Source organism: Pseudoalteromonas sp. T1lg88 (genome assembly GCF_002964765.1).
GTDB lineage: Bacteria > Pseudomonadota > Gammaproteobacteria > Enterobacterales > Alteromonadaceae > Pseudoalteromonas.
This window is the reverse complement of record NZ_PQCF01000032.1, coordinates 173,014-230,684: the sequence shown is the minus strand read 5'-3', so window position 1 is coordinate 230,684 and position 57,671 is coordinate 173,014. Positions and strand designations below refer to the sequence as shown.

The following is a 57,671-nucleotide window of genomic DNA, read 5'->3' as shown; positions in this document are numbered from 1 at the left end:
ATAAGCAACGCCGCCTCAAAATAAATCTGCGTTTGCATGCCGATACCATAGAGAATGATAAGGGCTATGGTGTTGATATACATGGTATCCAAGGCCAAAATTCTGTCGGGCACCGAAGGGCCGACTATCAAGCGCCAAAGATTAAGCATCAAAGAGATGCCGATCATGGCAAAGACCATCAGTAATACATTTTCTAGCATTGGAAAATCTCCTTAAGGGGCGCTTCGTAGCGACGCTTAATGGTATCTATCAGGGCCTGCTCATCATCCAGATCCAGCACATGAATAAGTAAAAAGCGCTGCGTCGGCACCTCGCCCTTGGGTAAGGACTCAGGGATGGGATACACCTCGGCACTAACGGTACCCGGCGTAAGCGACACTGTGCTGGCCAAGATGGTAATGGGCAACTCATGCTGTAAGTCCAGGGGCACTTTGATAAAACCCGGGCGCAAACGCTTGGTCGGAGCCAGGATCTTAAAGGCCACTTCGACATTAGCGGTAATGATGTCCCAAAGTACGATAAACACCTGCTTGGTTGCCAAACCCGGACGTAAAATCAGCGGCTGAGCGGTGCGAAACGGCGCTATCACCAAGGGAATGGCTATGGCCAGTACGGCGCCAAGGATCAGGTGACCGGCGGAAACACTGTTGTTTAACAGCAACCACACGATAAATAATAAAACACTGCGAAATGGCGTTGGCAACCACTTATAACGAGCATGTAAGCGCATCTTATTGCTCCTTAGCCAAGGCAAATACTGTGTCTATGGCCACCTGAGAATTATGCAGTATGGCCGCGGCTTGATTGCTTATCTCACTCAGCGGTGCGGCAAACACAGTCATCATTAGCGGCACCGTAAGAATCAGCACCAGAGCCCAGGTGCGACGTTTACCGGCATAGACGTTATCTTCAAACTGCTCATCCTGATTGGGATGATCGTGCCAGAACAAACTGGTACCGGCGCGCGACAGCGCCACCAGGGTGGCTAAACTGGCAAGCAGATAAATAGGCCAAAATACCCAGGCCACCTCGGCGCCAAAAGAAGCATCAAGCAACCACAGCTTGGCGACAAAGCCGGATAAGGGCGGTAGACCGGCCAGGGCGATGGCGGCAACCACAAAGCAGATTCCTAACAATTTGGGCTGAGCCACACCGCGGCTATTAACCAGTCGGTCCTGCACCTTGCCCCGCTGCAGGGCTATCATATCGGCAACCAGGAACATGGCGGCGCAGGCTATGGTCGAATGAATCATATAATAGATGGCCACCGCCGTGGCCTGCTCTTCATTAAGCGCCACCATGGCTATCAGGGTACCGACAGAAACAATCACCAGGTTGGCACTAAGACGGCGCAAGTCTTCCGCCGCCAGCCGCCCACCGCACCCACGACCAAGGTCACCAGGGCCAGTGGCCACAGCCAGGTGCTGGCGATGCCGCTTAGCTCCCCCGCCTGCTCGCCAAAGATCATGGTGAATACACGCATGATGGCGTACACCCCAACCTTGGTCATGATCGCAAATTGTGCGGCAATTACCGGCATGGCGCGACCATAGGTGGCCGGCAGCCATAAATGCAAGGGCAGCAAGGCCGCCTTAAGGGCAAAGACGATAAGCAATAACAGGCCGCCAATTTTCGCAAGATAGATATCATCACCCTGCAACAGCGCTACCTTAAGGGCCATATCGGCCATATTCAAGGTGCCCAGCACGCCGTAAAGTACACCCAGGGCAATCAGGAAAATACTCGAGCCGACCAGGTTTAAAATCACATAATGCAGCGCCGCCTTGGTGGTGTGCTTGTCTTTTTTGTGCATCAAGAGCGCGTAGGAGGCGATCAACAGCACCTCAAAAAATACAAACAGGTTAAACAGGTCGCCAGTTAAGAAGGCACCATTTACACCCATCAGCAGGAAATGCGCCAAGGGATGATAAAAGCTTCCCGCTTTGTCATCGCCACGGCTGGCATACACTATGGTCACCAGGGACAAAAAGCTGGTCAAAATACACAGAGCCACAGCCAGAGGGTCTGCATATAAGACGATACCAAAGGGCGGCTGCCATTCGCCGATAGCGTAAACCACGGGGCCACCGCTTAAGATGGTGCTTAACAAGAAACCTGATGCGACCAGGGTCGCCAAGGCCATAAAAGAGGCCACCCAACGTCTTAATACCAGGCTTTTACCGCATGGCGGCAGCAACAGAATGATGCCCGCCAACAGCGGCAATAATACGGGTAAGGTGATCAAATGCTGCATTTATTTCGACCCCTTAGTGGCACGGGTAGCGCGCGGCTGACCATCAACGTGGTCATTACCCAGGTCGGCACGACCACGAATGGCAAGGATCACCACAAAAGCGGTCATTGCAAAACCAATCACTATGGCGGTTAATACCAGAGCCTGCGGCAGTGGATCGGCATAGCTGGCCGACTGCCCTAGCACCGGTGCCTGGTTGATTTTCAACCGACCCGATGAAAACAGGAATAAATTGACCGCGTAAGAGAGCATGGTCAACCCCAACACCACGGGAAAGGTACGGGCGCGCAAAATCAGATAAATGCCACTGGCCACTAACAGACCCACACAACTTGCATATAAGAGTTCCATTAGAGATTAACCTTTTCTTTCGGGGTTTCTGCCGTCAATTTACCAAGACTGGCAAGGATCATTAATGTTGCGCCTACCACGGTTAAATACACACCTAAATCAAATATCATGGCGCTGGCCAATTCGGTTTTGCCCACCAAGGGGATATCGAAATAATCAAACCAGCTGGTTAAGAAGTTACGGCCAAACAGCCAGCTACCCAGGCCGCTCAAGGTGGCGATAGCCAAGCCCGAAGCAATCACCTTGCGGTAGTTAATATCCATGCGGGCGCGGATCCAATTAGAGCCATTGGCCATGTATTGCAAAATAAAGGCAATGGAGGTCACCAGGCCGGCAATAAAGCCACCGCCAGGCAGGTTATGGCCGCGCAGGAAGATATACACGGACACCATGATCGCCAGCGGTAACAAACTTTGTGAAATGCTCGCAAGCAGCAGAGGGTGACGTTCGCGCGCCCAAGGACGCCCTTCACTGTCAGAAGATGGCATAAATAACGGCAGATTCAGCAGCAGCTTGTAAATACCCAATGCCGCTATGCCCAGCACAGTGATTTCACCCAGGGTATCGAAACCACGGAAGTCCACGAGGATCACGTTAACCACGTTTGTGCCGCCACCGCCGGTTTTGGCGTTGCCGATAAAGAACTGTGAAATACTCTCCTGCGGACGCGTCAACAGCGCATAACAGATACTGCCAACGACAATACCTATGGCACTACTGATGCCTAAATCGCGCAAGATGCGAAGTGAGCTCGACTCCTTAGGGGTGCGCTGCGGCAAGAAAAAGAGCGCCAGCATCAGTAACATCACTGTTACTACTTCCACGGTAAGCTGGGTCAAGGCCAAATCCGGCGCCGAGAAACGGGTAAAGACCACTGAGGTCATCAAGCCCACCACGGAAACCAGGATCAGGGCTATCATCCGCGAGCGATGCCACACCAAGGTAGCCAGAGTGCCTATCATCAGCAGCGCCGCACCAATGGCATTATGGGCATCAATCTCACTCAGCCCGGTTGCCCCGGCCAGGGTATGCATTTCAAACAGGGGCAAGCCCGCCACTACCAAGGTAGAGAGCAAAAGAATAAAGATATAACGCTGCAAGGAGCCATTTTCTATGCGCAGGATTTGCTCCCGTGACCACACCACCACCTTGTGAATGCTGGCATCGAAGGCTTTTTTGGCGCTCACATTTGGTAAAGAGGCCTGGAACTGGAACAGGTATTTACGCTGTGAATAAATAAACAGACCGCCGGCCACCGCCACCCCACTCATCAATAGCGGCAGGTTAAAGCCGTGCCAGATGGCCAGATGATAATCAGGTGCCTCGGCACCAAGCACAGCATGAGAGGCCGCGGTTAGTAGCGGATCCACCACAAATGCCGGGAATAAACCAACCAAGACACACAGGGCCACCAAAATTTCGATGGGCACACGCATATAGCGCGGCGCCTCATGCGGCTGCTTGGGCAGATCCTTTGGTTCACCATTGAAGAATACATCATGGATAAAGCGTGCCGAATAGGCCACCGACAAGGCACCGGCCACGGTCGCCAACACTGGAATTAACCAGGACATGGAGCCAAGCATCTGCTGGTGCAGGGTCTCGGCAAAAAACATTTCTTTCGATAAGAAGCCGTTCAGTAGCGGTACCCCGGCCATGGATGCCGCCGCCACCATGGCCAAGGTCGCCGTATAAGGCATATAGCGCCACATACCGTTGAGCTTGCGCATATCCCGGGTGCCGGTTTCATGGTCGATAATACCCGTGGCCATAAACAAGGAGGCCTTAAAAGTGGCATGGTTGATAATATGGAAAATCGCCGCCACGGTTGCCAACTGAGTATCCAAACCCAATAGCAAGGTGATCAAACCTAAGTGACTGATGGTTGAATAGGCCAACAAGCCCTTTAGGTCGTGCTTAAACAAGGCAATGTAAGCGCCCACCAACAAGGTGGTTAAGCCGGTGACACCAACGATAATGAACCACAGCTCGGTGCCCGCTAAGGCAGGATAGAAACGTGCCAGCAGGAAGATGCCGGCTTTAACCATGGTCGCCGAATGCAGATAAGCACTGACCGGGGTCGGTGCCGACATGGCATGAGGCAGCCAGAAATGAAACGGAAACTGCGCCGACTTGGTAAAAGCGCCCAGTAAAATCAGTACCAAAATAAGCGGATACCACTTAGAGCTTTTTACCAGCTCGCCGCTTTGCAAGATCACATCCAGCTCATAGCTGCCCACCAGTTGCCCCAACAGCACAAGGCCTGCCAGCAAAGCCAGACCACCGGCACCGGTAATGGCCAGCGCCATACGTGCGCCCTTACGCGCCTCGGGGTTATACCACCAATAGCTGATCAGTAAGAAAGAGCTAACACTGGTGAGCTCCCAAAAGAACCACATTTGAATAATGTTGTTTGCCGTCACTATGCCGAGCATGGCGGTCATAAACAGCATTAAATAAGCGTAAAGCTTGGGCATGGAGTCGTTGGCGCTCAAATAATAGCGCGCATAAAGAATGATCAGCAGGCCAATTCCCAAGATCAGGATACAAAACAACAGGCTTAAACCGTCTAAGCGAAAGGATAAATTCACCCCTAATTCAGGTATCCAAGGTAGGCTGGCGTAGAGTGTTTCGCCGGCCAATACCTGCGGTGCCATGCTGAGCACCAGCACCAGGCAGATTAAAGGCATAATTGCGGTCACGGCGGCGCTTTGATTGCGCGATAGTTTGCCGGTAAAGCTCGCAAGTAAACTGCCTAACAAGGATAACAAGGGTATCCACAGCAATGTCATAGTTTAAAAACCTTTACTTTTGTTACCAAAAACCTTGGTAAAACTGTTATTTTTGACCCCACAAGGGCGGGCGCTTGGGACACCGAAAGCGTCAATACTAAGATTAGTTCAGCGCCAAATAAATATTGATAATTAATCAGTTATACTGGGCAGCCCTGCCTTTGTCTAGACTCGCCCTTCCTATTCGGCTAAATCTTAGGCGGCGGTTAACACCCTACTAACCTAGCTAACAAAAATCCGGACCTCTGCCTTATGTGACCTGGCCAATGTGCCATGGTTAAGCGTCATTTTTATTATTCAGGGCACGACGATATTCACGCCACTGGGTTTCGCCACTTAAGCGGTAGAATAAATCGGCAAAACGAATATGCTGTTTCGGCCTTGCCAGCTCGGCCAACCACAAGTTTCTGTATAGGGGCGTCACCCCAACTTCCGATTGCTCCATCAGGCTTTGCCCAATGCTGGGTTTATAGCCACGGCCATTGTCACAATAGGCACTGGGCGCCCAGCCTGGCGGCGCTCTGTCGCCAACCACAAGATTGGCATAGAGCTGCCCTTGTTGCTCACAGGCCCCCTGCTGCTCCTTAGGTGCCGGATACTCATCGGTAAAGCCGCTAAAGTGCAAGAGCTCATGGATAAACACATGATAGGGTGCATTCACTCCCAACTGCATAATACCGCCTTGAACATTGGCCAGCCCGCCGTCTGTCATCATCACGATAAAATCAAAACCCGCTGGCACTTGCTCCGGCGTTTGCGCCAAAGGCTGCCAGTCACAGCGACTAAAACTGTCACTTGTGCCTTGGCAGTTTAGGGTATCACCCAAATAGTGAGGCTCGGACAGGCATAACAATCCGGTACCAGGTTCAGGCTTGGCCTGATATCTGCGGCGCAACTGCTGCAGCTTATCCATGGCCGCCAGGCTGTCGCCGAGCAACAGCAGATTATAGCGACAGGATTGCGCCTGGATTTGCCGCAAATTTGTGCCAAAGCCCAAACTTTTTGCGACATCATGGCCCTCGACGCCCACCTTTAAGCCCAGGTGAAAGCGCCGCCGATATTCAAGCTCATCGGGTAAAGGATAAACGCGGCCTATCTCGGCCAGCACCTGCCAATGCCCTTGCTGCGCCAGCGTCTCGGCCAGTTGTTGCCAAAGTTGCGCCGCTGGGCGCTGCTCGCCTTTAGCAGCTAAGGCCTGCTGCCAGTATAAACGGGCACCATCAAAGTCATTTTTTTTCAGCAGGTGTTGGGCCAGTAATAGCTGGGCCTGAGGTGCGCCGTCTGTAGCTAGGCGGCGCAATACGGCTTCGCTGTAATGCCGATAGCTTAGTTGTGTTGGGCTGTGATAAAACCAAAAGGTGGCGGCGGCGGCATTATTTTGCGCCTGATACTGCACCAGTGCGGGGCTTTGACTCATACTCCCACACAGGCTTAGCAGCAAGATAAAAAATAGGCTAGTGCGCACCCTCGCCTGCCATTATGTCCAGCTCAAGGCGTGCATATTTATATTCGACAAACTCGTATACATTGGTCGAAAGCGCCAGTTTAAAGTAGTCGCTGGCCAGGGTATTTTCGCCCTTGGCCTGATGGCTTTTAGCGATATAAAAATAGGCTTCACACAAGCGCTCGGCATATTCCTGATGTGATTCCACACCCTCTGCCAAGGTTCCTAACAGTGCCTTTTCGGTGATTTTACCCTGATAAAAGGCCACCAGTTGATAGGCCCAGTTTTGCGGGTCCAAAGCTTGTGCCATATCTCTTAAGTTGGCTTTGGCTTTAAGTGGGTCTTCGTCACGCTCCGCCAAATAAACCCAAAGCACCCGATACGGGTCATCTGGGGCAAAGCGCAAAAAGGCCTGCAAATCATCGCTGGCTAATCCCGGGCGTTCTCCGTAATACAAGGCAATGCCACGGTTGAGATAGGCGTATTCATGCTCGCTGTTAAGCTCCAGCACTGAATCGAACATTTCATAGGCCTTGCCGTATTGCTGCATCAGGGTGTGATGAATACCAAGGAAGTTATACACCTCGGCCAGGTCCGGCTTAAGGTTAACCGCACGGCTAAAATCGATGCGCGCCAGGGTACTTAACCCTAGGCTGTCGAATAGCTTACCGCGATCATAATAAAGTAAGGCTTGCTGATCACTGGGCAGATCGGCCTGCTCTATCAGCTCACTATAACGGGCTACCGCCACTTCGCTGCGGTAATCGCTCGGCAGAGGTGCGGCAAAAGGTACGGTAACAACATATTGGGGACTATCTGGTACGGATTGGCAACCGGTTAAGAGTAGCGTGATAACGCCGGCTACCGTAAGCGATAATGTTTTTCTCAAAGTCCTATACCTATAATCCGTGCATGGATTTTCATTAAACCATAAAAAAGGGGCCTAAACAGCCCCTTTTACTATGCTTTTATCGCTTATTCGGCGTCTTTTACCGCTTCCGCTGCTGGCGCGCTCTGGTCTTGCGCCTCTTTGATGCTTAGGCGTACACGGCCCTGGCGATCAACTTCTAGTACCTTAACCTTCACTTCCTGACCTAGGCTTAGGTGGTCGGCAACATTGTTTACACGCTCATCACTGATCTGTGAGATGTGTACCAGGCCGTCTTTACCAGGTAGAACGTTAACGAAAGCACCGAAATCAACGATACGTACTACTTTACCTTCGTAGATGGTACCTACTTCCAGCTCAGCTGTTAGTTGCTCAACGCGAGCGATGGCAGCGCGCGCGCTCTCACCGTCAGTGGCTGCAATCTTAACTGTACCGTCGTCTTCAATTTCAATGGTAGTACCAGTTTCTTCGGTAAGCGCACGGATAGTAGCGCCACCTTTACCGATAACGTCGGCAATCTTCTTAGGTGGGATGTTCACTACATAGATACGCGGCGCGTAATCAGAAAGCTCAGCCGCAGGCGCAGAGATGGCTTCATCCATCACACTTAGGATGTGTAGACGAGCTGCTTGTGCTTGGTTAAGAGCGATCTGCATGATTTCTTTAGTGATACCTTCGATCTTGATATCCATTTGTAGTGCGGTAACACCTGCAGCGGTACCGGCTACTTTAAAATCCATATCGCCTAGGTGATCTTCGTCACCCAAGATGTCAGAAAGAACAACGAAGTTATCGCCTTCCTTCACTAGACCCATGGCGATACCAGCAACAGATGCCTTAGTAGGAACACCGGCGTTCATTAGCGCAAGTGATGTACCACATACAGACGCCATTGATGAAGAACCGTTAGACTCAGTGATTTCAGATACCACACGGATTGAGTACGGGAACTCTTCAAGTGTAGGAAGTACCGCAGCAATACCGCGCTTAGCCAGGTTACCGTGACCGATTTCACGACGCTTAGGCGAACCAACAAAGCCAGTTTCACCCACACAGAACGGAGGGAAGTTGTAGTGCAACATGAAACGGTTAGTAGAAGTACCTGTTAGGTCGTCGATCATCTGAGAATCACGCTCTGTACCTAGTGTTGCCGTTACTAGCGCCTGAGTTTCACCACGGGTGAAGATAGCACTACCGTGAGTACGGGCTAGTACGCCAGTTTTCACGTCAAGGGCGCGAACCATTTCAGGTGAACGACCATCGATACGCTGTTCACCAGCGATGATGCGACCACGAACGATTTTCTTCTCAAGTGAACCGAACTCGCCTGATACTTCTTGCTCGTCCAGGCTTTCGTCTTCGCCAAGCTCAGCGCTTAGTTTTTCGATCACTTCTGCTTTCGCTGCGCTAAGAGCGTCTTTACGCGCTACCTTGTCGGTAATGCGGTACGCTTCACCGATTTTCTCTTCGGCGATAGCAGCAACCTTACCCGCTAGGGTTTCATCTTTTGCTGGCGCAGTCCAATCCCAAGCTGCTTTACCCGCTTCGGCTTTGAACTCGTTGATAGCATTGATGATGGCTTGTGATTGCTCATGACCGTAAACAACGGCGCCAAGCATTACGTCTTCAGGAAGCGTTTCAGCTTCTGATTCAACCATAAGTACGGCGTTATCTGTACCAGCAACAACTAGGTCTAGCTTGCTTGTTTTAAGCTCGGTTAGTGATGGGTTCAATACGTACTGACCATCGATGTAACCTACGCGTGATGCACCGATAGGACCGTTAAATGGAATACCAGAAAGCGCTAGGGCCGCAGAAGTACCAATTAGGGCAACGATATCAGGCTGGATTTCAGGGTTTACTGAAACTACTGTCGCGATTACCTGAACTTCGTTTACGAAGCCTTTAGGGAAAAGTGGACGAATTGGACGGTCGATTAGACGCGCGATAAGCGTTTCGCCGTCGTTAGGACGACCTTCACGCTTTAAGAAACCACCTGGGATACGGCCAGCCGCATACATTTTTTCTTGGTAGTTAACGGTTAGAGGGAAGAAATCCTGACCTGGGTTTGCTTCACGACGACCTACTACGGTTACAAGTACCGAAGTATCGCCGATGCTTGCTAGTACCGCACCGTCTGCCTGACGGGCAATAGCGCCGGTTTCTAGAGTTACAGTGTGTTGTCCGTACTGAAATTCTTTAATAATTGCTTGCACTTAATCATTCCTTAAGTTGCATATAACCTACTCAAAAGCCGAATTACCAGCCCTTAAATCAGGTTAAGAGGGTTTTCTTAAGCACCTCACCAATTACAGTAAATAACCACACTCGTGTGAATGCCTTTATTTACTACAATTGGCAATATGGTGCCATCTAGTTTGCTGTATTGCGAAACTTAGACAGCGCTAAGTATACTCGTCAAAGACGCACAAAAAAAGGGGCGATTAGGCCCCTTTTTTCAAACTGGTATCAAAGAATTAGCGACGTAGGCCAAGTTCTTTAATTAGCGCAGTGTAACGCTCGATGCTCTTACCTTTAAGGTAGTTAAGCAGGTTACGGCGCTGGCTTACTTTGCGAAGAAGACCACGACGTGAGTGGTTGTCTTGCTTGTGGCTTGCAAAGTGACCTTGAAGCTTGTTGATATCTGCAGTTAGAAGTGCAACTTGTACTTCAGGTGAACCAGTGTCGCCTTCAGCGCGTGCAAATTTAGCAATGATATCTGCTTTTTCTTGGTTGCTTAGTGACATAATTTACTCCAAAAAGTGAGTGTTTATATACGGTAAGAGCCGATCACTAATCCAGCCCCACCAATTGAGCGCGCTATTTTATCAAGCTGGCCAATAACTACAAGTTATTTGTGATGGCCACGGCACGCTTGGCTTTGAGATGACCGTGCTGATTGCGCTCACCCACACCAAGGAAACGCTCGCCACAACGTACGGCGCATACCTCTTCTGGTACCTCGCCGATGACCACGGTTTGACCATGGGCAAAGGCAATGGCCTGCTGCTCGTCAATCTCAACGCTGGGCAAATCTTGCACCGCCGTGTCCATGGGCAGTAACAGCGTATCTAATACTTCGCTCGGTGCCTTATCCTGGCTTTTAGCTTCATCAAGCAGGGCTTGAAGTTCGTCCAGAGTCACCATTTTCTCGGCAGGGTAATGACCTACCTTGGAGCGGTGAAGCATGATCACATGCGCGCCACAGCCCAATAACTCACCTAAATCGTCCACTATGGTACGAATATAGGTGCCTTTGGACACATGGGCGGTCATCTGAATTTCATTGGCCTGTTCATCGAACTCATCCAGAGTCAGGCTGTAAACGTTAATACGGCGACACTTGCGCGGCACTTCTATGCCTTCGCGGGCATACTTGTATAAAGGCTGACCTTGATACTTGAGCGCCGAATACATAGACGGATACTGATCTGACTCACCGATAAAACCAGCAACATGCTGCTCGATTTGCGCCTTGGTAACATTCACAGCACGGGTTTCGACAACCTCACCATCGGCATCCGAGGTGGTTGTACGCTCACCCAACTTGGCGCGCACCACGTAGGTTTTGTCGGTATCGAGCAGGAACTGACTGAACTTGGTCGCTTCGCCAAAACAAATAGGCAACATGCCTGTGGCTAAGGGATCAAGGGCGCCTGTGTGCCCCGCCTTCTGCGCAAAGTAAATGCCTTTCGCCTGCTGCAGAGCGCGGTTACTGGAAATGCCTTGGGGCTTATGCAGTAACAATACGCCATCGACCGGACGGCCTTTTGTACGTCTGGCCATGCTGCTTATTCTTCCTCGTCGCTGCTACCGCGCTTTTGCTTATCTTCGCGCATCACCGACTCAACTAGGTTAGAAATACGCATACCTTCAAGTAATGAAGTATCGATAACAAAACGTAGCTCAGGGACGATGCGGGCACGAATACGCTTGCCCAGCAGCGAGCGAATGTAGCCACTGGCATCATTGAGAATACGCATGCTTTGCTTGGTCTTGCTTTCGTCTTCTTGGTTGAACACGGTCACAAAAATTTTCGCGTAAGATAAATCGCGCGATACTTCCACCGCAGACACGGTTACCATGCCTAAACGCGGGTCTTTAATTTCCCGTTGGATGATCACCGCAATTTCTTTTTGGATCTGTTGCGCTACGCGCTCTGTGCGAGAAAATTCTCTCATTTTCACCACTTATATTTAGGATACCGGCACGCGCACAGAGCACGGCAGGTATTACACAATCACAAATGGGGGCACAAGGGCCCCCATCAAATTTACTTAATGATCAAGGTTATAGAGAACGTTGTACTTCAACGATTTCAAATACCTCGATTTGGTCACCGACCTTAACGTCATTATAGTTCTTAACGCCGATACCACATTCCATACCGTTGCGAACTTCTTGTACGTCGTCTTTAAAGCGACGTAGTGATTCAAGTTCACCTTCGTAGATAACCACGTTTTCACGAAGTACACGGATTGGGTTAGAACGCTTGACCACACCTTCGGTAACCATACAGCCTGCAACCGCACCGATCTTAGGTGACTTAAACACGTCACGTACTTCGGCAAGACCGATGATCTCTTGTTTGAACTCAGGAGCAAGCATACCAGTCATGGCCTGCTTCACTTCTTCGATCAGGTCGTAGATTACGCTGTAGTAACGCAGGTCTAGGTTTTCAGCTTCGATAACCTTACGCGCTGAAGCGTCGGCACGAACGTTGAAACCAACCATGATGGCGTTAGAAGCAGCCGCAAGTGATGCGTCAGTTTCGGTGATACCACCTACACCACTACCTACGATCTTCACTTTCACTTCGTCAGTAGAAAGCTTCACAAGTGAATCAGAGATGGCTTCAACAGAACCTTGTACGTCCGCTTTCAGTACGATATTCACTTCTGAGATATCGCCTTCGGTCATGTTGGTGAACATGTTCTCAAGCTTAGCTTTTTGCTGACGCGCCAGCTTCACTTCACGGAACTTACCTTGACGGTATAGAGCAACTTCACGGGCCTTACGCTCATCGCGAACAACCGTTGCTTCGTCACCAGCTGCAGGTACACCAGAAAGACCTAAGATCTCTACCGGGATTGAAGGGCCTGCTTCTTTGATTTCTTCACCGTTTTCATCGCGCATTGCACGAACACGGCCATACTCAAGACCACAAAGAACGATATCACCTTGCTTTAGCGTACCTTCTTGTACCAGTACAGTAGCTACCGGACCACGGCCTTTATCAAGGCGAGATTCGATTACCACACCTGAGGCCATGCCTTCAGAAACAGCGGTTAGCTCAAGGATTTCCGATTGCATTAGTACGGCTTCAAGTAGCTCGTCAACGCCCTGGCCGGTTTTAGCCGAGATGTGTACGAACTGCGTCTCACCGCCCCAGTCTTCTGGGATAACGTCTAGCTGAGCTAGTTCGTTCTTAACGCGATCTGGATCGGCGCCTTCTTTATCCATCTTGTTCACGGCAACAATCAGAGGTACTTCAGCCGCTTTAGCGTGCTGTACCGCTTCTTTGGTCTGTGGCATTACGCCATCGTCCGCAGCAACAACCAGGATTACGATATCCGTCGCCTTCGCACCACGAGCACGCATTGAGGTAAATGCCGCGTGTCCCGGAGTATCAAGGAAGGTGATCATGCCGTTGTCAGTATCAACATGGTATGCACCAATGTGCTGGGTAATGCCACCGGCCTCGCCCGAAGCAACTTTAGCTTTACGGATGTAGTCCAGAGTCGATGTTTTACCGTGGTCAACGTGACCCATTACGGTTACTACCGGTGCACGAGATTCAGCTTTACCGCCTTCGCTGCGGTCGCTTAGTACTTTCTCTTCCAGTTCGTTTTCACGAACTACCACAACCTTGTGACCCATTTCTTCTGCAACTAGCTGTGCAGTTTCCTGGTCGATAACCTGGTTAATGGTTACCATGTCGCCCATTTTCATCATGGTCTTAACGACTTCGGCACCCTTTACCGCCATACGTGAAGCAAGCTCGGCAACCGTGATGGTTTCACCGATACGTACTTCTTGCTTCTTATCGGCAACTGGCTTTTGGAAACCATGCTGTAAAGAAGTAGGCGCTTTAAGCTTACCTTTTTTACCCTTGCCCATTTTTAGTGGTGCTTCGGCAGTTTCTTTGCCCTTAGGCTTTTTCTTTTTACGACGCGCGCTTTTCTCTTCGCGTGCATCTGACTCGTCTTCCGCTTCACGTGCATAGGTAGAAGTAGTTAGGTGGTGATCCGCCGTTTCTTCACGACGTTTACGTTCCTCTTCCTCTTTCTTCCAACGCGCTTCGTTTTCTTCGGCTAGGCGACGAGCTTCTTCTGCTTGACGTTGTGCTTCTTCTTCGGCTTTCTTCAATGCTGCCTCTTCTGCTTCTTTCTGTAAGCGCTCTGCTTCATCACGTTCTTTCTGAGTTTGCGCCTCATCCTTTGCAGAACCTTTACTTTCTTTGCGCTGTGCTTCGGCTTTACGCTTCGCTTCTTCTTTGGCTTTACGTTCGGCTTCTTCTTTGGCCTTGCGCTCTGCCTCTTCGTTCGCTTTACGCTCGGCTTCTTCTTTAGCCTTACGCTCCGCTTCTAATTTAGCCTGTGCTTCGGCTTCAAGACGCTCCTGCTCTTGTGCTTCCAGACGCGCTTGTTCTTGCTGCTCTTCTAGGGCACTTTTCTTCACATAGGTACGCTTTTTACGCACTTCGACCTGCACAGCCTTGGCCTTACCGGTTGAACCGGTTACGCTTAGGGTGCTTTTCTTCTTGCGTTGCAAAGTCATACGCTCTGGGCCTGAGGCACCAGCGCCACCGTGCTGCTTAGACAAGTGATCAAGCAGTTGCTCTTTTTCCGACTCGTTTACCTGGTCACCCGCTTGCTTTTTAATGCCCGCGCTGTCCAATTGCTGTAGCAATTTATCAACAGTTGTACCAATGTCCTCGGCCAGTTTTGTTACACTTACTTCTGCCATATTCTTTGTTACCTCCGTTAATAAATTACTCGTCACCGAACCAGCAAATATTACGTGCAGCCATAATTAGGTCGCCCGCTTCCTGCTCAGAAAGCTCAGTAATTTCTACTAGTTCGTCGATGCCCTGCTCGGCTAGATCTTCAAGCGTTACTACGCCCTTGCTCGCCATAACAAAGGCAAGGTGACGATCTAGGCCATCCAGGTTTAATAGGTCTTCAGCCGGCTCTGCGCCTTCTAGGCTTTCTTCGTCTTTCAATGCTTTGGTGGTCAACGCGTCTTTGGCACGATTACGCAGCTCTTCAACTGTGTCCTCGTCCAGACCATCGATTTCCAAGAATTCGCTGGTTGGTACATAAGCTACTTCTTCTAGCGTTGAGAAGCCTTCACCGATAAGTAGCTCGGCGAAATCGTCATCGATGTCCAAACCTTCGGTGAACAGGGTGATCAGCTTGTCTGACTCAGCCTGGTTCTTTTCCTGCATGTCTGCAACCGTCATTACGTTTAGCTCCCAACCTGTAAGTTGGCTTGCTAAACGCACGTTTTGGCCGTTACGACCGATGGCTTGTGCCAGGTTATCCGCTTCAACGGCGATATCCATTGAACGTGAGTCTTCGTCCATAACGATAGAAGCAACTTCTGCCGGCGCCATGGCGTTGATAACGAATTGCGCTGGGTTGTCATCGTAAAGCACGATATCAACACGCTCACCGCCCAATTCACCGGATACCGCTTGCACACGTGCACCACGCATACCCACGCAGGCACCAACAGGGTCGATACGCTTGTCATTTGATTTAACAGCAATCTTTGCACGTGAACCTGGGTCACGAGCGGCCGCACGTAGCTCGATCATCTCTTCGCCAATTTCCGGCACCTCGATGCGGAATAGCTCCATTAGCATTTCCGGCTTAGAACGAGTTACAAATAACTGCGCGCCACGGGCTTCTGGACGTACCGCATAAAGCAGACCACGAACACGGTCGCCTGGGCGGAAGTTTTCGCGCGGTAGCATGTCATCACGATAGATAACGGCTTCGGCGTTGTTGCCTAAATCAAGAATAATGGCTTCGCGGCTGGCTTTTTTAACCACACCTGTTACTAGCTCACCTTCTTGGTCTTTATAAGCTTCAACCACAAGGGCACGCTCGGCTTCACGTACTTTTTGTACGATAACCTGCTTGGCCATTTGCGTGGTGATACGGTCAAACTTGATTGACTCAATTTGTTCTTCAACGTAATCGCCAAGCTGCTTTTCTGGCTCTTCAACCTGCGCCGCTTCAAGAGTGATTTCGCGGTACGGGTTTTCTAAGCTGCCATCTTCAAGCGCTTCAACGATTTGCCAGCGACGGAAAGTGTCGTATTCGCCGGTTTTACGGTCGATAGATACACGCACTTCGATGTCGCCATCATGTTTTTTCTTTGTTGCGGTCGCTAGTGCGAACTCTAATGCTTCAAAAATTTTCTCTTTGGGGACCGCTTTTTCATTGGAAACGGCTTCCGCCACCAACAGTATTTCTTTTGCCATAGGTATTGCCTCGCTTGCCCTATTTCTTCGCACTGAAATTAAAATTTGGCGATGATGTTCGCACGCTCAATGTTGCTTATCATGAGCATGTGCTCTTGGTTATCAACATTAATTGTGATCATATCACCGTTAACTGCTACTAAATCGCCCTTGAAATTACGGCGACCATCTTGCGGAAGCTTAGTTCTCAACCTGACTTCCTCACCCACTGCATTTTGATAATGTTCTGGTTTGAACAGTGGACGATCGACTCCAGGTGAAGACACTTCCAAATCATATTCATTGGTAATGGGATCTTCTACGTCGAGGATCGCGCTAACTTGACGACTGACATCCGCACAGTTATCTACCGTAATACCGTCTGGGTGATCAATATACACACGCAAGGTGGAATGACGACCAGCTTGAGTAAACTCAAGTCCCAGGAGCTCAAAGCCTAATGCTTCGACCGCCGGAGTTAACATCTCGGTTAATGTTTGTTCGAGCTTTGTCACGAAACTTCTCCATAGAAACAAAAAAAGGGCTAATGCCCCATTTTCAATACAGATACAATAACGCCCCGAACCAAGCGGGGCGTCACACTGGAAATATTTACTCAAAAAGTAAACACTTCCTGATTTTCTGTGCGGCCTAGGGCCTAGCTTGGCGCGGGCTATATCCGTACGATAAAACCGCTGCGACGACTTAGCAAAATCACTTCCGCTAAACGCAAAACGCGCATTGCAAAGAATGCGCGACATCACATAAAGCAAGTAGAGCGAATATCTCTACCTCTTTATAAATCTGCTGCCTGAAGGGTCACTATGTACCAACTTCATTTATGGCGACTATTATAGTGCCCTAGTAATTAATAAGCAACCTTCGAGAACCGTTAGAGCCTGAATTAACAAGGCCTTTACACGAAAAAGCAAGCTCACTACATAGTTTCTAAATTTGTTTCTACTTGGGAAGTAGTAAGGCCGACAACCCATCTAAAGCTCCCCAACCAGAGACTAAACTATAAATATTGCCATGATATTCCCCAACAGAAGCATGGTGACTATAAAGATAGCGACTGTTCTGACCTTGTTGCTAAATTTCCGATCCCATTTGCCAAAGCCTAAAAAGCATAACCACGCCAATCCCAATACGATCGCTAACCCCGGATTGGCAGCCGCCAATGCCACGAAAATAATGAATTCCATTTACATCCCTTTCCCATGTTAGTGAATAGTTCTATGAGCCAATGGAACACATTCATAGAGCTCTTTAACTTATTTGCAAACCGAGGAACACTGGATTGCACTGCAAGACACCCAATGGCAATTCCAGTGTAGCAAGGATCCGTTATATTGGCGGCTCTAAAGAAAAGATTCGTCCTGGTTTTTATAAATATTAGCAGCAGCAATAGCGACACATGTGCCGCTAATTGACGGCGCCTCAGCTAATTAATAAAACTTCAATTAGTTATACCAACTCAACTAAATAGCTAATGATTCTAGCGGGCTAAATATCATGCTCTCGGCGTTGGAGTTACCCGGATTCAAGGAAAAATATTGGCTTTTAAAACAAACTCATAGTGTTTGAACGCCCCTGCATAGAGAACTGCCATGCGACATAAATACAATCCTAATCTATGCGCTCAATTTACAACCTGGGACTTGGTTAAAACGTTTAGTTTGAGTATTCAAAGGGAGAGATTTTAGCCATCTTAACAAGTACTAGTTCTATAAGAATTAAGCTCTACTACCAGAAGCTGTACTAAGAAATGTGTTGCCTAAGGCTTTGAATATTCTAAGAGAGATTAAATTATCTTGGACATAAAAAAAGTCCAAATCCCCTAATATATATTAGATAATTTGGACTTCTTGGGTTCTTAGAGAACCTTAATTTGGTGCCGTGAGCGGGACTTGAACCCGCACGAGCATAGCTCACCACCCCCTCAAGATGGCGTGTCTACCAATTCCACCACCACGGCTTAATTTTTTAGTTTGGAACGTCCGGGTTGTTAGAACCCTTTTCTTCCTCAACAGGAACATCTGATACTGGTTGCTCAACGGTTTCTACCGCTGGTGCACCTTCTAGATTTTCCCATTGATCAGTTTGCTTGATTTGACCAGCAGTTAGGTTACCTAACACTATGCTCAAAACGAAGAAAACCGTGGCCAGTACTGTGGTCGTTTTAGTCATAAAGTTACCCGCACCCGATGAACCGAAAACGGTTGCCGAGGCACCAGCACCAAATGACGAACCCATGTCAGCACCTTTACCTTGTTGAATTAGCACGAAACCAATTAAGGCTAATGCAACAATTAAATAAACTACTAAAAGAATTTCGTACATTTAACTCTATCCTTTTGCACTTTCGCAGATGCTGATAAAAGCATCTTTTTTAAGACTGGCGCCACCAATCAGGCCACCATCTATATCTGCTTGTGCAAATAATTCACTACTGTTTTGTTCATTAACGCTGCCACCATATAAGATAAGCAGTCGCTGTGCGATTTCACTGTCTAGCGAAGCGATTTTCGCACGAATAAATTGGTGTACTTGTTGAGCTTGTTCCGGCGATGCGGTTTTACCCGTGCCTATGGCCCAAACCGGCTCGTATGCTACCACAGATTGCGATAACGCAGCCACACCTAATTTTTCAATCACCGCGTCAATTTGCGCGCTGATCACTGATTCTGTTTCGTTTTGCTCGCGCTGCTGCTCTGTTTCACCAACACAAAGCACGGGGGTTAAGCCCTGCTGCTGTGCCATGGCAAATTTAGCGGCAACATCCTCATTACTTTCGCCGAAAATATGGCGACGTTCCGAGTGACCAACCAGGGCAAAGCTTGCACCTAATTCTTTGGCCAGCGAGGCTTGAATCTCACCTGTATAAGCGCCGGATTCATATTCAGAAACGGTTTGAATACCCGTTACTACACCTTGCTGCGCCGCACTCGCAACTAGCAATGCGGGAACAAAAAGTGCCACATCAACATCTTGGCCAGCTACGGCTTTTAGCTCGGGGGCCATTTCATTAAGCAGCTCTAAGGAGCCATTTAACTTCCAATTTCCAGCCACCAGGGGCTTACGTGATGCCATGTTTTACTCCATGTTCGAAAGCGGGCGAGATACTAACTCGACTCGCCCTAAGTTACAAGAAGTTATTTTTAGAGCGCCGTTTAACTGCTCACACTTTCAACAACTTGCGCGATTTTACTGCTGTAATCCAGCACCTGATTTTGGTCTTCGGCTTCTACCATAACGCGCACTACAGGCTCGGTGCCTGACTTACGCAGCAGCACCCGGCCCTTGCCCGCAAGCAGCTCTTGTGCTTCGCTTACCGCGGCGAGTACTTCAGGGTTTAGGGTCGGATCTGTGCCCGGCTGGTAGCGCACGTTGATCATATTCATCGGGTACTTAACAAAGCCGTTGCCCAGATCGCGCAGGGTTTTGTTGCTGGTCACCATAGCGGCCAGCACCTGCAGGCTTGAAATGATGCCATCACCGGTGCTGATAAGGTCAAGGTTCAACACATGACCCGAGCTTTCACCACCGATTTTCCAGCCTTTTTCTTTAAGCAACGCCATTACATAGCGGTCGCCAACCTTGGAGCGTTCAAAACCAATACCCTTGGCTTTAAGCGCATTTTCCAAGCCCATATTCGACATCACGGTACCAACAACGCCGCCACCTAACTCACCTTGCTCATGCAGGGCACAGGCAATGATATAAACTATGTCATCGCCGTCGAATACTTCTCCGTGCTGGTCGACCATCATCACGCGGTCACCATCGCCATCGTAAGCGATGCCCACATCGGCACCCTCTTCAATTACCTTACGCTGCAAGGCGGCAACATCTGTGGCACCACATTTAGCATTAATGTTCAGGCCATTGGGTTCACATGCGAAGGGGATCACCTCGGCACCGAGCTCCTGCATTACCGCTGGGGCAATATGGTAGGTGGCACCATTGGCGCAATCGAGTACGATTTTCAAACCTTCAAGGGAGTGACCTTGCGGGAATTGGCTCTTACAGAATTCGATATAACGGCCATCGGCGCTCACCAGGCGGCGCGCTTTACCCAGCTTTTCGGAAGGTACACATTCCATGTCCTGATCCATCATGGCTTCAATTTCCAGCTCCACCGCATCCGGTAGTTTCAAACCTTCGCTGGAGAAGAATTTAATGCCGTTATCATGGTAAGGGTTATGAGAGGCACTGATCACTATGCCCGCTTCGGCGCGGAAGGTTTGTGTTAAATACGCCACCGCCGGAGTCGGCATGGGGCCAAGCAAAACCACATCTATGCCCGCGGCAATAAGCCCGGCTTCCAACGAGGTTTCTAGCATATAGCCGGAAATGCGCGTGTCTTTGCCAATTATCACTTTTTTTGTGCCAATTTTTGATAGCACTTTACCCGCAGCCCAACCCAGTTTGAGGGCAAACTCAGGAGTGATCGGGTATTGCCCGACCAGGCCACGAACACCGTCGGTGCCAAAATATTTTCTGTTACTCATTCTTGTTACTCCTGTACTCTTATTCTTGCGGCTGCACATCTGTGGGCCGTAACATCGCCTGGTGCACCCGCAGCAGGTCGACGGTTTCTTGAACATCATGAACGCGCACTATGGCCGCGCCCTTTTGCATGCAAATCAAGGCTCCCGCCAGGCTGGCGCTAAGTCTTTGGTCTGCCGGTCGCCCCAGCAGCTGCCCAAACATGGATTTGCGTGAAAGTCCGGTCAATACCGGGTAGCCTAGCTGTTGCAACTGCTCAAGCTCAGCCAGTAATTGATAATTGTGTTGCAATGACTTACCAAAGCCAAAACCAGGATCCACTATTATATGCTCGGCTTTAATGCCTGCGTCGATGCAGGTTTGCGCGCGCTCGGCCAAATAGCTGCATACCTCGGCGGTCACATCCTTATAATCCGGTGCATCCTGCATGGATCTCGGCTGCCCCTGCATATGCATAAGACATACAGGAACATCCAAAGCCACTGCTGCCTGCAACGCGCCTGGTTCCTGCAAGGCACGCACATCATTAATAATATCGGCACCGGCCTGAACCGCCGCTGTCATTACCACAGCCTTACTGGTGTCTATGGAGATCACACAATCGGATTGCGCGCGTATCGCCTTGATCACAGGAACAACCCGTTCGAGTTCTTCTTGCTCAAGAACGTCCGCTGCACCTGGGCGGGTTGATTCACCACCTATATCAATAATGGTGGCGCCCTGCTCAAGCATAGCTAAGGCTCTTTTGACAGCGTCATCAAAATCGTTGTGCTGACCACCGTCAGAAAAGGAATCTGGCGTGACATTGAGTATCCCCATCACCTGTGGGGTGCTAAGGTCGAGGAAGCGACCTCGGGGTAAAGATAACATGGCTACTCTTCCCTAAAATTAAAAAGCCCAGATCCCTTAGGCGAATGCTAAGTGAGGGCAGATAGATAAGATGATCCACAAGAAGGAAAAGCCCCAATATCTTTGGGGCTTGAATTTATTACTTGTCCTCTTCTGAGCCTGGCTTTTCATCTTGTGCGGATGAAGTGCCTTGCTCCGGGGCCGATTTGTCAGGCTCTGCTGCCACTTGTGCCTTGGTGGCTTTGCGGTCATGGGCATCGCTCGGTGGACGAACTTCACGACGCGCCATTAGGTCATCAATTTGCTTGGCATCAATGGTTTCGTACTTCATCAGCGCGTCTTTCATGGTATGCAGGATATCCATGTTATCACGCAGGATTTGTTCAGCACGCTGGTAGTTGCGATCAGAGAGTTCACGCACTTCTACATCAATTGCTTTAGCTGTCTCATCCGACATACTCATGCTGCGCGAACCGCCGCGACCCATAAAGACTTCGCCTTCTTCTTCAGCATAAAGAAGTGGTCCCATTTTGGCGCTCAAACCCCACTGTGTAACCATCTTGCGAGCGATTTGTGTCGCGCGCTCAATGTCATTACTTGCACCAGTAGTTACCTTGTCATCGCCGTAAATCAAGGCTTCGGCAATACGGCCGCCATACAAGCTTGAAATCATAGATTCGAGGTGTTCTTTTGAGTGACTTACACGGTCTTGCTCCGGCAAGTACATGGTCACACCCAAGGCACGACCGCGCGGAATGATTGATACTTTATATACAGGGTTATGCTCTGGCACCATGCGGCCAACAATGGCGTGACCTGCTTCATGGTATGCAGTCATTTCTTTTTCTTGCTCAGACATCACCATGGACTTGCGCTCAGCACCCATCATGATCTTGTCTTTAGCGGCATCAAATTCGGCCATGCTCACCACGCGCTTGTTACCACGAGCGGCAAACAAAGCGGCTTCGTTTACCAGGTTGGCCAAATCGGCGCCTGAGAAACCAGGAGTACCACGGGCAATCACGGATGCTTCAACATCATCTGCCAAAGGTACTTTGCGCATATGCACCTTAAGAATTTGTTCACGACCACGAATATCCGGCAAGCCTACAACCACTTGACGATCGAAACGACCTGGACGCAATAGCGCCGGATCCAGTACGTCTGGGCGGTTGGTGGCAGCGATTACGATAATGCCTTCATTACCTTCAAAGCCATCCATCTCTACCAGCATCTGGTTAAGCGTTTGCTCACGCTCATCGTGACCACCACCCATGCCGGCACCACGTTGGCGACCAACGGCATCGATTTCATCAATGAAGATGATACAAGGTGCTGCTTTTTTCGCTTGCTCGAACATGTCACGTACACGGGATGCACCCACACCTACGAACATTTCGACGAAATCAGAACCTGAGATAGTGAAAAACGGTACTTTGGCTTCACCGGCTACGGCCTTGGCCAGCAAGGTTTTACCCGTACCAGGAGGACCTACCATCAACACGCCCTTAGGAATGCTGCCGCCAAGTTTTTGGAATTTAGACGGGTCGCGCAAGAAATCAACCAGCTCGGTTACATCTTCCTTGGCTTCATCACAACCGGCCACATCGGCAAAGGTGGTTTTAACCTGATCTTCGCTCATTAGGCGGGCTTTACTCTTACCGAAGGACATAGCGCCCTTGCCGCCACCGCCTTGCATCTGACGCATAAAGAAGATCCACACGCCGATCAACAAGAGCATAGGGAACCAGGAAATGAAAATGCTGGCTAACAGGGACTGCTCTTCAGGCTGAACACCCTTAGTGTTGACGTCGTTTTTCAACAAGTCATTCATCAGGTCTTCGTCATACATTGGCATGGTGGTTTGGAAACGCTCACCGCTGGACTTAACGCCAGTGATCGAGCCAGTGCCGCGATCAATCACGACTTCACGTACAGCACCATTGCGCACATCCTTTACGAATTGGGTGTAACTGGTTTGTCTGTCAACGCCTTCAGAGCCGTTAAAGCTTTGAAAAACAGACATTAAAACCACGGCAATAACAAGCCAGAGTATTAAATTCTTTGCCATATCACTCAAGGTGTTAACCTCTTGTATCTAAATTAATTAAGTTCAACTTTTCCCGACAACTGTACTACAGTTTGTAACCCGTCGCTACTATATATACCTCGCGAGAGCGCGGTCTTGACGCATCGGGCTTACGGATTTTTACGGTACGGAAACTCTCGCGCACGTCCTTCACGAACTGATCAAAACCTTCCCCCTGGAATACTTTGACCGCAAAAGCGCCGTTTTTCTTCAATACCTGATGACACATATCCAGTGCCAGTTCGACCAAATACATGCTGCCGGCCTGATCCGTGCTCATATTGCCGCTCATATTCGGCGCCATATCGGAAAAAACCACGTCGACGTTTTTACCATCGATACGATCTAACAAGGCGTTAAGCACTGCCTCTTCGCGGAAATCACCTTGCAGGAAGTCGACACCGGCCAGCGAGTCCATGGGCAGAATATCACAGGCAATCACTTGGCCATTATCACCCACCTGCTGTGCCAGGTACTGAGACCAGCTACCGGGAGCGGCACCTAGGTCCACCACCGCCATGCCGGGTTTGAGTAGTTTATCTTTTTGCTGAATTTCTTCGAGTTTGAACACCGCTCGCGAACGCCAGCCCTGTTTCTGTGCCTCATGAACATAATGATCGTCAAAATGCTCTTTTAGCCAGCGCTTTGAGCTCGCCGAGTGCTTTTTATTCGTCATAAATTAACACGTAACTTAATAGTAATATCTGCTAGATGGCGTTAGAATACCTGTAATTCAAGCTCGAATCAGCAAAATTTATAAAATCTATGAAACTATCCAATAAACAAAAGCAGTATCTGAAATCCCTTGCGCACCCACTGAAACCTGTGGTTTTACTGGGAGCCAATGGCCTAACCGAGGGCGTAATCGCCGAAATAGACAGTGCTTTGGATATTCACGAATTGATCAAAGTGAAGGTGCCAACCTCGGATCGCGAGACCAAGGCCCTGATTTTTGACGCTATCGTACGCGAAACCGGTGCCCATAAAGTACAAAGCATCGGCCATATCATTGCCCTGTACCGCCAAAGCGAAGACCGTAAGATTCAATTGCCACGCAATTAATCACCTCGCTTCATACCAGAAAAGGTCAGCAATGCTGACCTTTTTTGTTTTTGTACCCTGTTCTAAGCGGTGCGCGGCAAGGCCAGTACTTGGTCGATAAACTGTGTAGTAAGTTCACTAATCAAACCGCTTTCGGCATTAAGCAAAAGACTAAAGCCGACGTTTAAGCGTGGGATCACCACGATATCGGTTCTATAACCCTGGACCCAACCACTGTGGTAGTAGATGGTTTCATCATCATATTGGTAGATACGCCAGCCCAAACCATAATGAGCCTGATTAACATGCTCACCCCATATGCGGCGACGACGCTCTTTTGTTGTCAGGGTATAAGGCTGAACCTGAGTTTGCAGCGCCGCCGGTGGTAACACACTCGGGTACATACCCAATTGCGCCTTTAACCATTGCACCATATCCGCAGCACTGGCATTGACGCCCGCTGCCGGCAGCACCTTGTAATAGTTTTTCTTTAAACGTGCGGTATGCCAGCGTTTGCGTCCTCGCACATGCGGATAGGCATAGTTTTCATCCACTATCATGCCCTCATAACCTAGACTCGCATGGCGCATACGTAAGGGCTCGAAAATATCTTCCCGCACCCAGGTCTCATAGTCCTTACCACTGGCGCGCTCAATCACATCGCCAACCAGGGAAAACATCACATTCTGATAGCCATAACATTCCCCCGGTTCACACACGGGTTCAATTTTCAGCAGCTTTTCAACAATATCCGGATAAGACATGCGTGATTCTACTAGGTTGTCGTAGGCATTGGGCACCAGGCCGCTGGAGTGACTCAGTAAATGCGAGACCTTAAGGGTATTTTTATAATCCGTGCTACGCAGTTCAGGAATGTATTGATGCACAGGGGCATCCAGTTCTATAACCCCTTGCTCGGCCAACTTGGCAGCCAGTGAGCCAGCAAAGGTTTTCGACACCGAAGCAAGGCGAAAACGCGTATTCACATCAACTTGGCGCCCTTTTCTTATTTTGGTTTTACCAAAACCCAAGGCAATGGAAGGATAATCCGGATGCACAATCGACAAGGCGGCCCCTGGCACACGCTTTTGTTTAAGCTGACGCTCTAAATCGGCAACATAAGAGTCAACAAAGCCGTGCCATTGATACGCATCGGCGCCTATGGAAGCTCCATAAGCAGGCAATAAGGTACTGAAGATAAGACAGAAAGAAGCAACTAAACTCTTGGTTTTCATTATTGTTGTTTTAGCGATAACAGTTCAGATTGGGTAAATATTATCATGAACTTTGGGTTAAACTCACGTACAATGCTGTGTGGGTGTACTCAAGTATGGGTGCCTAAGCGCAGCGACAAGGGAAACTAAGAGTTATAAATAGTATGATGAAGAATTCTTTAGCACTGGCACTGCTTGGCTCGGCAATTTTGCTCAGCGGCTGTAGCAGCTTACAAACGACTTCTTTGCAACAGGCGCAAAGGGTTGCTATGCCAACGAAGCCGAGTCTTAGTGAGCGCACCTATGTTCTCGAATACCAGGTTGACCATCAGCAACCTAGGGTCAAGTCGGTGCAGCTTCCGGCTCACCCTGTTAAACGCGGACAAAGCGTGGTAATCGAAAGCGAGCAAGTAGCACTGACAGAGCGCCTACGCGATCGCCTGGTGGCCATTTTCAACGATAAATCCCTTGCGGTGATCAATGACGCCAAACAGGCGGACTATATTCTTAGCATTAATCAGCTGGATATTAGTGAGGCCGACAAGGTGGATTATCGCCTGAGCAATAGCCATATCCTCGGCGATGGTAGTCTTATTGAAGAATTCGCCGTACGCCAATGTAGCAATATTTCTGGCTCAGTCAGTATGAAACTCTTCCACCGAGCTTCCAAGGATGTGGTGTGGTTTGCCAAATCATCCATTGATACCGCCAGCTTTCAACGCAATCCCTTGCGTTATCAACTGACAATCAGCGATTACATAGATAATTTGGAGCAGGTTCAGGAGTTTGTGCAAACTCACAACTCACCGGATGCGCTCGCCGAACGTGGCGACAAGCCGGCGCCTAAAGCGCCTCGCTATCAGGTCCTGAGTAAAATCTCGGCACTGGAAAAAATCGCCGGGTCCTGTAACGACACCGAGGTGAGTGCCTTAGTACCAGATCTGCACTACTACCTCAGCGGTATTTTGCTGGAGAAGATCAATATCAACTGATCGACTGGGCTTACCGGTACACCGCCGGTGAGCCCATCTACAATTTCTTACAGTTTTCGGCGCCCAAGCAACCTACTATAAAATAAAAAGCCTGAAGCCATGCCAATTCGTACCCTACTCGCCCTGCTGTTTTTGCTTATAAGCCAACCTAGTTTGGCGACCAACCGTTATTATTCAGACAACCGTTTGGAGCCTCAACCAGGCTTTAATTGGGATTGGAGCATAGGCGCCGGTTATTATATCGAAGACTCCTATCTGATTGGCCTCGACTCCTACGATGACGGTATTGAGCCGGATTTAAATCTGGTGATCAGCTATAACAACTTCTATCTGGATATAGACCATAGCCAGTTAAGCGGCGGCATGGTCATAGGCTATTCGCTGGTCGATAAGTTCGACTGGGGCCTGGATATTGTCGGTACCAATGTGCAAGCTGGATTCGATGAAACCGGCTTGAAAATCTATGACAGGGATGTAGTAGATGAGCTCGCCGGTATCGACCGCCGCCACTATGATTTCGATGTAGGGCTGAGATTATCGCGCCGTTTTGACGACTTGCAACTGTCATTTGAGCTGATGCATGATGTTACCGGCACTCATAACTCATGGATTTTCAGCAGCTTCTTAACCCGTATCAGCCAGTATCGAAATTGGGAGCTGCGCACAGGTCTGGGTTTTAACCATTATGGCGGCGATTTCACCGATTATTACTTTGGTATTGACGCCCATGAGGCCACCACGCAGCGTCCCATCTACCAGGCCCACGCATCCCAATCCCTGGTGCTTGAATTTCACGCCGAGCATCCCTTATCACAAAACTGGGTGTTTTTAGCCGGCTGGCTCTCCACCTTATTTTCCTCTGAAATAAGTGACAGCCCGATCATTTCTCAACAATACCAGCATAAGGCCAAGGTAGGCGTACGCTATGTTTTTTAGACTCAGCGCCAGCCTTAGTTTAATGTTTGCCCTGCCAAGCTGGGCGGCGCAGCCCGAGGCGTTGTCCGCCGAACTACCCACCTTGCTCAGCACGCCAAACACCTGTGTGGCACTGCGCCAGGGGCGCACCTGTTATTCCGATATCACCCTGAATTGGCAGGTGGACAACGAAGAGCGCTACTGTATTCGCCAAAACCAAGCCACTAAGCCCCTGCATTGTTGGCAACAGCAACAACAAGGCAAACTGGTGTTTGAATTCGCCAGCAAGACGGCGCAGGGTTTTGAATTATTTCATGTCACTACGGGCAAAGTGCTCGCCCGCACCGAGGTACGAGTGCAGTGGGTGTACACCAGCGGCCAGAAGAAAAGGCGATGGAGGTTATTTTAATGAGTCAGCAACCCCTTATTTTAGTGGTCGAGGATGATCCTTCGCTGAGCGAGTGGATGCTTGAGTTTCTTGCTCAAAACGGCTATCGCGTGGGCCTGTGCGACAAGGGCAACGAGGTCGAAGCCTATGTGCGCGAGCACAATCCAGATTTAATCTTACTCGATATTATGCTGCCCGGTCTCGACGGCATTAGCGTGTGCACCCGATTACGTCAGTTTTATCAGCAACCCATTATTATGCTGACCGCCCGCGATGATGAGCTCGACGAGGTAATAGGGTTAGAAGTCGGTGCCAGCGATTATATCGCCAAGCCAGCCCGTCCTCGCGTATTGCTTGCCAGAATTAAGGCCAGTTTACGGGACATGGCCGACGATTCTCAGCCATCCGCAGAGCCGATGCATATTAAAGTGGGGCAATTGCATATAGACATGCAGGCGCACCGCGTGACCCTGGCCGAGCAAGCGGTGGAACTCTCTCATGCAGAATTTTCGTTGCTGGCCTATCTTGCCCGCCACGCCGGTGAGGTGGTTGACCGAGACTCTGTGTTCAAGGCCATCAAGGGTCGCGAATATGACGGCTTAGATAGAAGCATAGATGTAGTGATATCGGCGCTGCGCAAGCGTTTTGATGGCAATGGCGAGCAGCCGCAACGAATAAAAACCATCTGGGGCAAGGGCTATTTATTAGTTAAAGATGCCTGGCATGCGGATACTGCCGACTAGGCGCACAGGCTAAGAGGCGGCAATGAAAAAGCTCTACTTATCCTTATTGGCCACGGCGCTGCTGTCTGTGGTACTGCTCAGCTGGTTGATCGATGGCATCGCCAGCAACAACGATGAGCACAATGATTTTAATCAGCAGCAAGCGCTCTTAAGCGGCATGCTTTCCTACCTGGCCAGCTATCCCGCAGAGCAACAACGCCAGCAACTGGCGACGCTTAACAGCCACTTTAACTTGAATATTGGCTATGCCGCCAATAGCGACCTTGCCTTACCCTCACCACTGCGCCAACAGCTTTATCAAGAGCAAGGGCTAACCTTGGCCGATGAGGAGGGCCTTTACTTGGTACGCTCCACGCCACAACTGGCCGACCATCACCTCACCATGCGGTTACCCAAACCGGCCAGCTCTCACCATGATCTACTGCTCACCGTTCTGTTTTACTGCGGCTTTAGCCTGTGCATGTGGTTACCCCTAATACCTCTGACCCGGCGCATTACCACCTTGGCCAATGCCGCGACACGATTTGCCAAGGGCAAACTCGACACCCGCATTGCCAGCAGCCGTTTTAGCTATACACAACAGCTTGAGCGCAGCTTTAACTCCATGGCCGAGCAGATCAATGCGCTGTTGGCGGAGAATAAACTGATGGCATCGAGCCTCTCCCATGATATTCGTACCCCCATCGCCTGTCTGCGCTTTGGCCTTGATGCCGCCATGGACAGCGAAGATGAGCAAAGCAAGCAGGCCTACCTGACGCGCATGGAAAAAGATCTCGATACCATGGAGTCCATGCTTAAGAGCTACCTCAGTTTTGCCGCCCTGCAACAACAGAATATTGAACTAAATTACAGCCGCACCGAGCTTTACCCTTATTTACAAGAAGTAGGTGAGCAGTTACTACCCCAACTAGGCGGCATACAGGTGCACATAGACTGCCCCCATCAGCTGATGGTACAGGCCGACCTGCATTGGTTGGCGCGCTGTATCCATAATATTCTTACCAATGCCCTGCGCTATGCCGACAACCAGATAGTTATCAGCGCCTACACCGAAGCGCAGCAATTACACATCAGCATTGCCGATGATGGCCCAGGCGTCCCAGCGCAAGAGCGCGCGGCTGTGCTTAAGCCCTTTTATCAAAGCGCTAAGCATCGCAATCAAAACGGTTATGGTTTGGGCCTAGCCATTTGCCACAAGGTGATGTTGTGGCATCAGGGCAAGCTGCAGGTGGGTTCATCGGCAAAATTAGGCGGTGCACAATTCACCTTGATACTGCCGATGTAACACAGCGTTTACATCGCTCTAGCCCACAGCACATTGCTAATGTGGCGGCGTCGCCCTAAGACCGGGCATTGCGCCGATAGCATGGAAATTGTTCGTATAGCGCGCTTTACCCCGGCTACAGTGTACTAATTGCCGCTTTGTGCTTTTTATTTCACGTAAATTACAGTAGATTTAGGGCGCAGTTCACCTACAGAGAAATATAATAATATGAGTGCGTCGCGTGGGGAGTTTAGCTCCCGTTTTGGTTTTATAATGGCCGCTGCCGGTTCGGCAGTGGGACTAGGTAATATTTGGGGCTTTCCCACTCAAACCGCCTCCAATGGTGGCGCCGCCTTTGTGCTTGCTTATCTGGTTCTAGCCTTCTGTTTAGCCTATCCCGCATTAATGGCCGAGCTGGTTGTTGGCCGTTATGGTCAGGCCAATGCCGTAAGTTCGCTAAAAAAAGTATCCAAGCATAAGTGGCAACACCCACTGGCATTCTTAGTTGGTTTTGGCGGCATTATCTGTGCCGGCATGATTTTAAGTTTTTATGCCATAGTTGCCGGTTGGATGATCAGTTATACCGCTGAGCCTGTTGCCCAACTGGTGGGTGCTCCAGAGGCAGCAAACTGGCTGACGAGTCAATCCTTAACCCGTAACTTACTCTTTGCTGGCGGCTTTATCGTGCTGACAGTGATGATCATCAGTAAAGGCGTTGAGAATGGTATAGAAAAGTGGTCAAAGCGCTTGATGCCGGCCTTGCTGGGCATTTTATTTGCGTTGATCGCCTATGTAATGAGCCAGGACGGTGCCAGTGAAGGCCTGCGCAATTACCTGCTACCGGACTTTAGCGCCATCTTTGAGCCTACGCTGCTGGTGAGTGCCCTGGGTCAGGCGTTTTTCTCGCTGTCACTGGGTACCAGTGTCATGATCATTTACGGCTCATACATTTCTAAACAAGAAAACCTGGTTACTCTGGGCGCCTCGGTAACCCTTATCGATGTGTTTATCGCCTTCGTTGCCGGTCTACTTATTATTCCGGCCATGTATGTGGCACAGGAGCAAGGGGTACAAATCTTTGACGAAGCGGGTAAGTTACTCTCGGAAGACACACTCGTCTTCCAGGTATTGCCAGCCCTGTTTGATACCATGGGCAGCGCCGGCCTGTTTGTGGGTTTTGCCTTCTTCGCGCTAATGAGTATTGCCGCCCTGACCTCCTCTATTTCCATGTTAGAAGCTCCGGTGTCTTACACGGTAGAGAAATTTGGCCTTGACCGTAAACCGGCGACCTGGACCATAGGCGCCTTCATCGGCTCAATAAGCACCATCATATTGCTTAACTTTGAACAATTGTTTGGTTTAGTGATCGCCATCACCACACGTTTTGGCCAACCGCTACTAGGCTTAATGTGTTGTGTTTTTGTTGGCTGGATCTGGAGCCGTGCATCGCTGCTTAAAGAAATTCAATCCGGCTGCCCAGAAGCCGCTAACAGCTGGTTCTGGAAGATTTGGCCCTGGTACATCAAGTTTGTATGCCCAGTGTGTATCGCCCTGGTGTTTATCAACTCGCTACGTTAATTCAAGGTAATACCGAAAAAGGCCGCACTCGCGGCCTTTTTTATCACCCCTTTTCCTTAAATATGCCTTATAAAACAAGCTAATTGCTCATTGGACGGGATGTACCTATTTTTCTATGCTAGCATCCATTTGCTTTCACATTGAATTAACAAGTACATAACAAGGAAATACACATGAAAGCCATTATGGTTTTTTTATCTACCCTAGTACTTACACTGGGCCTAAGCTCCAATGCTAAGGCTGCAGAGTACGAAATCAACTACCCTAGCGCCAGTTCATCAGTGCCCTACCCGGGCCTGGACCTGAACATGGTAAAAAAGATAAAGGTCAAAACATCGAACTCACTTCATACGCCCGAGCAATCACTGGATGAACTCGAAATTGTTTTCGAAAACGCAACTAACCTAGTCGTTAAAGGCTTTCAAAAAGAATCTAGCTACGGCCCAGATCTATTTAAAGCCATGGTCAACGATGCCTGGGTGTACAGTAAAGTGTTAGTCACCGTATTTGCATCTGACAAAATTAGCGGTGGCAGAAACCTCACTATCGAATTACAGGTCATGGAAATGACCAATGAGCTGAACGAACTAAATTACTCGCATGGCCTGATGATATTCAACGCTCAAGGTATCTTAAATGACGTCACCCCGGTGACGGTCGCCGATATCGAAACCATCAGCTACCAAGATAAAGACATGACCCTCACCTTGTATCAAAGAGCCATGTTTGACGAGTTCAATGGCGAAGGCTTTAAGATAAAGGTTAACTGGATGGGCAACGGAGAAAAAATAATTAACGTCCCTGCACCCATTTCGAGCGAAGAATATTCATTCTTTAAAGCGGCTGATTTGGAGATTCAAACTCAGACATTCCCTGATGGCTTCACTGACCACCAGTTTAGGATCAAGTATCAAGACCCGTTTGGCTACACCCAATACACGCCGTTTGAACCGTTAGCCCCATACATAGATCAGGCTTTCCAAAGCTACCCCTAATCTAAGAGAACACCAATAGTGAAAGCCGGAAGCGGAGCCTAGGCTCCGCTTTTTTTTGCGGTCAAAGAATTAATCCACACGATTTCAATTAAATGCGGGAAAAATGAAGGCCCTAAATCCAGAGGTTTAATACCCGGCTCTTTCATCATTTATAACAGTTCCATATCCTGATGCTCTATGCCGTCTTCTAGATAAGGCTCGCCTTTAGTTTGAAAACCAAAGCCGCGATAAAAGTCGAGCAAATAGGTTTGTGCGCTTAGCACCACGGTGCGCCCGGGACAGTGACTGTGGCACAGGGACAGAGCCTCCTTCATCATCGCCTTAGCAAGGCCCTTTCCACGCCATTGCTTGACGCAAAGCACCCGCCCTATGGCTACCTTTTCCCCTTTACTTATACAACGGGCATAAGCGCATAACTGGCCGTCTTGATACCCCAAAAGATGCAGTGTATCCGCTGCGATATCGGCATCATCCAGTTCAGGGTAAGGACAGTTTTGCTCAACCACAAACACATCAACGCGGGAGCGCATCAGGGTGAAGAGCTCATCAGTGCTTAGCTCATTAAAATGTTTATGCAGCCATAGAATACTCATGGGTTACTCCGACAGTTGCTCTGACAAAAAAGCCCAGCTAGGCCGGGCTTTCGATTAGTTTTTATTAATAACCGAGGGCTATCAGTGAATTAAGCGCTCAAGCTGGTCGCAAATCTGCGATAGATTCACATGATCATGCTCTATGGTGAGGTCGATATAACCGTCAGCACGAAATGCGCGGTCAAGCTCAATCAGCACATGAGTTTTATGGGCCTCAGGTACAAAAGACAGCTCCACTTCCTGAATGCCGAACATACCGCGATTTCCCGGGCGGTATTCCAACTCCTGATAACAACCTGAGGTCGACTGAAAGCTAGGAGCGCGCAGATAACCCTTTTCCACGTCTGCTTTAACCAAGGAAAAGCCTAGCTTATCCATGGCCTGCATACAGGTTTTGACCGCCTCATTAGGATAGATGTGCAGCACATCACGGTCGCTGGCATCAAGGGCCAAATCAATATTCAAACCGGTTTGTATCCACACCTGAGTCTGGTTATAACCGGCACTAAATTCGGTGATCGGCGTTTCCGAATGCAGTCTTGCCTCAAACGGAATACGGTGCTCTTCACCCGGTTGCAGGGTCAGCTTTTCACTCACCCGCCATTTATCAATAACATGGTTGGCAAAGTAGGCACCGTCATCCGCTTCTACTTTGACGCGAGTCATCAATGCCAATTCCAGACCAGAAATATCTTGTTCGACATCACCGCCTTGAATGATGATTTCGGCATGAAATTTTTGTCCAGGGTGCAAAGCTCGGTTTGTAGCACTGTGTCTACTTTAGCCGCACCAATACCAACTGAAGCCAGGATTTTTTTAAACATAACTACTCCTGTTTTAAGATCCTTTTGTCGCATCTTAACCACATTTTTATGACCTTGTCAGTGAAAAGTTTAGGTTAGCGGAAAATAATACCAATTCACTTAAATAGCTAATCATTCTAGCGGGCTAAATATCATGCTAACGGCGTTGGAATTTTTCTATGTAGAATTACATAAGAAAAATTCCGCCTTGTTATCACATCATTTATCCAGCGCTATCTCTGCTCACATACTTAACAGAATTGGTATAATCAAATTTTTGCCCGTAATGGGCTAACGAACTATAAAGTCGCATATTTTCATCAAGCCTGGCTTTCGCTACACTGTTAGCATATTGACTATAAAAAGAAATCTATGGAACTCATCTTTTTCGCCGTTGCTTTTGTTTGCGGTTTCGCCGCCTACCAGGTAAAACTGCCGCCCATGGTAGGCTTTTTAATTGCCGGCTTCGTCTTGCATTTCGCCGGCTATAAAACCACTGAATTACTAAACAGTATTGCCAGTTTGGGGATCACCCTACTGCTTTTTAGTATCGGCCTTAAACTGAAAGTCTCTAGCTTGATGAAGGTACAGGTCTGGGCCCCGGCAACGGCGCATATAGTCCTTAGCACGGCACTGTTTGGCGGCTTTTTACTGCTGCTGGGTATCTTTGCCCTACCGCTGTTTGTGGAATTAAACTGGCAAACCGCCTTATTGCTGGGCTTTGCCTTTAGTTTCTCAAGCACGGTTTTTGCCGTTAAGGTCTTGGAAGACCGCGGTGAAATGGCCAGCCTGCACGGTAAAATTTCCATCGGTATCTTGGTTATGCAGGATATTTTTGCGGTGCTTTTTTTAGTCGCCAGCACCGGCAAGCTACCTAACTATTGGGCTCTTGCCCTGCTGGTATTGTTGCCACTGTTTCGCCCAGTTATGTTTTGGATCCTCAACCGCTCAAAACACGGCGAACTGCTGCCGCTATTCGGTTTTTTCTTCGCCCTGGTCGCGGGTTATCAAGCCTTTGAGTTTGCCGGTATTAAGGGTGATCTGGGCGCATTGATCCTGGGCATGATGTTTGCCAGCCATAAAAAGGCCAGCGAATTAGCCAAGTCCTTATTGAGCTTTAAGGACATCCTGCTCGTCGGCTTTTTCCTCACCATAGGCTTAAACGCCGAGCTAAGCTTTAATGCCCTGGTCGCCGCCTTGCTGATTGTTTCAGTACTCGGGATCAAGGTAGCGCTTTATTATATTTTGACCAATTCAGTGCGCCTGCGCGCCCGTACCTCTTTGCTTAGCGCCTTTACCCTTGCCAATTATAGTGAATTTGGCCTGATAGTCTGCGCCGTTGCCGCCAGCACTGGCTGGGTGTCTTCACAATGGCTGGCGGTTGTGGCTACAGCGGTGGCCATCACCTTTATCATTGCCTCGCCTTTAAATGGCCGTGCCAACGATATCTATGTACGTATGGAAAACTGGCTACTGCGTTTTGAAAGCGATACTCGCCTTGAGGAAGAGTTGCCGGTTAACCTGCACAACACCCGTATTGTGATCTTCGGCATGGGCCGTATAGGAACCGGTGCCTACGAAACCATAGCCAGCAGTTTCCCCGATGCGGTGGCCGGGATCGATATTAAACCGGAAGTGGTAGCTCGCCATGTTAAACGTGGACGCCGCGCCCTGACAGCAGATGCCACGGATCCGGATTTTTGGCAACGGCTGAACCACTCCCAGGTGGAGATGGTTATGTTGGCCATGCCTAAACACAATCAAAATATCTTCGCGCTACAGCAACTCAAGGTCTCGGGCTATCAGGGCCAGGTGACCGCCATTGCCAACTACCCGGATCAACAAAAAGAATTGCGCGAGCTTGGCGTCGACTCTACCTATAACTTCTACCTGGAAGCAGGTAGCGGTTTTGCCGAGCACGTTAAGGAAAAAATCGCCCTTAGCTAACTCTACTCATGTTCACAGGTGATAACTCAGGCTCTTGAGTTATCACCATATTTCTGCGAACTCATCACATCAGCCTGCGCTCATTCTCACCCTATTTACAAAGCTTTACACGGCAACTGGTCATAGCACTAAAAAAAGGAGTACACTTAATTTCCAGGCTGATATAAGTCTCTATTTTTAACACAAAATTTGAGTTCACTTACGCCAGCATTAAGGAAGGTTTTTGCGCAGTACCCAGGTAGGAGGTGGTATGTCCATCAACAAAAAGATGACGACATTACAGGAACCAGATGCACAACAGTTGCAAGACGTGCAGTTACAGCTTGATTCTCTTTAAGATGCGGGGGTGACACCTCAGTACATGCGCTACGTGTTATTCCAGAAGATGCTGGATGTTTATCAGGTGCCTAAAGATCATGCAATGCGTACCAAGAGCACGCCGACGCGTTTAGACGACCCAGATTTAATCGGTAAACTCAAAGAAATGGGTTTTGCCAAAGCCAAAACATATCACTAGTTTATGAGGGCCTATTCCCTCACTTTAATAGGCTGGCAATGCCCGTCGCCAGCCTATTTCCCCCTACTCCACCCTAATTTCACCAATTGCGATTAGCTAGGCTTCTGGCTGTTTTTGCGCCTTGCTCTTGAATCGTTGCGGCACTAAAGTGGCAAAAGAGTCTACAAAGGGCTTGGTATAAATGGCCCAAATAGAATTGTGTCCGGCATCGTATTGACCAACGCCTATATTGATTTTACCCACTTCATCGGCGCGGATCAGGGTGCCAAACAGTCTGTCCCAAATTGCCAGAGCCGAGCCCAGGTTAGTATCAAAATGAGCCGGATTGTCACTGTGATGAATTTGATGTTGGGCCGGGCTAATAAACCATTTTTCCACGCCCTTGCCCCAACTCAGCCAGACATGGGAATGCCGTAGGTTAGAGCCCATGGCATTAAAGGCAAAAACAAAGACGTTGGCACCGAGAATATCGAACATCGACAAGGTATTACCAAAAAGGTAGTAGCACAGCCCTACCACTAGACCTTGCGACAAGGCCATACGACAAGCATAGAGGTAGCTTTCCAGCGGATGCGAGCGATAAATGGTAAAAGGTGTCAGCACCTTAGCGGAATGATGAACCTTATGGTAGTGCCATAAAAAGGGGATCTTATGCAGGGCATAATGCAGAATAAAGCGCGAGAAATCATCGGCCAAAAACAACAAGATGGTAAAGATAACCACCACACTTGTCTCGCTTAACGCAAATGGCCTGGGCTTGCCAAATAGAGCTTCGAGCACCTCGGTGGTGCCCAGAGCCACCGGCACCATGGTCAGAACCACAGGAGCGAAAAGCAAGGCCTTGAGGATACGGTTGTAAATCCAGAGTTGGTAGTCTTGGCGGGCACTGGGGGCCCACCAGATCTTTTTTGCAAACACATAGCGCAAAAAACCACGCGGCGAGGCTTTGCCTTGACGCTTGGCATAAACAAACAGGGCTAATAGCAGGGCCATGATGATATAACCAATAAAAATACGTTTATTGGCATCAAAAAGATAATCAGGCGTTTGTGCAATACTTTGCCAAATTGTCTCGATCATGACCCTTTCCTAAATATACCAATTCACTTAAATAGTTACATACTTAACAGAATTGCTATTAAAACTGATACTTGTAACCAATCGATAAAGTACGTGGCTTGCCAGGGCGAGCCCCGTAAGGACGGCGGCTGATGATCTTATCCTGATCGAACAAATTATCAACCTTGGCATATAAGCGGCCGTATTGACCGAGCTCGTAATGAGCAGCCAGATCCACCACTGTCGTGGCTGGTACTTCTTCCCCGGCCAGAGCCAGTTCAAAGCCCTCATAACCTACACCTGCGGTCTCAGGCATATCGCTGACATACTTAACCAGCATATCCAGCGCCCAATCCTGATGTGCCAAACCAATGCTTAAAGTAGCCTGGTGTGTTGGCAAATAAGGCAGACGATCGCCCTTACGAATATGGCCCCACTGCACGAATTCGGAGAACAGCTCTTCTTTGAATTCGCTTTGCGTGTAGGTGTAAGTCAGACTCATGGGGATATCCAGATGCAGATTCAACGGATAGGTTTGCGCCAATTGCGACTCAACACCCCATACATCCACTTCACCGCCGCTAAATTCACGGTCAAGCTGGCCTTGAGAACCACAGTTTGATTGACCACAGCTTTCGATCAAATTCGAATAATCGTTAAAGAAGCCGATCACTTCAAAGCGGGTCACGCCATCGTTAAAGCGGCCACCGAACTCGTAGTTAACGCTTTTCTCAAAGTCATCTTCACCGGCACGTACGGGAGCCGCAGGGCTCGACGGCACAAAGCCCTGATGCACACCGAATAATAAGCCACTGTCTTCATTCAACTGATAAAAACCGCTGACGCCCGGAAGCCAGATGCGAGTGGTCTTTTGCTGATAGTCATCGGCGAAATCCGGCTTGTCGTTTTGGTACTCCATATCCATCAATTCACCGCGTACGCCCAGGCCCAGAGTAAGCTGGCCTAGTGTCACCTGATCTTCCAGGTAAACCGACCAGGCATCGGTCGATTCGGTATTCTCGGTGGTGAAGTGACGAGTATCGGCAACCTTGGTATTAAAGCCATCCACCATGGCATAGGTGTCTTCAAAATGGTTACGTTCTATTTCGTCCTGATGGAAACGCACCCCAAAGGAGACCTTGTGATCCATGCCAAACAAAGCCGTGCGCCAATTACCATCGACCTGAATACCCTGGGAATAGTATTCGCGATCATTGGTGCCCATGCTTAGGTAATAGGTGGTTTCACCGGCAAGCACGGAGTCACGTTGACCAGTGATCACCTGATACTGCTCTTCATACACATCCGGGCTGGCGAGAATATCGGAGAGGCTGGCACTGGTGTTGCCAACGCCGTTAAGCTTAAGCCAGGCTCGCTCATAATCATTACGATAGACACGCGTGGTCAAATCAAAGTCTTGGCCACTAAGCTGATGGGTGAACATCACCTGGGTGTGCTCTGTATCCATTTGCGCCGGTTGCGACGCCGCATAACGACGGTATGGATTTTGTGCATAATCGCTGTCGGTTAGGCCTAAGTAGGTTTCGTCCGACAATTCATCGGCATAAGAGAGCTTAAGCTCAAAACGCTGATCAAAACGTTCGCCATCAAGCTGATAGTCCAGCTTCACCAAGAAGTCGTCTTTTTCAAAACCAGTGTCGCCGCCGCCATCAAGCTCCTTGAAACCATCGCTTTCTAAGTGCACGCCCTCAACCAAGAAGCCAAAGTTACCCTGACGGTCGCCGTAATAACCATGGGCCTTGTTGTAACCATCGCCGCCCACGGCTAGGTCGATACCACCGGTGGCATAATCAGGCACCTGACGGCTAACCAGGTTTAGGGTACCGGCCACTGTTTGGGGACCATATTTAATGGCCGCAGGGCCTTTAAATACTTCCACCGCGGTCATGCGGGTGGTTACCGGGAAGTAATAGGCAGCCGGCGCCGAATAAGGCGCGGGGCCTATTAATACGCCGTCTTCTAAGATGGTGATCTTCTTACTGCGCTCAGGAGTCACGCCACGAAAGCCGATATTCGGGCGCAGACCAAAGCCGTCTTCTTCACGAATATTGACGCCAGGCACCTGTGACAGGACGCGGTGAATATCATCAAATTCGAACTCTTCCAGTTGTTCTTCACCGATCAAAGTCGCAGAGCCTGCTTCGGTGCGCAGCTTGTCGTGGTGGCTGATAATTTGAATATGCTCAAGGGATTTTTTTTCATCGGCAACTGCGTTAAATCCCAGCGCCGCGATGCTTACGGCTAAGGCTAATTTACTGTAGTTCATGGTCTTCCTTAGTCGTTATCACCGGCAGAAGTAGCCGGAAGCTCAAGAGCAAGTTCGTTAATAAAGTCGTTTTTCAGCTCATCTGTGATGGCTTTCACCTTGGTATGAACGTCACGTACCTGCTGCTCATTGTCGATAAGCGCGCTGGCCAGGCTCGAGTCGATGGCGGCTATCGCTGCCTTGGTCTCGCTAATGGCCAATAACATGCGCTCCTTGGTGGCCGTCGCCTGCTCTTCATCCAGATAATCATCAAAACCCACCAAGGCCTCCTGGCCTTGCTGCTGACCCACTAACAGGGCTTCAAACGCCAAGAGGTTAGCCTGAATATTGGCAAGCGAGCTTTTTGCATCCAGGCTTTCCACGTCCTCGGCACAGGCAGAGGTGCCGCATGAGTTAGGTAAAATACCGATAGGCTCGGCCAGCTTCTTATCCTTGACCATTTCGGTCAGGTAGAACATGGCATCGGAGATATGGTTTAAGGCAACGTGGGCGTTTTCAAACTGAGAGTTAGGCTCACCGGCGTTTTTCAACTGCGCCGCAAAACCGGTGGCGCCTTGCCATTTATTGAGTAACTCCTCGGCGGATACGATCAGGTCGTCTGCGGCGGTAACGGCATATTCGCAGCGCGCCACCTTGCGCTCAAGCTCGGGTAAACTATTCCAGTCGGCCAGCGCCTCGTTGGCGATGCTGCAGTGATGATCGTACTGGGGGTTAAATAGCACATGCTGCAGCGCAAACAAACCGCGGCGAGTGGCGGTGCGGGTGCTGATATCGTAAGGACGGTTAGGGTCCAGATTAATCACTCCATCCTTGTGATAGGCCACATCCTGGTCGATGCCGCAACGGCTGATCGCCGGCCATGAATAGATGCGATTACGCAGCTCACCACTGTTGCTAAGTAGTGGCCCCATTTGCATCACTTCCACCTGCTGCCAGGCACCCATGGTATCTAACCAGGCGTTTTGCGCCGCACTCATCGCCGCTAACGCCTGCTCCGAGCTGCTTTCTATGCTCGCCTGTTCAAGGGCGCAGTAATCGGCAATGGCAGTGCGCTGAGCTTGCGCCTGGGTATAAAACAGGCTGTAAGCCGGTGTAATTACATTATCGACCAGACTAGCAACCAGCGCCGCTTCATCGAAAGTGGTCGGGTTGGTGATCACCCCTTGATCGCCGCCGTTATTAAAGCCTTCGCCCTGTGAGCTTGAAGTGCTCTCGCCACAGCCTACCAGGGCCAGGGTCAAGGCGAGTGCCAGGGTTTTAACGCGAAAATTCGCAGTAATCATATTTCATCCTATTTAGCCAAACTCCCAGTTGCTGGGAGGTGCTGAAAACGACAAAAGGCCAGGCGCGAATATGCTCGCGACTAGCCTTTAAAGTTATTATGTTGGCGTGCTGCCTTGTTTCATTGCTTACCAGTTAGCAACATTGTCGGCGTTAAAGCCGTAAATGCTCTGCAGTAAGTCACGAGCCGCCATTAAGTTGGCCTGATATGCGGCAATGGCTGCAGCATCTGTCACTACCGGCATATCGCCTAGCAGAGTGTGCAACTGGGCAAATTTACCTTCATTAGCCTCGGCATTAAACGGCGAGAATGGGCTGAACTGAAAGTTCATGGCAAAGCCCTTCATTTCCGAGAAATGCTTGGCCAGATTAGCGAAGTCCTCAGCTGTATAACCATCCACAGCAATACCAGCGGCAATCGTGTCTAAGTCAGCGTGAGTCTCGTTGATGTAGTGTACAACGGTAGCAGCAATGGCGTTTTCCCAGTTGGCGACGGCGATATCACGCTGTACTTTTAGGGCATCCATTTGCTCGGCGTTAAGATTAGCGCCTACGTTGTCGTTGATAATCTTACGACCGGCGATAAAGGCATTCATGGCCGCCGCAGAGAAGTCCGTGGTTACCGTGGCGCCACGGTCACGCTTGGCGGCATTGGTCGAGTTACCCCAGTTATATTCTGAGTTAAGGTTGATCTGACCATCGCCAGAATAGTCGTTATACCCTGAGGCGAAGGCCTCGCGACCGCCTTTACCAGCAAGCTCATCATCGCTGTATTCCAGGTAGTTGCGCGCCGCACCGAAGTAACCGAAGCCTTCATCGAAGTGGTGCTCGAGCGTGGTGTACAGATCACCGTTGATGTTATCTACTGAGTCCGTGTTAAAGCCTATGCTTTCTTCTAGGTAGTCATCGGTACCTTGCGAAAACATCAGGGCGCCAAGGGTGTGCTTTTGAATAAGCTGGTTTAAATCTAAGCCCGATTCAGTGATATAAAGCTTGGTGATGCTGTTGCCATCAGGGTCGACCAGCATTTCACCATCATTGTATTTATCGATATTGGCGGCCAATAGATCAAAGTAATGGAAGATCAAACCTTCAGGCGTCTTTGCTTGTGTGCCGAAATCATTCCAACCCAGGAAGTTACCTTCTTCCTGCCAGGCTTTGTGCATTTTAGATGGATCGTTGCCCGCCACTTTCGCGCTCAACTCTTTGCCCGAAGAGGAAATATCCGCAAATGAGTGCTGTACGGTGTCGATATCACCAAGGAAGCTTAGGCTGTCATCCTTTACTACCTCGTATGAACCGTCAACGTCACCCCAAAGAGCATGCAAACGCGCTTTTACCATGGCACCCGTAAGGCTATTAGTAGTTACATAATCACTTGTTAGCTGACCAATGTAATGTTTAATTTCAGCCGAGAGTGCGTGGCGAGCGATCTGGCCGCTGTAAGATACCGAAGAACCAGCACCCAGTTTAGAAGCAAACTCATAGATGTTTACGCCATCTTGAGCGTCAACATCGTCAACGCTGATGGTCAATTCTTTGCTAAAGGTTAAGCCACCTGCGTCTGTTACCGTCACTGTCACCTTGGCATCGCTTTGCTGCTCAAAGTTAAGGGCGATGCCCTCTTTTAGCTTTAGCGTGGTGCCATCAACAATTTCAAACAGGGCTTCATCGGCCGCGAGTTTGAAGGTTAAACCCGATGTGCTGTCATCCGTTGCGTTTAGTGTCCCTACCACAAAACCTACCTGGTCATCATTGACCAAGCTTGCTGAAACAGCAATATCTGTAGGAGCTTTGTTTACCGGTGGAGGAGTCGTGCCCTCGTTATCCGAGCCAGAGCCACCGCCACATGCGGTCAGGCCTAAGGTTGCTGCTAGTACAGCGGTAGTCAGTAGAGATTTGCGCAAGTTCATGTTGTCATCCCAAGGTAGATAATAATCATTCTTGTTTGTAATTAGGGGCACATTATAACGATACGCAAATAACAATCAATATCATTTATTAATTTATTTAAATTAAGTTATTAGTTTTGATAACACCTGTTAAAGAAGTAGGAACTAATTGAGCTTTGACTTGTTTTGCGGCAGTGACATAACGAACTTAGCACCGCCTAAGGCGCTGCTATCAACACTGATTTTACCCTGGTGCCACTGCACTATTTTTGCCGTTATGGCCAAGCCTAGGCCATAGCCGCCGGTGCTTTTGGCACGGCTTTGGTCGAGACGAATAAAGGGTTTAAAGATATCGGCCCGTTTTGATTCCGCGATACCGGCGCCATCATCCTCAATGTAAACATCGCATTGCTCCTCATTGGAACAAATGCGCACCTGAATATGATGGCGGGCATGCTTGATGGCATTGCCGAGCAGGTTTTGCAAGGCGCGGGCTAAAAAGTGCGGGTCGCAACGATACAGGTTCGGTTGCTCGTGCAGCACCTCAATATGCACCTTGCTGTCAAAGTTCAGTTTTTCCACCATGCTATCGACCAGCTCATTAAGGTCGACCAGTTCCAGCGCCAAGGTCGGTCTCTGTGCATCTAAGCGTGCGTAGTGGAGCATTTCGCTGACTAAATTTTCCAGCTCGGTAATATCCGAGGTCATGGACTGCATATACTTTTGCTGCTTTTCGTCGCTGCCCTGCTCTAGCATGGCCAGAGCAAACTTAAGCCGTGCCAGAGGCGTGCGAAATTCATGAGAAACGGATGATGTAAGCTCACGCTGAGCGTTAAGCAGGCTATGAATGCGCTGCTGCATCACCTGCAAGGCATCAGTGATGGGTAATAAGAAGGAGCGGCCCATTCCGCTGACATTAATATCGGTGCGGCCATCCACCTGTGCACAAGTTTCACTGAGTTTATTAAAATCGCGCCACAGCATTAGACTCCACAGCCCTACCGGTGCGCCAACCACCAACAATAACAGCAAATAAGGGCCGACAAAGTTCTCGCCTGGGGCCTTAGGCAACTCTACTGGGCCTATTTGTAATAACTCTTGATCATCAAGAGGCACATACCAGAGCAAATGCTCTTCGGCATCGAAAACATGCACGGCCTGCGCCTGTTCAAGACGCTGCTCAAGCTCGTTCGGGAGGGAGATATCACTGCGCTGCAACAAACGCATGGGGTATTGACTATTAATATACTGACGACCGAGATCGCTTTGCGCCAAGGCTTTAAAATTGTTGCCCAACTCCATCGCCAAGGGTGTCGACTGCTCCTCTGTGGGCCATAGCCTTTCTATGGCCCCGGTCACTATGACCAGAGAAACAATAATATATAAGTAAAGGCTGACAAAGAGTTTGCCCAAGCTAGTTATTCACTCCAGGCGTCGCTGACGAAGAGATAACCTTGTCCCCAAACCGTCTTGATTTTATAGGGTTTATCACTGTTATCGCCGAGCTTTTTACGCAGCCGCGAAATACGCACATCCACGGTGCGATCTAAGCCATCGTATTGGCGGCCAATCATTTGCTCATGCACATATTCACGGCTTAACACCTCACCGGCATTGCTGGCAAGCAACCATAAAAGCTCAAACTCATGGGAAGTAAGGGTGATCTCACCGCCTTTTAAGGTAACGATACGGCTGTTTTTATCGATTTTCAGCTCGCCAAAGGTGACGCTTTGCACCACTTTATCTTGCTCTTGGGTACGGCGTAATAAGGCGGTAATACGGGCCAACAGTACTCTGGGCTCTGCCGGTTTGATCACATAATCATCGGCGCCCAATTCCAGACCGATCACCTGATCGAAGTCTTCACCCTTGGCGGTCAGCATCAAAATAGGGAAAGAATACTTATCACGCACTTCGCGGCATACGGCAAAGCCATCTTTGCCCGGCAGCATTACGTCTAAAATCATCAAGTCCACTTGATTCTTTTGCACATAATCCATTACCTCGTCACCGCGAGATAATACTGCCACATTGAGATTATTCTGTTGTAAGTAGTCCCGGGTTAGCTCCTGTAGAGCCAGATCGTCTTCGACTAAGAGTATGTTCGCCATGGGCCAACTCCTGAATTAAAAAAAACTCCACACGGAACGTAAGCGTCGACGCGAGCTGCGTAACGTTTGTAATTCCAGCTGGGTATCTACGACTAATTCGCCTGTGTGCGCATGAGTGAGGGAGTATATGGCGGGTAACTGAACCTCGGCTTTATACTGCCACAACCCCTGTTGCTGCGCGGGCCAGCAGCCCAAGGTGCGCTTATTTTCCAGCAAACACACCGGTATGGCTTCGGGCAAAGTCCAGCGAATATTGACCTCAGTTGTACAGGCCTGTTCTTTGTTTTCAACCACACAATATTGTGGCGAGATCTCCAGCAGTTCGTCACTGTACGCGGGCATGGCTGTCATTATCATCACACTGCCGATCACTGCTGTTGCCGCCACACTCATCATGCTAAAAAAGGTGCTTCACACCGATAAATAAGGTCAACGAAGAAGATTCCTTAAACAATGGGCTGGCTTTGGCCTGAGTATCGTAATCGATATAACCTAAATGCATACGCAGCGCATTGCGTTCGTCGACTATATAGCTAACGTCTATTTTAGCATAGGGCTGGACACTGCTACCAACAAGAATATCCGCATAACCGCCTGTTTCTTCACGACTTAAGCCATAAAAATAGTCGTTCTGCTCGCTACTGCTGTAATTGACGCCAATGTTGGGCTCCAAAACCCATTGCTCAAAACGATACCCCCAACGCCAGCTTGCTTGGGCGCGCCAGCCGCGATAAACATCGCTAACATCCGCCAAAGCCTTGACCTGAAACTGTCCTATCGGGGAGAAATAATGATATTCAAAACCAGCATCGAGAGCCCAATGGCGTTTATCAAGGTCATCGACTCTTACTCTTGCCGGACCTTCTGCTGCTAAAGGAGTATTACTGTCTATTTGTTGCAGCGCAAATACACTGCTGGGGTGCCAATCGACAAAAAATCGTGTTTCCGGGTTAACTTCGGTAATAGCGCTGAGCACATGCGCGTCTTGGTTAATAAAGGTGTAACCCAGCTGATTGTTGTCGAGGTACCAAGTATCTGTGTAATAGGCGATATCGGGAACCAGATACAAGGGCACATCATCGCCGCCATAAAGCGGATTGGTCATCATCCCATAGCCGATGTTCACGCCAAGATGCCATTGCTTTAAGGGTACCTCATTGGCCTGGACGCCACTGCCAAACGCAGCCAAGGCGGCACTCAACACCGAATTATGAAGCCCTAAACGCATATGCTTTCCCGAAAATAAAAGTGCCGCTATCCTAGCAACAGTCAAGGTTTTGTTCAGTATGCAATAACAATCATTAACAAATCACTTCATTTTGGTCACTTAGACGCCATTTATAATTGCTCAGCCAACTGCCAGCAGGCGCCGAGCACAGGCTCAGACAGACGCCGTTGCAAGGCCACCAAGCCAATTTCAAAAGGCGGCGGCGCATCGCCGACTTTGACTATCTGCACCTTATCACTAAACGGACTGTTCTCTAACACCACCTGCGGGATCAAGGCCACCCCTAAACCCAAACTGACCATGGACACCAGAGCTTCATGGCCACTGACCTGGGCATAAATGGGCGGCTGTATCCGCCTTGTTCGCCACCAATTAATCAAGCGGGTGCGATTTTCCCCCTGCTCGGGAATAATAAAAGGAAGTTGCTCCCAGGCAATCGCCCCGCCCTGATTGATCTGCTGGCTCACCTCACAGGGAATTTTTGGAGCGATAAATACCAGCTCAGACCAACCCAAACGACAAAATGCCAATTGTTGTGCCAAACGCTCGGGCCTGGCGGCGATGGCGACGTCTTCATGATGATCCAATACCCGCTCCGGCGCCTGAGCCGGGTCACCTGTATGCAACTTCATTTCAATTTTGCCATGGCGCTGACGCAGTGCCGATAACAAGGGGTTTAAAAAGCTGTAGGCGGCACTGACGGAGCAATAAATACTGAGCTCACCGGCTACCTCCTGCTCCTGGCTCAGGCTGGTTTTGAATTGCTGCCAATGAGCCAAGGTGCTTTTGGCATATTGAATAAAATGCATGCCTGCACAGGTCAACTGTACCTGACGGTTGTCACGCACAAACAGCTCGCTCCCTACCTCCTGCTCTAGCTGCTTAATGTTGCGGCTCAGGGTCGAGGCACTGATATAACAGCGCTCGCTGGCGCGACCAAAGTGCAAGGTCTCGGCGAGCGCCAAAAAGTAATGGAGTTGCTTATGTTGCATGGACACCTCGTTTCAATATCTGCAATACAATAATGCAAATATATCATTTTACGCAACACGCTATTTTGCCTACATTCAATAGCAGACCTATTTGCAGCACTTCTATTTTAAGGACCGACAATGGCAAATTACTTTAACTCTCTACCGCTGCGTGAGCAGTTGGCACAATTAGGGCAATGTGAATTTATGGACCGTAGCGAGTTTAGCGACGGCGTCCAGGTACTACTTGGCAAAAAACTGGTCATTGTCGGCTGTGGTGCTCAAGGCCTCAACCAGGGTTTAAATCTGCGTGATTCGGGCCTAAACGTTAGCTATGCGCTACGTGAGTCGGCCATTAGCGAGCAGCGCCAATCATTTCTTAATGCCAGCGAAAATGGCTTTGTAGTCGGCACCTATGAAGAGCTTATCCCAGATGCGGATCTGGTATTAAACCTGACTCCGGACAAGCAGCATAGCGCCGTAGTTGATGCGGTAATGCCACTGATGAAGCAAGGCGCCACCCTGGCTTACTCTCATGGCTTTAACATAGTTGAAGAAGGCAAGCAGATCCGTGATGACATCACTGTGATCATGGTGGCTCCTAAATGTCCGGGGTCGGAAGTACGTGAAGAATACAAGCGCGGCTTTGGGGTGCCTACGCTTATCGCCGTTCACCCGGAAAACGATCCACAAGGAAAGGGCCTGGCTCAGGCTAAGGCCTATGCCGCGGGCACAGGTGGCGATCGTGCCGGCGTTTTGCTGTCATCCTTTGTGGCCGAGGTAAAATCGGACCTTATGGGTGAGCAAACCATTTTATGCGGCATGCTACAAACCGGCTCACTGCTGTGTTTCGATAAAATGGTGGAAAAAGGCATAGACGCCGGATACGCCGCCAAGCTAATTCAATACGGCTGGGAAGTGATCACCGAAGCACTTAAACACGGCGGCGTGACCAATATGCTTGACCGCTTGAGCAACCCGGCAAAATTAAAGGCCTTTGCCCTAAGCGAAGAGCTGAAAACCATTATGCGCCCGCTTTATAACAAGCATATGGATGACATCATCAGCGGCGAATTTTCCAAAGGCATGATGGCGGATTGGGCCGAAAACGATGTTAAATTACTGAGCTGGCGTGCGGAAACGGCAGAAACGGCCTTTGAACAGCAAGAAAATAGCGATGTACAAATCAGCGAGCAGGAGTTTTTCGACAACGGTATCTTAATGATAGCCATGGTTAAAGCCGGTGTTGAATTAGCCTATGAAACCATGACGGCAGCAGGCATTAAAGACGAGTCAGCCTATTATGAATCGCTCCATGAAACGCCGCTTATCGCCAATACCATAGCCCGTAAAAAGCTTTATGAGATGAATCGCACCATCTCTGACACCGCGGAATATGGCTGCTACTTGTATAACCATGCCTGTTTACCCCTGCTACAAGACTTTATGCGCGATATCGACACGGATGTGATCGGCCGCGGTCTGGAGCAAACGGACAATGGCGTTGATAACCAAGCCTTGATCCAGGTGAACGCGGCGCTGCGTAACCACCCTGTGGAAATCGTCGGCACTAAGCTGCGCAGCTATATGTCGGCAATGAAAAAAATTGTATAGACGCTATAAATAGCCGTCACTCCCTTGCGCCCAAAGTCGATGCTTTGGGCTTTTTTTCTTTGTGAATCAAGCACCCATTCATGCTTTGTAACAATTCACCTGCCGGTGAAGCATCAGCCTCCACTATACTTAAGCGAGTATTCTTCCAAGGATTGGGGTCTAAGTTTTAGATACGCCTGAGCCGTGGAGGTTAGTATGCGCGCCTTAATTACCCTGGTTATCCCACTTTTGCTGTTATGGGGCTGCAATAGCACACAAGTCACAGAGCTTCCTCCACCACCGATTAATTTGGCGCAACACCCGCAGCTTCAGGCCCAACCGGTGGAAAGTTTGGAGGAAATATTCGCACTAACCAGTACCATGAAAGCCCAGTTAAATAACGTCTTTGCCACCCGTTCTGGTAATCTCAGCGCCACCAAGCGCTTAATGATGCTCATTTTGGAAAACGGCGACAAAAGCGTGCGCTATCAATCCGGTGCTACCCTGACCGCAGCGCAAACCTATAAACAACTCAATGCCAACTGTTTGTCGCTGTCCATTTTGGCCTTTAGCATGGCCGAACACCTGGGTCTTCAGGGGCAATTCCAGCGCGTACATATACCCGAGTACTGGGCCCTTAATCGCGGCTATAACCTGCTCACCGGCCATATTAACCTGCGCTTATATACGCCGCGTCGCCGTAATGACGTTTATGAACTTTACAACGCCGAACGTGAGGTAACTGTGGACTTTGCCCCGGATTTATCCGGCAGCCAGTTTAAAATCACAGACATCACCAAAGAGCGCGTCGCCGCCATGTTTTATAACAACAAGGGCGCCACCGCATTGGTAGATCAAGACTATGAGCGCGCCTACAGTTACTTCTATGCGGCCACACAAATGGATCCCTATTACTCCGGCGGCTGGGGTAATTTAGGCATCCTCTATCGTTTAATCGATGACTATGAGCGCGCCGAGCGCATCTATCAATACGCCATCAATATCGACAAGGATAACAACACGGCGCTCGGAAATCTGGCGATTCTGTATCGTCATACCGGGCGCGAACAACAAGCCGAGGAGATAGAGCATAAGCTGGTGCAAATGCGCAAAAACAACCCCTACTATCATATTGCCCTGGGTAACGACAGCCTGGTACAAAAACAGTACGCTAAGGCACTTACTCACTTTCGTAAGGCGCGCGAACTGGACGAGCGCATTCACGAAAGCTACTTCGGCATGGCTCACACCTATTACCTGATGGGCGATATTAAGGCCACACGCCGCTACTTGCTGATGGCGCAAAAGCGGGCGCAATTTGACTATGATAAATTGCGTTACCGCGGCAAACTGGCAAGCTTGGAGCTAGTAGCTAACAATCGATGAAGACACTCATATTTTTAGCCACGGCGCTTATTTGGCTGGCGGCAAACCCGGCCATGGCAACAAGTTCACCCCAATGGCACAGAGATTTAACCTACCTGAGCAGCGAAGATCTGGCCGGGCGCAAGGCGGGCAGCAATAGCGGTGCCCAAGCCGGCGATTATGTGCAAAGGCGGCTACAACAATTGGGATATCAAACTCAGGTGCAGCCCTTTGCCTTTAAGCAAGGCTTTTTTCAACAGGGTCAAGGGCGTAATATTATCAGCAATGATTGCCTGCAAAATTGTGTGGTGATCAGCGCTCATTACGATCATTTGGGAAACTCAGGACATAATTATTACCCCGGAGCCAATGACAACGCCTCTGGCGTCGCCGCTATCTTGTATCTCGCCGAGCAGTTGCATCCGCTGCGTAAGCACATCACCTTTGCCGCCTTCGATGCCGAAGAAAATGGCCTGCATGGCGCCAAACACTTTGTCGAAAACAAAGACCATGATGCGGTGCGCCTTAATATTAATCTCGATATGCTTAATTTACCGCGCGCCAACAGTCGGCTTTTTTTCTATACCCGAGAGTCATTATGCCCGATAGCGAAAAAGCATTTAGATAACAGTCCAATAAGAACCCAATTGGCCAGAAGCAACCGCAGCATTAATCGCCGTCTTGATGGCGAGCGTATCGACTGGCTAAGGGCCAGCGATCATTGGGCTTTTGCTCGGCAAAAATTGCCCTTTATCTTTGTCACCGCCGCAGATGACCCCCATTATCATCAAACAAGCGACACGATATCGCAGATCCACGACGAGCGTTATGCGCAAACACTGCAATTATTAACCCAGTTTATTGGGGAGTTGCTAGGATCTCGGTGCGATGATTTTCATGTTCGTGAATAAACTTTTCTTTGCCGGCACGACTACGCTTTTTAACCTCGTTCTCTAGTTTACAGGCAGCGCTGCGCGTGCCCACAGGCATGGTGAAAACCAAGGTGAGCGGACCCTTGCCCTTGAGGTTTTTCGCCCCCTTGCCCTGCTCATGGGCCTGCAGGCGTTTAACGACATTATTACTGACTCCGGTATACCAATGACCGTATTTTGTTTGCACAATATACAGCCACCACAACTCGGATTTATCTAAACTCATTAAACTAATTACCTCGGTTAGGGTCTTATACCAATTCACTTAAATAGCTAATCACTCTAGCGGGCTAAATATCGTGCTAACTGTGTTGAAATTTTTCGATGTAGAATAACATAAGAAAAATTCTGCCTTGTTATCACAACATTTATCCAGCGCTATATCTGATCACATACTTAACAGAATTGGTATGATTTATGATTTCGCGCTTTACCTTCGGTGTCGAATGGGTATCATGCTAACAACAATAAATAAGGACTGATAATCGAACATGCAGTGGTTTAAACAGTTTTCGCTGGTAGCAGCCATCGTTATTGTATGCAGTAGTTTAAGTGCATGCTCTAGTTGGGTCTACCGCATCAATATTCCCCAGGGAAACTTTCTAGAACAATCCGACGTTGATAAATTACGTGTTGATATGACCCGCGAGCAAGTACTTTACGTGCTTGGTAAGCCTGTTGCACAGGATGCTTTCGACAAGGATACCTGGTATTACCTTTATGTTTTCAACCTTGACCGCCAGTCCGAACAACGCAAACAGCTGAAGCTGCAATTTGCCAACGAGCGCCTGGTGAGCATCAGCTCGGAAGATTACGAGCAACCAGAAGACTTTAATACTCCGCTTGAACAATAGCGAACTGATGTAAAAAACGCAGCCCAGGCTGCGTTTTTTTATACTCAAGCTATTATTTTAACCCTTTAACCTTGGTCATCGCTTTTCACCTTGGCGCCAGTGATTTTATTGGCTCGTCCTTCTTCTTTAGCTTTTTCCGCGCGTTTACGGCGCGCTTCTTTAGGATCGGCAATAAGCGGACGGTAAATCTCTACCCTGTCACCGGCTTTAAGCTCGGTATCCAGCTTGCAGGTGCGGTTCCAAATACCCAGGGTCAGGTTTTTCATATCAATTTCCGGGCACTTTTCCACTATTCCCGATTTCAATACCGCTTCTTCAGCTGTGCTGCCCTTGGGCACTTCAACACTGAGCACGGTTGCTTTATCGGGCAAGGCAAAGACCACTTCAACTTCTATCATTAACGCTCTCCGTACACCACTTTGGCGCGCTGGGTAAAAGCCTGCACCATGTTTTTCGCGACCTCATTAAAGACGCGACCAAAGGCCATTTCCACCAACTTGCTGGCAAACTCGAATTCCAATTTAAGGCTCACCTTGCAGGCATGCTCATCCAGGGGCATAAACTGCCAATGACCATGCAGATGCTTAAAGGGGCCATCCACCAAAGCCAGGGCTATGGTGTGCTGCTCGGCATCAAGCGTGTTTTCGGTGGTAAACCACTTTTTTAGTCCGGCCTTGGATATTTCCAGTCCGGCGCGCATATGATTTTGCTGCTGTGCAAACACCTTGGCGTCACTGCAATGGGGTAAAAACTCCGGGTATGCATCGACATCATTGACCAGGTCGAACATTTCCTTGCTGCTATACATCACCAGCGCTGATTTTTCTATTTGTGGCATAACCTCTCCTCACAACAGCGCAATTCTAGCAAGCTTTAGGGCCAGCCCCAAGGGGCATTCGCAAGGCAGCTGCATAGGGTTAAAATCAGACCCCGCATCAAGCTCCAAACAGGTAATAAAAAACTGGTGTAAATACACATACAATCAGTATAATGGCGCCACTATGGCAAAGAAAAAAACAGCAAAATCGACCTCAAATACCATCGCGCTTAACAAAAAAGCGCGTCATGAGTATTTTTTACACGATAAATTCGAGGCCGGCCTTGAGCTTCAAGGCTGGGAAGTGAAAAGTATTCGCGCCGGTAAGGTAAATATCTCCGAAACCTATATTCATATAAAGAACGGGGAAGCCTACCTATTGGGGAGCCAAATCCAACCCCTGAACAGCGCCTCAACCCATACCATTTGCGATCCCATGCGCTATCGCAAGTTGCTTTTAAATAAGCGTGAAATCGACCGCTTGATCGGCGCCACCGAGCGCGAAGGTTACTCTTTAATTGCCACCGCCATGTATTGGAAAAAATGCTGGGTGAAATTGGAGTTTTACCTCGCCAAGGGTAAAAAGATGCACGATAAGCGTGCCGATACCAAAGAAAAGGACTGGGCCCGCGAAAAAGAGCGAACCCTAAAGCACAAGGCAAAATAAAGCGAACCCAGGTTCGCTTTTTTTATGCCCCTTACCTGCCAACCTGTCTAGAGCCATTGCCTAGAGCCACAACCTAGTAACAAAATATTGCATTCCCCTCGCCTGTAGCGCCCACAAGCGCCGCCCTTTCTGCCTTTCCCCCGTAATCGTAAAATAATCTACACGCTTTTTTACAGATTCAACCAAAAGGTGCATTGCTTTATCCTTGTTAACAATGTTAATTCTATGTTTCTACTAAATTTCTACTACACTCCTACGTGGATATTTAGCAGTAGATAATTATGACAATGAAAAATCCCCACAGGGATAATAATAAGGATTTCAGGATGAGAAAGTTCACACCCAGTGCTCTTGGCACGGCACTCACCTTGGCTTTAGGCACCGGCGCGCTATCCGTGTCTATTCAGGCCCAAGCCGAAGAGGCAACCACAGAAAAAGTCGAACGCATCGAAGTTACCGGCTCACGTATTAAACGTACCGATATGGAAGGCCCTTCACCGGTACAAAGTATCGGCAAAGAAGACATTGCCAATATGGGTTACGACAACCTGCAACAGCTGCTAGAGCGTATGCCAGTTGCCGGTAATGGTACCTTCTCGACCCGCGGCAATAACCAGGATTCAACCGCCAATGGTGGTGCCGCGGTGAGCTTACGTGGTCTAGGCCCAGATGCGACCTTGGTGCTGATCAATGGTCGCCGCGTTGCTATCAGTGCCTTCGCCGAGAGCATTACCAACTCTTTCGTTGATATCAACTCGATCCCGGTATCGGCCATCGAGCGCATCGATATCTTAAAAGACGGCGCCTCGGCCATTTATGGTTCCGATGCGGTGGCCGGCGTAGTCAACGTGGTCCTTAAAAAGGACATCGAAGGCATAGAGGTCAACCTCGGCTATGGTGGAACCACGGGACCAAACCATGAAGAAACCACAGCCAGTGTGGTCTGGGGTACCACCAGCGCCAAAGGCAGCGCCTCGGTTATTCTCGATTACTTTAAAAACACCGGCCTTGAATCCGATGAAATGGGCTCCTTAGGCACGGCCAACCAGTCACCTTACGGTGGTATGGATTTTCGCTCATCACGCGGTTTTCCGGGTTACTTCTACGTCGATGGCGTGAAAACCATTGACCCAGATTGCCCAGCCGACAGCGCTACCGCCAGCGGTAGCTGTTTATTCGATTACGGCCCTTATGGCTTTATTACCCCGCCTGCCGAGCGAGTGGGTGCCATCGCCCAATTCGATTATAAATTCGATAACGATATCACTGCCTTTATGGAAATCGCCGCCCAGCACAACTCCTCTAAAGCCGCTGGTGCACCCACGCCATTAGATGAAGATGCGGGCCTAACGGTTCCAGGTAGCCACCCAAATAACCCATTTGGTCAAGACATTGAGATCGGTCGTTACCGTACCGTAGATGCAGGACCGCGCCGCTGGGATATAGAATCAGACACCCTGCGCCTAGTTGCAGGTCTGCGCGGTGAAATCAACGACTGGGGCTGGGAAGTAGCAGCACAAAAAGGTCGCAGTAAGTCCGAGCAAAGCGGTGATCGCTCCATGGGTTGGGTTCGTGTTGACTTCCTACAGCAGGAAATCGATGCCGGTAACTATAACCCCTTCGGCGGTGTACAGAACTCAGCTGAAGTTATCGACCGTATCACCACCAGCCTGGTACGTCGCGGTGAGTCGCATATGACTTCATTCGATGCCAGCATCAGCGGTGAAGCCTTTGAGTTTAACGAGCAGACGGTAATGATGGCGGCAGGCCTTGAGTACCGTGAAGAAGACGTCAGCGACGTACCGGATGATCAATTCCAGCGCGGCTTGATCTTCGGCACCGAGTCGGTATCAGCAGCAGCGAAACGCGACCAGTGGGCAGCCTATGTGGAATTCTCAATTCCGCTAAGCGATCAGCTTGAGCTACAACTTGCTGGTCGTCACGATGACTACAGCGACTTTGGTTCAACAACTAACCCGAAAGTCGCCTTTAAATGGGCACCAAACGGCGAGTTCTCTTTACGTGGCTCATGGGCTCAGGGTTTCCGAGCGCCATCATTGGCACAAATTGGCTTAGGTCCATCGGAAGAGAGCCAATTCTTCGTTGATACCTATCGTTGTCAGGCCACGGGCCAAGACTGTGACTTACTTGACTACAACATCGAGTTTGCCGGTAACCCGGATCTGGAAGCGGAAGAGTCGGAATCTTGGAACCTAGGTGCTATTTGGGCGCCTGTTAACGAGTTCGGACTTTCAGTAGATATCTGGAGCATAGAGCAAGACAATAAGATTGACGAGCAAGACTTCGGTAGTGTTTACAACACTCACTGTAACGACCAAAACAGCACTGTGTGTGTTCGCCTTCCTCCTGCTGCAGGCCAAAGCCTGGGCGTGATCCAACAGGTGCATAGCACGTTTGAAAACGTCTCCTCGCAAGAAGCCTCGGGTATCGATATATCCACCAACTATAAGATGGATATGGACGACATGGGTCTGCTCAAGTTCAACCTTGAGTGGTCATATATGCACGAGTTCAACAAAGATGGCCGTGAATATATTGGCGAGTACGAGTACCCGCGTCACCGTGGTTTATTCGCCACCAACTGGGAGTTCCAGGACTTCAATGTCAACATGAACATCAGTTACGTCGGCTCGTTTGAAGATACTCCTGATATCGATTTCGACGGTGCCCTTGATTTTGACACCCAGAAATCACGTGACGTTGACTCGCACACCCTGGTAGATATTCAAGGTGCTTATAACTTCAATGACGATATTCGTATCTCTGTGGGCATGAACAACGTCTTCGACGAAGAGCCACCGTTCGCTATTGGTGATGGCGATTCCGACCTTTACGGTTATGTATCATCGGTACACAACCCCCGTGGTCGTTATATCTACACCAACCTGACATGGCGCTTTAACTAATACGCCAAACACGACAAAGGCCGCTAAATAGCGGCCTTTTTATTTGCGTTGTGATACCTGAGCTAGTTAGCCGTAGGTATATGAAGCTTGAATACCCAGCGGAATACCCAGACCCCAATAAGCCAGTAAGAACAGGCTCCAGCCTACGAGGAAAGCGATGGAGTAAGGCAGCATCATGGCAATCAGAGTACCTATACCTGTGTTTTTAACATACTTCTGACAGTAGACCACTACCAGCGGGAAGTAAGGCATCAGCGGAGTAATGATGTTAGAGCTGGAATCCCCGACGCGATAAGCGGCCTGAGTTAAGTCCGGAGAAATATTCAGCTGCATCAGCATAGGCACAAAAATAGGTCCTAGCAGTGCCCATTTCGCCGAGCTTGAGCCTACAAACAGGTTTACAAAGGCGGTTAAGAAGATGATACCGACTATGGTCACCCCACTTGGCAGCGACATAGACTTAAGTACCGCAGCCCCTTCAATGGCTAACAAGGCGCCGAGATTCGACTGCGCAAAGGCGGCAATAAACAAGGCACAGAAAAACGCCATAACTATATAGTAGGCCATGCCTTCCATGGACTTGGTCATGGCCATAATCATGTCTTTGGAGCTCTTAAAGGTACCGGCAACAAAGCCGTAGACCGCTCCGGGTATCCAGAACAGCAAGAAAATCAGCGGCACTATGGATTGCATAATCGGCGCACTAAAGTCCGCCAGATTGCCATTTTTGGCACGCAGCGGTGACGTATCTAAGCTCGCGACATAGGCTAACAAGGCCAAGCCGGCCAGCATAACGCCGGTGGCGATTAAAAAGGCTTTCTTTTCTTTACCCGTGGCCTGATCAAAGGCGGGCAGTTCATCGGTATTACCGTCCACTTCTGAGCTTTTCAGACGCGGCTCAATAATTTTGTCGGTGATATACCAACCCACCAGCACGATAAAAATGCTCGACAGTGAGGTGAAGTAATAATTGTTAAGCGGGTTCACTTCCATACTCGGGTCGATGATCTGCGCCGCACTTTGGGTAAAGCTTTGCAGTAAGGG

51 protein-coding genes, 1 tRNA gene and 2 pseudogenes (2 of these 54 only partly in view) are annotated in these 57,671 nt (G+C 49.4%); 16 read left to right on the top strand and 38 right to left on the bottom strand.

Annotated features, from left to right (window positions below; all coding sequences use genetic code 11):
• The 22 genes and pseudogenes from C2M34_RS12665 to rlmE form a co-directional block, all read right to left on the bottom strand.
• On the bottom strand, nucleotides 1-200 hold the 5' portion of the coding sequence (locus C2M34_RS12665; RefSeq protein WP_105201070.1) for a K+/H+ antiporter subunit F. The gene continues 70 nt to the left of window position 1, outside the view; 200 of the gene's 270 nt are visible here — the first part of the coding sequence; its start codon is at nucleotides 198-200; its stop codon lies beyond the left edge, outside the window.
• Complete coding sequence (locus tag C2M34_RS12660) at nucleotides 194-730, bottom strand: Na+/H+ antiporter subunit E (RefSeq protein ID WP_105201069.1); 537 nt, start codon at nucleotides 728-730, stop codon at nucleotides 194-196. Before C2M34_RS12660 ends, C2M34_RS12665 begins: the two co-directional genes overlap by 7 nt.
• 1 nt (nucleotide 731) lies before the next feature.
• A pseudogene (locus tag C2M34_RS12655) lies at nucleotides 732-2,254 on the bottom strand (monovalent cation/H+ antiporter subunit D).
• The gene (locus tag C2M34_RS12650; protein WP_105258982.1) at nucleotides 2,255-2,605 is read right to left on the bottom strand and encodes a Na+/H+ antiporter subunit C; all 351 of its coding nucleotides are present in this window, start codon (nucleotides 2,603-2,605) and stop codon (nucleotides 2,255-2,257) included.
• The gene (locus C2M34_RS12645; protein WP_105258981.1) at nucleotides 2,605-5,397 is read right to left on the bottom strand and encodes a monovalent cation/H+ antiporter subunit A; all 2,793 of its coding nucleotides are present in this window, start codon (nucleotides 5,395-5,397) and stop codon (nucleotides 2,605-2,607) included. Before C2M34_RS12645 ends, C2M34_RS12650 begins: the two co-directional genes overlap by 1 nt.
• A 277-nt stretch (nucleotides 5,398-5,674) precedes the next feature.
• On the bottom strand, nucleotides 5,675-6,814 hold the full coding sequence (locus C2M34_RS12640; RefSeq protein ID WP_158681446.1) for a hypothetical protein: 1,140 nt from the start codon (nucleotides 6,812-6,814) through the stop codon (nucleotides 5,675-5,677).
• 37 nt (nucleotides 6,815-6,851) lie between these two features.
• The gene (nlpI, locus tag C2M34_RS12635; protein WP_105213008.1) at nucleotides 6,852-7,730 is read right to left on the bottom strand and encodes a lipoprotein NlpI; all 879 of its coding nucleotides are present in this window, start codon (nucleotides 7,728-7,730) and stop codon (nucleotides 6,852-6,854) included.
• Between the two features lie 86 nt (nucleotides 7,731-7,816).
• Entirely contained in the window at nucleotides 7,817-9,946 is a 2,130-nt protein-coding gene (pnp, locus tag C2M34_RS12630) for a polyribonucleotide nucleotidyltransferase (protein ID WP_105258979.1), read from the bottom strand.
• Between the two features lie 261 nt (nucleotides 9,947-10,207).
• A complete protein-coding gene (gene rpsO / locus C2M34_RS12625) occupies nucleotides 10,208-10,477 on the bottom strand; it encodes a 30S ribosomal protein S15 (protein ID WP_105201063.1) in 270 nt (89 codons plus the stop codon).
• Between the two features lie 97 nt (nucleotides 10,478-10,574).
• Complete coding sequence (gene truB, locus C2M34_RS12620) at nucleotides 10,575-11,516, bottom strand: tRNA pseudouridine(55) synthase TruB (RefSeq protein ID WP_105201062.1); 942 nt, start codon at nucleotides 11,514-11,516, stop codon at nucleotides 10,575-10,577.
• A 5-nt stretch (nucleotides 11,517-11,521) separates the two neighbouring features.
• Nucleotides 11,522-11,911, bottom strand: a complete 390-nt coding sequence (gene rbfA, locus C2M34_RS12615) for a 30S ribosome-binding factor RbfA (protein ID WP_105201061.1) — start codon at nucleotides 11,909-11,911, stop codon at nucleotides 11,522-11,524.
• 109 nt (nucleotides 11,912-12,020) lie between these two features.
• Nucleotides 12,021-14,699 carry a translation initiation factor IF-2 gene (gene infB, locus C2M34_RS12610; RefSeq protein ID WP_105201060.1) on the bottom strand — a complete coding sequence of 893 codons (2,679 nt, stop codon included), beginning with the start codon at nucleotides 14,697-14,699 and terminating at the stop codon, nucleotides 12,021-12,023.
• Between the two features lie 25 nt (nucleotides 14,700-14,724).
• Nucleotides 14,725-16,224: a transcription termination factor NusA gene (nusA, locus tag C2M34_RS12605; RefSeq protein WP_105201059.1), complete on the bottom strand. Its 1,500-nt coding sequence runs from the start codon at nucleotides 16,222-16,224 to the stop codon at nucleotides 14,725-14,727.
• 38 nt (nucleotides 16,225-16,262) lie between these two features.
• Nucleotides 16,263-16,718 carry a ribosome maturation factor RimP gene (gene rimP / locus C2M34_RS12600; RefSeq protein WP_105201058.1) on the bottom strand — a complete coding sequence of 152 codons (456 nt, stop codon included), beginning with the start codon at nucleotides 16,716-16,718 and terminating at the stop codon, nucleotides 16,263-16,265.
• Between the two features lie 498 nt (nucleotides 16,719-17,216).
• Nucleotides 17,217-17,408: a hypothetical protein gene (locus C2M34_RS12595; protein ID WP_105213009.1), complete on the bottom strand. Its 192-nt coding sequence runs from the start codon at nucleotides 17,406-17,408 to the stop codon at nucleotides 17,217-17,219.
• A 687-nt stretch (nucleotides 17,409-18,095) separates the two neighbouring features.
• Nucleotides 18,096-18,181 (bottom strand) — tRNA-Leu (locus tag C2M34_RS12590).
• An 8-nt stretch (nucleotides 18,182-18,189) separates the two neighbouring features.
• On the bottom strand, nucleotides 18,190-18,546 hold the full coding sequence (secG, locus tag C2M34_RS12585; protein WP_105201057.1) for a preprotein translocase subunit SecG: 357 nt from the start codon (nucleotides 18,544-18,546) through the stop codon (nucleotides 18,190-18,192).
• Between the two features lie 6 nt (nucleotides 18,547-18,552).
• Nucleotides 18,553-19,296, bottom strand: a complete 744-nt coding sequence (gene tpiA / locus C2M34_RS12580) for a triose-phosphate isomerase (RefSeq protein ID WP_105201056.1) — start codon at nucleotides 19,294-19,296, stop codon at nucleotides 18,553-18,555.
• A gap of 80 nt (nucleotides 19,297-19,376) precedes the next feature.
• Nucleotides 19,377-20,717, bottom strand: coding sequence for a phosphoglucosamine mutase (gene glmM / locus C2M34_RS12575; protein ID WP_105213010.1), 1,341 nt, complete (start codon nucleotides 20,715-20,717; stop codon nucleotides 19,377-19,379).
• 19 nt (nucleotides 20,718-20,736) lie between these two features.
• Nucleotides 20,737-21,585: a dihydropteroate synthase gene (gene folP, locus C2M34_RS12570; RefSeq protein ID WP_105201054.1), complete on the bottom strand. Its 849-nt coding sequence runs from the start codon at nucleotides 21,583-21,585 to the stop codon at nucleotides 20,737-20,739.
• A 118-nt stretch (nucleotides 21,586-21,703) separates the two neighbouring features.
• Nucleotides 21,704-23,635: an ATP-dependent zinc metalloprotease FtsH gene (ftsH, locus tag C2M34_RS12565; protein ID WP_234398815.1), complete on the bottom strand. Its 1,932-nt coding sequence runs from the start codon at nucleotides 23,633-23,635 to the stop codon at nucleotides 21,704-21,706.
• A gap of 64 nt (nucleotides 23,636-23,699) precedes the next feature.
• Nucleotides 23,700-24,329, bottom strand: coding sequence for a 23S rRNA (uridine(2552)-2'-O)-methyltransferase RlmE (gene rlmE, locus C2M34_RS12560; RefSeq protein ID WP_105201052.1), 630 nt, complete (start codon nucleotides 24,327-24,329; stop codon nucleotides 23,700-23,702).
• An 89-nt stretch (nucleotides 24,330-24,418) separates the two neighbouring features.
• Between rlmE and yhbY the strand changes: the two genes are divergently transcribed.
• Nucleotides 24,419-24,715 (top strand): ribosome assembly RNA-binding protein YhbY, encoded by a 297-nt coding sequence (yhbY, locus tag C2M34_RS12555; RefSeq protein WP_105258977.1) that lies wholly within the window; start codon nucleotides 24,419-24,421, stop codon nucleotides 24,713-24,715.
• A 62-nt stretch (nucleotides 24,716-24,777) separates the two neighbouring features.
• Here yhbY and C2M34_RS12550 read toward each other — a convergent pair whose 3' ends face one another.
• Entirely contained in the window at nucleotides 24,778-25,929 is a 1,152-nt protein-coding gene (locus C2M34_RS12550) for a serine hydrolase domain-containing protein (protein WP_105213012.1), read from the bottom strand.
• Nucleotides 25,930-26,072: 143 nt separating this feature from the next.
• On the opposite strand from C2M34_RS12550, the gene C2M34_RS12545 reads away from it, so the two are divergent.
• From C2M34_RS12545 to C2M34_RS12515, 7 genes are all read left to right on the top strand, one after another.
• Entirely contained in the window at nucleotides 26,073-26,900 is an 828-nt protein-coding gene (locus C2M34_RS12545; RefSeq protein ID WP_158677932.1) for a hypothetical protein, read from the top strand.
• Between the two features lie 99 nt (nucleotides 26,901-26,999).
• On the top strand, nucleotides 27,000-27,836 hold the full coding sequence (locus C2M34_RS12540; RefSeq protein ID WP_105258976.1) for a MipA/OmpV family protein: 837 nt from the start codon (nucleotides 27,000-27,002) through the stop codon (nucleotides 27,834-27,836).
• Nucleotides 27,826-28,224: a DUF3019 domain-containing protein gene (locus tag C2M34_RS12535; RefSeq protein WP_105201048.1), complete on the top strand. Its 399-nt coding sequence runs from the start codon at nucleotides 27,826-27,828 to the stop codon at nucleotides 28,222-28,224. Before C2M34_RS12540 ends, C2M34_RS12535 begins: the two co-directional genes overlap by 11 nt.
• Nucleotides 28,224-28,946 (top strand): response regulator transcription factor, encoded by a 723-nt coding sequence (locus C2M34_RS12530; RefSeq protein WP_105258975.1) that lies wholly within the window; start codon nucleotides 28,224-28,226, stop codon nucleotides 28,944-28,946. The genes C2M34_RS12535 and C2M34_RS12530 overlap by 1 nt, the downstream gene beginning before the upstream one ends.
• 22 nt (nucleotides 28,947-28,968) lie before the next feature.
• Nucleotides 28,969-30,231, top strand: coding sequence for an ATP-binding protein (locus tag C2M34_RS12525; protein ID WP_105213016.1), 1,263 nt, complete (start codon nucleotides 28,969-28,971; stop codon nucleotides 30,229-30,231).
• Nucleotides 30,232-30,438: 207 nt separating this feature from the next.
• Complete coding sequence (locus tag C2M34_RS12520; protein ID WP_105201045.1) at nucleotides 30,439-31,788, top strand: sodium-dependent transporter; 1,350 nt, start codon at nucleotides 30,439-30,441, stop codon at nucleotides 31,786-31,788.
• A 173-nt stretch (nucleotides 31,789-31,961) separates the two neighbouring features.
• Nucleotides 31,962-32,783, top strand: coding sequence for a hypothetical protein (locus tag C2M34_RS12515; RefSeq protein ID WP_105258974.1), 822 nt, complete (start codon nucleotides 31,962-31,964; stop codon nucleotides 32,781-32,783).
• A 149-nt stretch (nucleotides 32,784-32,932) separates the two neighbouring features.
• Here C2M34_RS12515 and C2M34_RS12510 read toward each other — a convergent pair whose 3' ends face one another.
• Nucleotides 32,933-33,376 carry a GNAT family N-acetyltransferase gene (locus tag C2M34_RS12510; RefSeq protein ID WP_105258973.1) on the bottom strand — a complete coding sequence of 148 codons (444 nt, stop codon included), beginning with the start codon at nucleotides 33,374-33,376 and terminating at the stop codon, nucleotides 32,933-32,935.
• A gap of 81 nt (nucleotides 33,377-33,457) precedes the next feature.
• Nucleotides 33,458-34,200 (bottom strand): annotated as a pseudogene (locus tag C2M34_RS12505) (sporulation protein).
• Nucleotides 34,201-34,551: 351 nt separating this feature from the next.
• On the opposite strand from C2M34_RS12505, the gene C2M34_RS12500 reads away from it, so the two are divergent.
• Complete coding sequence (locus C2M34_RS12500; RefSeq protein ID WP_105213019.1) at nucleotides 34,552-36,126, top strand: cation:proton antiporter family protein; 1,575 nt, start codon at nucleotides 34,552-34,554, stop codon at nucleotides 36,124-36,126.
• 346 nt (nucleotides 36,127-36,472) lie between these two features.
• The gene (locus C2M34_RS15730; RefSeq protein WP_158681445.1) at nucleotides 36,473-36,643 is read left to right on the top strand and encodes a hypothetical protein; all 171 of its coding nucleotides are present in this window, start codon (nucleotides 36,473-36,475) and stop codon (nucleotides 36,641-36,643) included.
• Between the two features lie 96 nt (nucleotides 36,644-36,739).
• On the opposite strand, the gene C2M34_RS12495 is transcribed toward C2M34_RS15730, so the two are convergent.
• The 9 genes from C2M34_RS12495 to ilvY form a co-directional block, all read right to left on the bottom strand.
• Nucleotides 36,740-37,723 carry a sterol desaturase family protein gene (locus C2M34_RS12495; RefSeq protein WP_105258972.1) on the bottom strand — a complete coding sequence of 328 codons (984 nt, stop codon included), beginning with the start codon at nucleotides 37,721-37,723 and terminating at the stop codon, nucleotides 36,740-36,742.
• 58 nt (nucleotides 37,724-37,781) lie between these two features.
• Nucleotides 37,782-39,989 carry a TonB-dependent receptor family protein gene (locus C2M34_RS12490; RefSeq protein ID WP_105201039.1) on the bottom strand — a complete coding sequence of 736 codons (2,208 nt, stop codon included), beginning with the start codon at nucleotides 39,987-39,989 and terminating at the stop codon, nucleotides 37,782-37,784.
• An 8-nt stretch (nucleotides 39,990-39,997) separates the two neighbouring features.
• Nucleotides 39,998-41,272: an imelysin family protein gene (locus tag C2M34_RS12485; RefSeq protein ID WP_105258971.1), complete on the bottom strand. Its 1,275-nt coding sequence runs from the start codon at nucleotides 41,270-41,272 to the stop codon at nucleotides 39,998-40,000.
• 126 nt (nucleotides 41,273-41,398) lie between these two features.
• Nucleotides 41,399-43,183: a DUF4856 domain-containing protein gene (locus C2M34_RS12480; RefSeq protein ID WP_105258970.1), complete on the bottom strand. Its 1,785-nt coding sequence runs from the start codon at nucleotides 43,181-43,183 to the stop codon at nucleotides 41,399-41,401.
• A gap of 144 nt (nucleotides 43,184-43,327) precedes the next feature.
• Nucleotides 43,328-44,575 carry an ATP-binding protein gene (locus C2M34_RS12475; protein ID WP_105201036.1) on the bottom strand — a complete coding sequence of 416 codons (1,248 nt, stop codon included), beginning with the start codon at nucleotides 44,573-44,575 and terminating at the stop codon, nucleotides 43,328-43,330.
• Nucleotides 44,576-44,580: 5 nt separating this feature from the next.
• A complete protein-coding gene (locus C2M34_RS12470) occupies nucleotides 44,581-45,273 on the bottom strand; it encodes a response regulator (protein WP_105201035.1) in 693 nt (230 codons plus the stop codon).
• A gap of 15 nt (nucleotides 45,274-45,288) precedes the next feature.
• Nucleotides 45,289-45,660, bottom strand: a complete 372-nt coding sequence (locus C2M34_RS12465) for a DUF3019 domain-containing protein (protein WP_158681444.1) — start codon at nucleotides 45,658-45,660, stop codon at nucleotides 45,289-45,291.
• Nucleotides 45,661-45,670: 10 nt separating this feature from the next.
• Complete coding sequence (locus tag C2M34_RS12460) at nucleotides 45,671-46,501, bottom strand: MipA/OmpV family protein (protein WP_105201033.1); 831 nt, start codon at nucleotides 46,499-46,501, stop codon at nucleotides 45,671-45,673.
• A 110-nt stretch (nucleotides 46,502-46,611) separates the two neighbouring features.
• Nucleotides 46,612-47,493 carry an HTH-type transcriptional activator IlvY gene (gene ilvY / locus C2M34_RS12455; protein WP_105258969.1) on the bottom strand — a complete coding sequence of 294 codons (882 nt, stop codon included), beginning with the start codon at nucleotides 47,491-47,493 and terminating at the stop codon, nucleotides 46,612-46,614.
• Between the two features lie 120 nt (nucleotides 47,494-47,613).
• On the opposite strand from ilvY, the gene ilvC reads away from it, so the two are divergent.
• The 3 genes from ilvC (at nucleotide 47,614) to C2M34_RS12440 (ending at nucleotide 51,341) form a co-directional block, all read left to right on the top strand.
• On the top strand, nucleotides 47,614-49,086 hold the full coding sequence (gene ilvC, locus C2M34_RS12450; protein ID WP_105201031.1) for a ketol-acid reductoisomerase: 1,473 nt from the start codon (nucleotides 47,614-47,616) through the stop codon (nucleotides 49,084-49,086).
• Nucleotides 49,087-49,281: 195 nt separating this feature from the next.
• Nucleotides 49,282-50,451 (top strand): tetratricopeptide repeat protein, encoded by a 1,170-nt coding sequence (locus tag C2M34_RS12445; RefSeq protein WP_105213027.1) that lies wholly within the window; start codon nucleotides 49,282-49,284, stop codon nucleotides 50,449-50,451.
• Complete coding sequence (locus C2M34_RS12440; RefSeq protein WP_105258968.1) at nucleotides 50,448-51,341, top strand: M20/M25/M40 family metallo-hydrolase; 894 nt, start codon at nucleotides 50,448-50,450, stop codon at nucleotides 51,339-51,341. The genes C2M34_RS12445 and C2M34_RS12440 overlap by 4 nt, the downstream gene beginning before the upstream one ends.
• On the opposite strand, the gene C2M34_RS12435 is transcribed toward C2M34_RS12440, so the two are convergent.
• Nucleotides 51,289-51,588: a GIY-YIG nuclease family protein gene (locus C2M34_RS12435; RefSeq protein ID WP_105201028.1), complete on the bottom strand. Its 300-nt coding sequence runs from the start codon at nucleotides 51,586-51,588 to the stop codon at nucleotides 51,289-51,291. The two genes, C2M34_RS12440 and C2M34_RS12435, sit on opposite strands and share 53 nt — an antisense overlap.
• 265 nt (nucleotides 51,589-51,853) lie before the next feature.
• Between C2M34_RS12435 and C2M34_RS12430 the strand changes: the two genes are divergently transcribed.
• Nucleotides 51,854-52,216: an outer membrane protein assembly factor BamE gene (locus tag C2M34_RS12430; RefSeq protein WP_105201027.1), complete on the top strand. Its 363-nt coding sequence runs from the start codon at nucleotides 51,854-51,856 to the stop codon at nucleotides 52,214-52,216.
• A gap of 65 nt (nucleotides 52,217-52,281) precedes the next feature.
• On the opposite strand, the gene C2M34_RS12425 is transcribed toward C2M34_RS12430, so the two are convergent.
• Complete coding sequence (locus C2M34_RS12425) at nucleotides 52,282-52,614, bottom strand: RnfH family protein (protein WP_105213029.1); 333 nt, start codon at nucleotides 52,612-52,614, stop codon at nucleotides 52,282-52,284.
• A complete protein-coding gene (locus C2M34_RS12420; RefSeq protein ID WP_105201025.1) occupies nucleotides 52,614-53,054 on the bottom strand; it encodes a type II toxin-antitoxin system RatA family toxin in 441 nt (146 codons plus the stop codon). Before C2M34_RS12420 ends, C2M34_RS12425 begins: the two co-directional genes overlap by 1 nt.
• 163 nt (nucleotides 53,055-53,217) lie before the next feature.
• Between C2M34_RS12420 and smpB the strand changes: the two genes are divergently transcribed.
• Nucleotides 53,218-53,700 carry an SsrA-binding protein SmpB gene (gene smpB / locus C2M34_RS12415; protein WP_105201024.1) on the top strand — a complete coding sequence of 161 codons (483 nt, stop codon included), beginning with the start codon at nucleotides 53,218-53,220 and terminating at the stop codon, nucleotides 53,698-53,700.
• Between the two features lie 326 nt (nucleotides 53,701-54,026).
• Nucleotides 54,027-56,627 (top strand): TonB-dependent receptor plug domain-containing protein, encoded by a 2,601-nt coding sequence (locus tag C2M34_RS12410; RefSeq protein ID WP_105201023.1) that lies wholly within the window; start codon nucleotides 54,027-54,029, stop codon nucleotides 56,625-56,627.
• Between the two features lie 66 nt (nucleotides 56,628-56,693).
• On the opposite strand, the gene C2M34_RS12405 is transcribed toward C2M34_RS12410, so the two are convergent.
• Nucleotides 56,694-57,671: the 3' portion of an AbgT family transporter gene (locus C2M34_RS12405; RefSeq protein WP_105201022.1), read on the bottom strand. 579 nt of this gene lie beyond the right edge of the window; only the last 978 of its 1,557 coding nucleotides appear in the window; the start codon falls outside the window, past its right edge — the gene reads right to left on this strand; it ends in the stop codon at nucleotides 56,694-56,696.

What these genes read in the sequence shown, in the direction of transcription:
- C2M34_RS12660 (WP_105201069.1), bottom strand. Translation starts at nt 730, where the DNA reads ATGCGCTTACATGCTCGTTATAAGTGGTTGCCAACGCCATTTCGCAGT.
- C2M34_RS12650 (WP_105258982.1), bottom strand. Translation starts at nt 2,605, where the DNA reads ATGGAACTCTTATATGCAAGTTGTGTGGGTCTGTTAGTGGCCAGTGGC.
- C2M34_RS12645 (WP_105258981.1), bottom strand. Translation starts at nt 5,397, where the DNA reads ATGACATTGCTGTGGATACCCTTGTTATCCTTGTTAGGCAGTTTACTT.
- C2M34_RS12640 (WP_158681446.1), bottom strand. Translation starts at nt 6,814, where the DNA reads ATGAGTCAAAGCCCCGCACTGGTGCAGTATCAGGCGCAAAATAATGCC.
- rpsO (WP_105201063.1), bottom strand. Translation starts at nt 10,477, where the DNA reads ATGTCACTAAGCAACCAAGAAAAAGCAGATATCATTGCTAAATTTGCA.
- truB (WP_105201062.1), bottom strand. Translation starts at nt 11,516, where the DNA reads ATGGCCAGACGTACAAAAGGCCGTCCGGTCGATGGCGTATTGTTACTG.
- rbfA (WP_105201061.1), bottom strand. Translation starts at nt 11,911, where the DNA reads ATGAGAGAATTTTCTCGCACAGAGCGCGTAGCGCAACAGATCCAAAAA.
- infB (WP_105201060.1), bottom strand. Translation starts at nt 14,699, where the DNA reads ATGGCAGAAGTAAGTGTAACAAAACTGGCCGAGGACATTGGTACAACT.
- nusA (WP_105201059.1), bottom strand. Translation starts at nt 16,224, where the DNA reads ATGGCAAAAGAAATACTGTTGGTGGCGGAAGCCGTTTCCAATGAAAAA.
- C2M34_RS12595 (WP_105213009.1), bottom strand. Translation starts at nt 17,408, where the DNA reads ATGGAATTCATTATTTTCGTGGCATTGGCGGCTGCCAATCCGGGGTTA.
- secG (WP_105201057.1), bottom strand. Translation starts at nt 18,546, where the DNA reads ATGTACGAAATTCTTTTAGTAGTTTATTTAATTGTTGCATTAGCCTTA.
- tpiA (WP_105201056.1), bottom strand. Translation starts at nt 19,296, where the DNA reads ATGGCATCACGTAAGCCCCTGGTGGCTGGAAATTGGAAGTTAAATGGC.
- glmM (WP_105213010.1), bottom strand. Translation starts at nt 20,717, where the DNA reads ATGAGTAACAGAAAATATTTTGGCACCGACGGTGTTCGTGGCCTGGTC.
- folP (WP_105201054.1), bottom strand. Translation starts at nt 21,585, where the DNA reads ATGTTATCTTTACCCCGAGGTCGCTTCCTCGACCTTAGCACCCCACAG.
- ftsH (WP_234398815.1), bottom strand. Translation starts at nt 23,635, where the DNA reads ATGGCAAAGAATTTAATACTCTGGCTTGTTATTGCCGTGGTTTTAATG.
- rlmE (WP_105201052.1), bottom strand. Translation starts at nt 24,329, where the DNA reads ATGACGAATAAAAAGCACTCGGCGAGCTCAAAGCGCTGGCTAAAAGAG.
- yhbY (WP_105258977.1), top strand. Translation starts at nt 24,419, where the DNA reads ATGAAACTATCCAATAAACAAAAGCAGTATCTGAAATCCCTTGCGCAC.
- C2M34_RS12550 (WP_105213012.1), bottom strand. Translation starts at nt 25,929, where the DNA reads ATGAAAACCAAGAGTTTAGTTGCTTCTTTCTGTCTTATCTTCAGTACC.
- C2M34_RS12545 (WP_158677932.1), top strand. Translation starts at nt 26,073, where the DNA reads ATGATGAAGAATTCTTTAGCACTGGCACTGCTTGGCTCGGCAATTTTG.
- C2M34_RS12540 (WP_105258976.1), top strand. Translation starts at nt 27,000, where the DNA reads ATGCCAATTCGTACCCTACTCGCCCTGCTGTTTTTGCTTATAAGCCAA.
- C2M34_RS12535 (WP_105201048.1), top strand. Translation starts at nt 27,826, where the DNA reads ATGTTTTTTAGACTCAGCGCCAGCCTTAGTTTAATGTTTGCCCTGCCA.
- C2M34_RS12530 (WP_105258975.1), top strand. Translation starts at nt 28,224, where the DNA reads ATGAGTCAGCAACCCCTTATTTTAGTGGTCGAGGATGATCCTTCGCTG.
- C2M34_RS12525 (WP_105213016.1), top strand. Translation starts at nt 28,969, where the DNA reads ATGAAAAAGCTCTACTTATCCTTATTGGCCACGGCGCTGCTGTCTGTG.
- C2M34_RS12520 (WP_105201045.1), top strand. Translation starts at nt 30,439, where the DNA reads ATGAGTGCGTCGCGTGGGGAGTTTAGCTCCCGTTTTGGTTTTATAATG.
- C2M34_RS12515 (WP_105258974.1), top strand. Translation starts at nt 31,962, where the DNA reads ATGAAAGCCATTATGGTTTTTTTATCTACCCTAGTACTTACACTGGGC.
- C2M34_RS12510 (WP_105258973.1), bottom strand. Translation starts at nt 33,376, where the DNA reads ATGAGTATTCTATGGCTGCATAAACATTTTAATGAGCTAAGCACTGAT.
- C2M34_RS12500 (WP_105213019.1), top strand. Translation starts at nt 34,552, where the DNA reads ATGGAACTCATCTTTTTCGCCGTTGCTTTTGTTTGCGGTTTCGCCGCC.
- C2M34_RS12495 (WP_105258972.1), bottom strand. Translation starts at nt 37,723, where the DNA reads ATGATCGAGACAATTTGGCAAAGTATTGCACAAACGCCTGATTATCTT.
- C2M34_RS12490 (WP_105201039.1), bottom strand. Translation starts at nt 39,989, where the DNA reads ATGAACTACAGTAAATTAGCCTTAGCCGTAAGCATCGCGGCGCTGGGA.
- C2M34_RS12485 (WP_105258971.1), bottom strand. Translation starts at nt 41,272, where the DNA reads ATGATTACTGCGAATTTTCGCGTTAAAACCCTGGCACTCGCCTTGACC.
- C2M34_RS12480 (WP_105258970.1), bottom strand. Translation starts at nt 43,183, where the DNA reads ATGAACTTGCGCAAATCTCTACTGACTACCGCTGTACTAGCAGCAACC.
- C2M34_RS12470 (WP_105201035.1), bottom strand. Translation starts at nt 45,273, where the DNA reads ATGGCGAACATACTCTTAGTCGAAGACGATCTGGCTCTACAGGAGCTA.
- C2M34_RS12460 (WP_105201033.1), bottom strand. Translation starts at nt 46,501, where the DNA reads ATGCGTTTAGGGCTTCATAATTCGGTGTTGAGTGCCGCCTTGGCTGCG.
- ilvY (WP_105258969.1), bottom strand. Translation starts at nt 47,493, where the DNA reads ATGCAACATAAGCAACTCCATTACTTTTTGGCGCTCGCCGAGACCTTG.
- ilvC (WP_105201031.1), top strand. Translation starts at nt 47,614, where the DNA reads ATGGCAAATTACTTTAACTCTCTACCGCTGCGTGAGCAGTTGGCACAA.
- C2M34_RS12445 (WP_105213027.1), top strand. Translation starts at nt 49,282, where the DNA reads ATGCGCGCCTTAATTACCCTGGTTATCCCACTTTTGCTGTTATGGGGC.
- C2M34_RS12440 (WP_105258968.1), top strand. Translation starts at nt 50,448, where the DNA reads ATGAAGACACTCATATTTTTAGCCACGGCGCTTATTTGGCTGGCGGCA.
- C2M34_RS12435 (WP_105201028.1), bottom strand. Translation starts at nt 51,588, where the DNA reads ATGAGTTTAGATAAATCCGAGTTGTGGTGGCTGTATATTGTGCAAACA.
- C2M34_RS12430 (WP_105201027.1), top strand. Translation starts at nt 51,854, where the DNA reads ATGCAGTGGTTTAAACAGTTTTCGCTGGTAGCAGCCATCGTTATTGTA.
- C2M34_RS12425 (WP_105213029.1), bottom strand. Translation starts at nt 52,614, where the DNA reads ATGATAGAAGTTGAAGTGGTCTTTGCCTTGCCCGATAAAGCAACCGTG.
- C2M34_RS12420 (WP_105201025.1), bottom strand. Translation starts at nt 53,054, where the DNA reads ATGCCACAAATAGAAAAATCAGCGCTGGTGATGTATAGCAGCAAGGAA.
- smpB (WP_105201024.1), top strand. Translation starts at nt 53,218, where the DNA reads ATGGCAAAGAAAAAAACAGCAAAATCGACCTCAAATACCATCGCGCTT.
- C2M34_RS12410 (WP_105201023.1), top strand. Translation starts at nt 54,027, where the DNA reads ATGAGAAAGTTCACACCCAGTGCTCTTGGCACGGCACTCACCTTGGCT.